At 43.8% G+C, this 57671-nt stretch carries 57 protein-coding genes and 1 riboswitch (2 of these 58 running past the window's edge); of the genes, 25 read left to right on the forward strand and 32 right to left on the reverse strand.

The window, feature by feature from the left end:
* The 3 genes in view from ZX61_RS11990 to yddG are tightly spaced (at most 60 nt apart) and all read left to right on the forward strand, a layout consistent with a single transcriptional unit that may run on beyond the window.
* On the forward strand, positions 1-367 hold the final stretch of the coding sequence (locus ZX61_RS11990; protein WP_049844854.1) for a Gfo/Idh/MocA family protein. Its footprint begins 635 nt before the window's first position; only the last 367 of its 1002 coding nucleotides appear in the window; the start codon falls outside the window, past its left edge; it ends in the stop codon at positions 365-367.
* 10 nt (positions 368-377) lie between these two features.
* Complete coding sequence (locus tag ZX61_RS11995) at positions 378-776, forward strand: OsmC family protein (protein WP_049844855.1); 399 nt, start codon at positions 378-380, stop codon at positions 774-776.
* 60 nt (positions 777-836) lie between these two features.
* A complete protein-coding gene (gene yddG, locus ZX61_RS12000) occupies positions 837-1757 on the forward strand; it encodes an aromatic amino acid DMT transporter YddG (RefSeq protein WP_049844856.1) in 921 nt (306 codons plus the stop codon).
* Here the strand turns inward: yddG and ZX61_RS12005 are convergent.
* Positions 1747-2196 (reverse strand): L,D-transpeptidase family protein, encoded by a 450-nt coding sequence (locus ZX61_RS12005; protein ID WP_049844857.1) that lies wholly within the window; start codon positions 2194-2196, stop codon positions 1747-1749. The genes yddG and ZX61_RS12005 overlap by 11 nt on opposite strands.
* 307 nt (positions 2197-2503) lie before the next feature.
* Here ZX61_RS12005 and ZX61_RS12010 point away from each other — a divergent pair, with 307 nt between their 5' ends.
* A complete protein-coding gene (locus tag ZX61_RS12010; protein WP_049844858.1) occupies positions 2504-4624 on the forward strand; it encodes a sensor domain-containing diguanylate cyclase in 2121 nt (706 codons plus the stop codon).
* Positions 4625-4737: 113 nt separating this feature from the next.
* Here the strand turns inward: ZX61_RS12010 and ZX61_RS12015 are convergent, their stop codons facing one another.
* The 6 genes from ZX61_RS12015 to ZX61_RS12040 are packed head-to-tail and all read right to left on the reverse strand — an operon-like array spanning position 4738 to position 11529.
* Positions 4738-6369, reverse strand: a complete 1632-nt coding sequence (locus ZX61_RS12015) for a BatD family protein (protein ID WP_049844859.1) — start codon at positions 6367-6369, stop codon at positions 4738-4740.
* Positions 6369-8210 (reverse strand): VWA domain-containing protein, encoded by a 1842-nt coding sequence (locus tag ZX61_RS12020; protein WP_049844860.1) that lies wholly within the window; start codon positions 8208-8210, stop codon positions 6369-6371. The genes ZX61_RS12015 and ZX61_RS12020 overlap by 1 nt, the downstream gene beginning before the upstream one ends.
* Positions 8203-9174 (reverse strand): vWA domain-containing protein, encoded by a 972-nt coding sequence (locus ZX61_RS12025; RefSeq protein WP_049844861.1) that lies wholly within the window; start codon positions 9172-9174, stop codon positions 8203-8205. The genes ZX61_RS12020 and ZX61_RS12025 overlap by 8 nt, the downstream gene beginning before the upstream one ends.
* Positions 9167-9643 (reverse strand): DUF4381 domain-containing protein, encoded by a 477-nt coding sequence (locus ZX61_RS12030; RefSeq protein ID WP_049844862.1) that lies wholly within the window; start codon positions 9641-9643, stop codon positions 9167-9169. Before ZX61_RS12030 ends, ZX61_RS12025 begins: the two co-directional genes overlap by 8 nt.
* Before the next feature lie 2 nt (positions 9644-9645).
* Entirely contained in the window at positions 9646-10563 is a 918-nt protein-coding gene (locus ZX61_RS12035; RefSeq protein WP_049844863.1) for a DUF58 domain-containing protein, read from the reverse strand.
* A 9-nt stretch (positions 10564-10572) separates the two neighbouring features.
* Positions 10573-11529, reverse strand: a complete 957-nt coding sequence (locus ZX61_RS12040) for an AAA family ATPase (RefSeq protein WP_049844864.1) — start codon at positions 11527-11529, stop codon at positions 10573-10575.
* 362 nt (positions 11530-11891) lie between these two features.
* On the opposite strand from ZX61_RS12040, the gene ZX61_RS12045 reads away from it, so the two are divergent.
* The 5 genes from ZX61_RS12045 (at position 11892) to ZX61_RS12060 (ending at position 16723) form a co-directional block, all read left to right on the forward strand.
* Entirely contained in the window at positions 11892-13805 is a 1914-nt protein-coding gene (locus ZX61_RS12045) for a methyl-accepting chemotaxis protein (RefSeq protein ID WP_049844865.1), read from the forward strand.
* A 78-nt stretch (positions 13806-13883) separates the two neighbouring features.
* Positions 13884-14084, forward strand: coding sequence for a hypothetical protein (locus ZX61_RS12050; RefSeq protein WP_049844866.1), 201 nt, complete (start codon positions 13884-13886; stop codon positions 14082-14084).
* 224 nt (positions 14085-14308) lie between these two features.
* Complete coding sequence (locus ZX61_RS12055) at positions 14309-15472, forward strand: anthrax toxin-like adenylyl cyclase domain-containing protein (RefSeq protein WP_049844867.1); 1164 nt, start codon at positions 14309-14311, stop codon at positions 15470-15472.
* A gap of 159 nt (positions 15473-15631) precedes the next feature.
* The gene (locus ZX61_RS24660; protein ID WP_268808182.1) at positions 15632-15757 is read left to right on the forward strand and encodes a hypothetical protein; all 126 of its coding nucleotides are present in this window, start codon (positions 15632-15634) and stop codon (positions 15755-15757) included.
* A 42-nt stretch (positions 15758-15799) separates the two neighbouring features.
* Positions 15800-16723: a LysR family transcriptional regulator gene (locus ZX61_RS12060; protein ID WP_049844868.1), complete on the forward strand. Its 924-nt coding sequence runs from the start codon at positions 15800-15802 to the stop codon at positions 16721-16723.
* 53 nt (positions 16724-16776) lie between these two features.
* On the opposite strand, the gene ZX61_RS12065 is transcribed toward ZX61_RS12060, so the two are convergent.
* Entirely contained in the window at positions 16777-17091 is a 315-nt protein-coding gene (locus tag ZX61_RS12065; protein WP_049844869.1) for a hypothetical protein, read from the reverse strand.
* Between the two features lie 505 nt (positions 17092-17596).
* Here ZX61_RS12065 and ZX61_RS12070 point away from each other — a divergent pair.
* The gene (locus ZX61_RS12070; protein WP_049844870.1) at positions 17597-18571 is read left to right on the forward strand and encodes a DUF1852 domain-containing protein; all 975 of its coding nucleotides are present in this window, start codon (positions 17597-17599) and stop codon (positions 18569-18571) included.
* A 23-nt stretch (positions 18572-18594) separates the two neighbouring features.
* Positions 18595-19623, forward strand: coding sequence for a methionine synthase (locus ZX61_RS12075; protein ID WP_004745469.1), 1029 nt, complete (start codon positions 18595-18597; stop codon positions 19621-19623).
* A 38-nt stretch (positions 19624-19661) separates the two neighbouring features.
* On the opposite strand, the gene ZX61_RS12080 is transcribed toward ZX61_RS12075, so the two are convergent.
* The 3 genes from ZX61_RS12080 to ZX61_RS23730 all read right to left on the reverse strand — a co-directional run bounded on the left by ZX61_RS12080 (position 19662) and on the right by ZX61_RS23730 (position 22342).
* Positions 19662-20864, reverse strand: coding sequence for a GGDEF domain-containing protein (locus tag ZX61_RS12080; RefSeq protein ID WP_049844871.1), 1203 nt, complete (start codon positions 20862-20864; stop codon positions 19662-19664).
* 117 nt (positions 20865-20981) lie between these two features.
* Positions 20982-22010 (reverse strand): dihydroorotase, encoded by a 1029-nt coding sequence (pyrC, locus tag ZX61_RS12085; RefSeq protein ID WP_049844872.1) that lies wholly within the window; start codon positions 22008-22010, stop codon positions 20982-20984.
* A gap of 173 nt (positions 22011-22183) precedes the next feature.
* Positions 22184-22342, reverse strand: coding sequence for a YqaE/Pmp3 family membrane protein (locus ZX61_RS23730; protein ID WP_004745465.1), 159 nt, complete (start codon positions 22340-22342; stop codon positions 22184-22186).
* A 232-nt stretch (positions 22343-22574) separates the two neighbouring features.
* On the opposite strand from ZX61_RS23730, the gene ZX61_RS12090 reads away from it, so the two are divergent.
* A complete protein-coding gene (locus ZX61_RS12090) occupies positions 22575-24392 on the forward strand; it encodes a hybrid-cluster NAD(P)-dependent oxidoreductase (protein WP_049844873.1) in 1818 nt (605 codons plus the stop codon).
* A gap of 45 nt (positions 24393-24437) precedes the next feature.
* On the opposite strand, the gene ZX61_RS12095 is transcribed toward ZX61_RS12090, so the two are convergent.
* Positions 24438-25358: a sensor domain-containing diguanylate cyclase gene (locus tag ZX61_RS12095; RefSeq protein WP_049844874.1), complete on the reverse strand. Its 921-nt coding sequence runs from the start codon at positions 25356-25358 to the stop codon at positions 24438-24440.
* A gap of 134 nt (positions 25359-25492) precedes the next feature.
* Entirely contained in the window at positions 25493-26392 is a 900-nt protein-coding gene (locus tag ZX61_RS12100; protein ID WP_049844875.1) for a DMT family transporter, read from the reverse strand.
* A 99-nt stretch (positions 26393-26491) separates the two neighbouring features.
* Between ZX61_RS12100 and ZX61_RS12105 the strand changes: the two genes are divergently transcribed.
* Entirely contained in the window at positions 26492-27280 is a 789-nt protein-coding gene (locus ZX61_RS12105; RefSeq protein ID WP_049844876.1) for an AraC family transcriptional regulator, read from the forward strand.
* On the opposite strand, the gene ZX61_RS12110 is transcribed toward ZX61_RS12105, so the two are convergent.
* Both ZX61_RS12110 and ZX61_RS12115 read right to left on the reverse strand, forming a co-directional pair.
* Positions 27272-28195 (reverse strand): M14 family metallopeptidase, encoded by a 924-nt coding sequence (locus ZX61_RS12110; protein WP_049844877.1) that lies wholly within the window; start codon positions 28193-28195, stop codon positions 27272-27274. The genes ZX61_RS12105 and ZX61_RS12110 overlap by 9 nt on opposite strands.
* A 145-nt stretch (positions 28196-28340) precedes the next feature.
* Positions 28341-28988 (reverse strand): DsbA family oxidoreductase, encoded by a 648-nt coding sequence (locus tag ZX61_RS12115; RefSeq protein WP_049844878.1) that lies wholly within the window; start codon positions 28986-28988, stop codon positions 28341-28343.
* A gap of 277 nt (positions 28989-29265) precedes the next feature.
* Between ZX61_RS12115 and ZX61_RS12120 the strand changes: the two genes are divergently transcribed.
* Positions 29266-30618 carry an alpha-amylase family protein gene (locus tag ZX61_RS12120; protein WP_049844879.1) on the forward strand — a complete coding sequence of 451 codons (1353 nt, stop codon included), beginning with the start codon at positions 29266-29268 and terminating at the stop codon, positions 30616-30618.
* Between the two features lie 51 nt (positions 30619-30669).
* Here the strand turns inward: ZX61_RS12120 and ZX61_RS12125 are convergent, their stop codons facing one another.
* Both ZX61_RS12125 and ZX61_RS12130 read right to left on the reverse strand, forming a co-directional pair.
* Complete coding sequence (locus ZX61_RS12125) at positions 30670-32538, reverse strand: methyl-accepting chemotaxis protein (protein ID WP_049844880.1); 1869 nt, start codon at positions 32536-32538, stop codon at positions 30670-30672.
* A gap of 94 nt (positions 32539-32632) precedes the next feature.
* Positions 32633-33235 (reverse strand): hypothetical protein, encoded by a 603-nt coding sequence (locus ZX61_RS12130; protein WP_049844881.1) that lies wholly within the window; start codon positions 33233-33235, stop codon positions 32633-32635.
* Between the two features lie 188 nt (positions 33236-33423).
* On the opposite strand from ZX61_RS12130, the gene ZX61_RS12135 reads away from it, so the two are divergent.
* Complete coding sequence (locus ZX61_RS12135) at positions 33424-34524, forward strand: 1-acyl-sn-glycerol-3-phosphate acyltransferase (protein ID WP_049844882.1); 1101 nt, start codon at positions 33424-33426, stop codon at positions 34522-34524.
* 45 nt (positions 34525-34569) lie between these two features.
* Here the strand turns inward: ZX61_RS12135 and nadE are convergent, their stop codons facing one another.
* On the reverse strand, positions 34570-35397 hold the full coding sequence (gene nadE, locus ZX61_RS12140; RefSeq protein ID WP_049844883.1) for an ammonia-dependent NAD(+) synthetase: 828 nt from the start codon (positions 35395-35397) through the stop codon (positions 34570-34572).
* A gap of 188 nt (positions 35398-35585) precedes the next feature.
* Here nadE and ZX61_RS12145 point away from each other — a divergent pair, with 188 nt between their 5' ends.
* Both ZX61_RS12145 and ZX61_RS12150 read left to right on the forward strand, forming a co-directional pair.
* Positions 35586-36098: a nicotinate-nicotinamide nucleotide adenylyltransferase gene (locus tag ZX61_RS12145; RefSeq protein ID WP_049844884.1), complete on the forward strand. Its 513-nt coding sequence runs from the start codon at positions 35586-35588 to the stop codon at positions 36096-36098.
* A gap of 59 nt (positions 36099-36157) precedes the next feature.
* Positions 36158-36622 (forward strand): hypothetical protein, encoded by a 465-nt coding sequence (locus ZX61_RS12150; RefSeq protein ID WP_049844885.1) that lies wholly within the window; start codon positions 36158-36160, stop codon positions 36620-36622.
* Positions 36623-36658: 36 nt separating this feature from the next.
* On the opposite strand, the gene ZX61_RS12155 is transcribed toward ZX61_RS12150, so the two are convergent.
* Positions 36659-38512: a putative bifunctional diguanylate cyclase/phosphodiesterase gene (locus ZX61_RS12155; protein ID WP_049844886.1), complete on the reverse strand. Its 1854-nt coding sequence runs from the start codon at positions 38510-38512 to the stop codon at positions 36659-36661.
* Between the two features lie 123 nt (positions 38513-38635).
* Positions 38636-39517, reverse strand: coding sequence for a LysR family transcriptional regulator (locus ZX61_RS12160; RefSeq protein ID WP_049844887.1), 882 nt, complete (start codon positions 39515-39517; stop codon positions 38636-38638).
* 109 nt (positions 39518-39626) lie between these two features.
* Between ZX61_RS12160 and ZX61_RS12165 the strand changes: the two genes are divergently transcribed.
* The 3 genes from ZX61_RS12165 (at position 39627) to ZX61_RS24350 (ending at position 41425) form a co-directional block, all read left to right on the forward strand.
* Positions 39627-40805, forward strand: coding sequence for a multidrug effflux MFS transporter (locus ZX61_RS12165; RefSeq protein WP_049844888.1), 1179 nt, complete (start codon positions 39627-39629; stop codon positions 40803-40805).
* Positions 40806-40856: 51 nt separating this feature from the next.
* Entirely contained in the window at positions 40857-41207 is a 351-nt protein-coding gene (locus ZX61_RS12170; RefSeq protein WP_049844889.1) for a hypothetical protein, read from the forward strand.
* 80 nt (positions 41208-41287) lie between these two features.
* Complete coding sequence (locus ZX61_RS24350; RefSeq protein ID WP_167350313.1) at positions 41288-41425, forward strand: hypothetical protein; 138 nt, start codon at positions 41288-41290, stop codon at positions 41423-41425.
* Between the two features lie 105 nt (positions 41426-41530).
* On the opposite strand, the gene ZX61_RS12175 is transcribed toward ZX61_RS24350, so the two are convergent.
* From ZX61_RS12175 to norR, 7 genes are all read right to left on the reverse strand, one after another.
* The gene (locus ZX61_RS12175) at positions 41531-42130 is read right to left on the reverse strand and encodes a glutaredoxin domain-containing protein (protein WP_049844890.1); all 600 of its coding nucleotides are present in this window, start codon (positions 42128-42130) and stop codon (positions 41531-41533) included.
* 39 nt (positions 42131-42169) lie between these two features.
* Positions 42170-43072 carry a DMT family transporter gene (locus ZX61_RS12180; protein WP_200904236.1) on the reverse strand — a complete coding sequence of 301 codons (903 nt, stop codon included), beginning with the start codon at positions 43070-43072 and terminating at the stop codon, positions 42170-42172.
* Positions 43073-43194: 122 nt separating this feature from the next.
* The gene (locus ZX61_RS12185) at positions 43195-44109 is read right to left on the reverse strand and encodes a DMT family transporter (RefSeq protein WP_049844892.1); all 915 of its coding nucleotides are present in this window, start codon (positions 44107-44109) and stop codon (positions 43195-43197) included.
* A gap of 205 nt (positions 44110-44314) precedes the next feature.
* Positions 44315-45652 carry an MATE family efflux transporter gene (locus tag ZX61_RS12190; protein ID WP_049844893.1) on the reverse strand — a complete coding sequence of 446 codons (1338 nt, stop codon included), beginning with the start codon at positions 45650-45652 and terminating at the stop codon, positions 44315-44317.
* Positions 45653-45832: 180 nt separating this feature from the next.
* Entirely contained in the window at positions 45833-46447 is a 615-nt protein-coding gene (locus ZX61_RS12195; RefSeq protein WP_049844894.1) for an HAD family hydrolase, read from the reverse strand.
* A 15-nt stretch (positions 46448-46462) separates the two neighbouring features.
* Positions 46463-46822: a glutaredoxin family protein gene (locus ZX61_RS12200; protein WP_049844895.1), complete on the reverse strand. Its 360-nt coding sequence runs from the start codon at positions 46820-46822 to the stop codon at positions 46463-46465.
* Positions 46823-46910: 88 nt separating this feature from the next.
* On the reverse strand, positions 46911-48497 hold the full coding sequence (gene norR, locus ZX61_RS12205) for a nitric oxide reductase transcriptional regulator NorR (protein WP_049844896.1): 1587 nt from the start codon (positions 48495-48497) through the stop codon (positions 46911-46913).
* A gap of 251 nt (positions 48498-48748) precedes the next feature.
* On the opposite strand from norR, the gene hmpA reads away from it, so the two are divergent.
* Positions 48749-49924, forward strand: a complete 1176-nt coding sequence (gene hmpA, locus ZX61_RS12210) for an NO-inducible flavohemoprotein (protein ID WP_049844897.1) — start codon at positions 48749-48751, stop codon at positions 49922-49924.
* 71 nt (positions 49925-49995) lie between these two features.
* On the opposite strand, the gene ZX61_RS12215 is transcribed toward hmpA, so the two are convergent.
* From ZX61_RS12215 to ZX61_RS12225, 3 genes are all read right to left on the reverse strand, one after another.
* Entirely contained in the window at positions 49996-50535 is a 540-nt protein-coding gene (locus ZX61_RS12215) for a hypothetical protein (protein ID WP_049844898.1), read from the reverse strand.
* Positions 50528-51067 carry a YaeQ family protein gene (locus ZX61_RS12220; RefSeq protein WP_049844899.1) on the reverse strand — a complete coding sequence of 180 codons (540 nt, stop codon included), beginning with the start codon at positions 51065-51067 and terminating at the stop codon, positions 50528-50530. Before ZX61_RS12220 ends, ZX61_RS12215 begins: the two co-directional genes overlap by 8 nt.
* Positions 51068-51134: 67 nt before the next feature.
* Positions 51135-51344, reverse strand: coding sequence for a cold-shock protein (locus ZX61_RS12225; protein ID WP_017034739.1), 210 nt, complete (start codon positions 51342-51344; stop codon positions 51135-51137).
* Positions 51345-51698: 354 nt separating this feature from the next.
* On the opposite strand from ZX61_RS12225, the gene ZX61_RS12230 reads away from it, so the two are divergent.
* A complete protein-coding gene (locus ZX61_RS12230; protein WP_049844900.1) occupies positions 51699-51911 on the forward strand; it encodes an alternative ribosome-rescue factor A in 213 nt (70 codons plus the stop codon).
* Between the two features lie 43 nt (positions 51912-51954).
* On the opposite strand, the gene ZX61_RS12235 is transcribed toward ZX61_RS12230, so the two are convergent.
* Complete coding sequence (locus tag ZX61_RS12235) at positions 51955-53118, reverse strand: threonine/serine exporter family protein (protein WP_049844901.1); 1164 nt, start codon at positions 53116-53118, stop codon at positions 51955-51957.
* Positions 53119-53589: 471 nt separating this feature from the next.
* Here ZX61_RS12235 and ZX61_RS12240 point away from each other — a divergent pair, with 471 nt between their 5' ends.
* Positions 53590-53955: a hypothetical protein gene (locus tag ZX61_RS12240; RefSeq protein ID WP_049844902.1), complete on the forward strand. Its 366-nt coding sequence runs from the start codon at positions 53590-53592 to the stop codon at positions 53953-53955.
* A 194-nt stretch (positions 53956-54149) separates the two neighbouring features.
* Positions 54150-55316, forward strand: coding sequence for a D-alanyl-D-alanine carboxypeptidase family protein (locus ZX61_RS12245; RefSeq protein ID WP_049844903.1), 1167 nt, complete (start codon positions 54150-54152; stop codon positions 55314-55316).
* A gap of 57 nt (positions 55317-55373) precedes the next feature.
* On the opposite strand, the gene gbpA is transcribed toward ZX61_RS12245, so the two are convergent.
* On the reverse strand, positions 55374-56831 hold the full coding sequence (gbpA, locus tag ZX61_RS12250; RefSeq protein WP_049844904.1) for an N-acetylglucosamine-binding protein GbpA: 1458 nt from the start codon (positions 56829-56831) through the stop codon (positions 55374-55376).
* Positions 56832-56903: 72 nt separating this feature from the next.
* Positions 56904-56991: riboswitch (cyclic di-GMP riboswitch) on the reverse strand.
* 371 nt (positions 56992-57362) lie between these two features.
* Here gbpA and ZX61_RS12255 point away from each other — a divergent pair.
* On the forward strand, positions 57363-57671 hold the 5' portion of the coding sequence (locus tag ZX61_RS12255) for a helix-turn-helix domain-containing protein (RefSeq protein ID WP_049844905.1). 45 nt of this gene lie beyond the right edge of the window; only the first 309 of its 354 coding nucleotides appear in the window; the start codon lies at positions 57363-57365; its stop codon lies beyond the right edge, outside the window.

A 57671-nucleotide genomic window follows, 5' to 3' on the forward strand; every position in this document is an offset into this window, starting at 1 on the left:
TGGTAGTGTTGTTCTCGAATACGATGGTTTTGAAGTGGTGCTTCAGCACTCGAAAACCAGTGACTCTTATTTACCAAGTGAGATTCAAGGTGAAGAAGGGGTATTGTTGATGGAAATGATATCAACCGCGAAGAAGCTGACTAAGTTTACCCGTGGCAGTGACATCGGTATTGATCTTAGTGTCAAACAAGAACCTAACCCAATGTACTACGAAGCACTTGAATTTGCCTCTCAGTTCAAGCAACAATCAATGAATTCAAGCTGCACTCAACGTTCGTTAATTGTAGCAAAACTACTTGAGGAAATTCGTCGTCAAACAGGCGTGGTGTTCCCTACAGATAAAAACAACTTTGCAAAAAAGAAATAGAGAGAGTCAGATGCAAGCTGAAGTAAAGTGGATTGAAGAGTTTAAGTTTCTAGGACAATCACAATCAGGCCATTCTATCGTGATGGATGGCAACGGTGGAGCCACCGCTCCTAGCCCGATGGAAATGGTGTTGATGGCTGCTGGTGGTTGTAGTTCAGTTGATGTTGTCGATGGCCTAAAAGAAGCAGGTCAAGCCGTGACTGCCTGTAACGCAAAGCTGACTACAGAACGTCGTGAGACCGCACCACGAATTTTCACACAAGTAAACATTCACTTTGAAGTGTCGGGTGAAAACCTTGCTCCAGAAGTGGTCGCGAAGGTTGCGGCTGACTCTTTAGAAAAATATTGCTCAGTGTGTTTGATGCTAGGCAAAGGCATTGAAATGACACACAGTTGGGAAATTATCTAACTCCTATTTAGCTGCTTAAGCCGAGCGCTAAGCTCGGCTTTTTTGTTTGAGAAAATCAAAATGATTAACCGTCCTCATAAGTTCACCGTGGCAGGTGTAGTCGCTATTCTTCTTTGGAGCAGCGTCATGGGCTTTGCCAGAGCGGTGACTGAAATGCTAGGTCCGATTGGTGGCGCTGCATCTATCTACACTGTGGCATCGCTATTTCTCGTTATGGTAATGGGAGTGCCCAAAGTACAAAATTACTCGCTTCGCTATGTCGTGATCGGTGGAAGCTTATTTGTAGCCTATGAGATTTGCCTTGCTTTAGCTCTGGCAATGGCAAACTCGCGTCAACAAGCGATTGAAATGTTGGTGATCAATTACTTGTGGCCTGCACTTACGGTACTACTGGCTGTAGTAACAAGTGGTAAGAAAACCAGCATTTGGGTTTATCCGAGTATTGCTTTAGCGTTCTTTGGTGTTGCTTGGAGCATTACTGGTGAGCAAGGGCTTTCTATTGCCCAAATAGCCGCCAATGTAGCAACTAACCCGGTCACATATACAATGGCATTTGTTGGCGCATTTCTATGGGCAATCTACTGCAATTTAACAAAGCGGATCTCTAATGGACAAAATGCGATTAGCTTGTTTTTCATTCTGACAGCAGTGACTCTATGGGTTAAGTATGCGTTAAGCGACGAGACAGGCATGACGCTTAATCTTGAATCTGGAGGGTTGTTGCTGATCTCAGGTATCGCTATGGGGAGTGGTTATGCATTGTGGAATTACGCCATCATTGGCGGAAACATGGTGTTATTGGCGACTTTATCGTATTTTACGCCTGTCCTTTCGACCGTGATTTCATCTTTTATTCTCGGGCTTGTACTGACGCAAAGCTTCTTGCAAGGTGTTGTTATGGTAACGATTGGTTCGTTGATGTGCTGGTGGGTAACGCGTGAATCATCCAAACCGAATCATGCTAAATCGGTTACCAAGTAATCTCTATTGGTGTACCAGAGGTGACGAGATCAAGTAACTCATCCATCTCTTGATTACTTATTGCAATACAACCATCCGTCCAGTCGAAGCTTTGTACATATTTGACTGGGCGAGTTTCTCCATTCTTTAAGCCGTGTATTTTTATATTCCCGCCGGGATCTAAGCTCAGTGAGCTAGCATAAGCCACGTCTCTGTCATTAGGGTAGCTGATGTGAATTGAGCGGTAAAACTCAGAGTCTTCAATCACAAAGTCTAAATAATAGCGCCCTTCAGGTGTGCGTTGGTCTCCCTCATACCTCTTATGACCTTTGGGTTGCTTTCCAAGCGCTATACGAAACTCTTTTATTACTTGATCGTTAGCAATCAGATACATACGTCGTTTGGATTTATCAACCTTGATCAAGTCGACATCTGCCCATGCAGGGAAGCAGAGTGCCATACTAATTATATATAGCCATTTAGCCACAATGATTCATCCTGTTGCTGCCTTATTCTTTTAGTGTACTTCACAAGCTTCGTGGTTGGTACGCAAGCACTTCAAACTCTCATCGAAAAGTTGAGTTGCAGCAAAAATGAAATATATGGAAACAAGGTCATACAAAATGCAGTAGGTATCATATAAGGATATATTCATTAAAGCTATTTGCGAGTCACTTAACAACAGATTGCAAAGATGTTTGCTTGCTTATTTGTAGCTGATACGTTCCTAAGCGTATAGCAGCAATAAAATGGTTTAGGCTAGGGTTATGCTTCCACGGGTGCTTATTAAAGATGTTATGTCTGCCAGAAATCAACGGTTTCTGGCTAATGCTCTATTCCAGTATTTAGATGAGTTAGTGGAACCTGAAAATATTGGTATATTTGCCGAACTTAAAGGAGGGCAAATAGGAGAGTTCTTGTATAAGCGTGGGCAACCTTTGCCTATTTTACGCTACCCGGAAACGTTTTGGGCTTGGGCCTCACAGTTCGATACCTCCGATGGCCTGATTCCTTTGGCTATGAATACTTGTCAGTGGGAATATGTGGTAAACATGGGGGCTGACAGTTATATCTTCATGCTCGACAACCATCCTGAAAGGCGTATTTACCTTATTGTTGAGAGCTTGAATGTAGAGAAATTCAGCCAACTCAACCAAAATCAGTATTTCGATACCCTTAAAGTTATGGCTTCTCGTTGGCAATGTGTTCGCGCTGAAACGGAAGCGGCCAAAGAGTTTAAGCAGCGTGACATCAAAGAAGCCAAGTACCTTGATGTTATCAAGCAACGAGAATTGTTTATTGACAATATGAAACTCGTGCAAACGGCCGCGGAAGAGATATCTAATCCTGCTAACCTCGATCAACTCTATCGTTTAGCCGTAGAGGTGATCAGAGATAGGCTAGGTTTTGACCGGGCCGTGTTTATGTTACTTGATATTAAAAAACGTTGCTTTAGTGGAACATACGGTACCGATGAAGAGGGCAACACGGTGAGTGAGCATCACACCCAATATGACCTTCATCAGCTAGAAGAAACGTATATTGATGCACTATTTGAAGGCAAAGAAAATCTTATTATTGTCGAAGAAGCACCTCTATATACGGCAGGCAAGGTCGTCGGTCAAGGTTGGAATGGTATGCTGATCCTTCGTGATGGAGAAGAAATCATTGGTTGGATAGCGATGGATAACTATATTAATCGCACGCCAATTACCTCTTATCAGCGCCAGATGCTCGAATCTTTTGGAACACTGCTTTCTCAGATTTATATTCGCAAACGCCAAGAGCAAAACGTGCGTATGCTTCATGCCAGTATGGTTGAGCTTTCTCGTTGCATGACAGTCAGTGAAGTGTGTAAGTCTGCGGTGACCTTTGCCATTAACCGCTTGGGGATTGATCGCTTCGCTGTTTTTCTCACCGATAAAGACTGTACACATATGCAAGGCACTTGGGGAACAGATATCCAAGGTAACGTGGTCGATGAGTCTTACTATCGCTCAGAGACAATAGACCGTTCGATTGTTCAAGCTGCGCTAACTAACCCCAATGAAGTGGTGTTTGAAGAATCCGTTCCGATTTACCATGACTTTCATATTGTTGGTTTTGGTTGGACAGCGATGACCATGCTGGTTAGCAACAGTGGAGAGCCTATTGCGTTTATCGCCGCAGATAATCTGATTAAACGATCGCCATTGACCCATCAGCTACGTGAAGTAATTCGAATGTTCTCATCAAACTTGACCGAAGTACTACTCCGAACGCGTGCGCAAGAGGCAATCCACGAGTTGAATGAAAACCTTGAGCAAGAAGTCAAAGCACGAACGAGAGATCTGCAAAAAGCCAACGAGCAGTTAGAGAGAATGTCTAAACTTGATCCACTCACCCGCTTAGGTAATCGTCGTATGCTTGAATCAATGCTCGAAGAGATCTGCTTTGAAGGCGACGACAGCACGTCATGTTATGGCTTGATCTTAGTGGATATTGATTATTTTGGGCTGTACAACAACCATTATGGGCATATGCAAGGCGATATCGCCCTAATGCGTATTGGCAGTATTTTACAAAACTACACTCAGTCGGAGCGAGAAGTCTTTTGTCGAATCGGAGGGGAAGAGTTTGCATTGCTCATCTCTAGCAAAGATGCCGAACAGGTCGACCGCTTATGTGAAAACATCCGCAACCAGATCGAGCAAGAAAACATTGCTCATGAGCAAAGCTCCGTGCACAAATCTCTTACCGTTTCTATCGGTTACTCGGTAATGGAACTTATCCAAAGTGAGTTCAGCTTTGATAAGCTCTACAATTCTGCCGATAAATCACTATACAAAGCTAAAAATGGGGGACGAAACCAAGTTATTGGTACAGTTTCGACGTTTGAACACATTTAGGCCTACTCAACAGTCAAGCTAGGCCTAAATGGTCGTTGCTTATTTATGGCAGTTAACGCTTTATATATCGCCTTGATCTCATGTTGCTACGGTTCAAATCTTGTTTGTCATTTTTATAACGGCGGCAAGATGTTTTTGTTTCGACTTGTTGGCGGACTTTTTTCACCTTGTTTGATCAAAGTAATCAGCGTTTTTGCCTGCCAAGCCACGTCAGAATCTGAGTATTGGCTTTGGTTCATTTCCATCACTTGATGCTCAATTTTTTTCTTCAACTCTGTACTCAAATCAGGAATTTCATCGAACCAAGTTTTAATTAAGAAGCTAGCCTTGACCTTATCGTCTTCTTTTAACGCTGTTAACAACTGCTCTGTTGTTGTGGTCGCCTTTTGCGCTGGAGTAATATGCGCTTGAGGTTTACGACGGTATTTAACCAGTAACAGTAGCGTGGCTAACCACAATGAAGCGAATAGGGCGGTGAGGTAAGGCCAAAAACCTGCATCATACACAGTTACGGTTTTGACTGTGTGGTTTTGTGGAACGGGGGAACTGATTGGCTCGTTGTTTAGGGTTGATCCGGGAGCGATATCAAGCACTAACCCTTTTAAATCAGACTCTTGCGCTGATTTGTTTTGGCTATCCCACCAGTTCAGTTTAATATCGTTAAGCTCAACCTCGCCTTGCTGCTCGGCGATGATCACCTGCTTAACCGTCATACGAGTAGTGCCATCTTCAAGTTCGCTAAAGGTTGGTTTTTCTTGGTAAACCCTGACTGTACTAGGGTAGTTGACTTTTAGCTGGGGAAAGCGCTCAGAGGCTAGCCCTTGGATATCTAGATGAAGTATACGAGTAATAGACTCGCCAACACGGGTACTATAAACCGCGGATGCATCTATGTTCTCACCGTTTGAATCTAGCCATTGCTGCGAGAGTGACAGTGATGCAGCAGGAAGCCAAGCACCCTGGTAGTTGCTTGGTATTGGATCGACCTGAATCTTAAACTGCTGCGCGGGGGTATCGGCTGAAACCAATTTAGTGGTGCCACTACGATTATCTCCATAAACCACACTACCTTGGAAGCCTATTCCGCTCAGTTGGTATTCGCCCGCCATATCTGCCGTGACTCGGTAACTTTGATCGACAACGGTGACTTCTACGCCATCTAAAACACTTTGATATTGTTTCGGTTCACCGAGTGCGGTGAGTGAAACGCCTTGCGCTTGGGGGGGGATGACATTAGGGTTTTGTAAGCGTCTTGGGTCAGCTTTTACAATCAGTCGGGTGTTAAGTTGAGCACTTTCATTGGGGTAGAGCTGCGCTTTGCTTAAGTGGCTTTGTACTTCAATTAAGTCACTTATCTTTGGCTCATTGCTATCAGCCGATATTTGGATTTTGAGAGGTTGAGACGATACGCCATCGATAGTAAAAGCAGGAATGGTCGCGATACCGAGACGATGGGCCGCTAGAGTGATGTTCCATTCGCTTCTCGTAGAGCGATCGCCATTGATAATATTGATTGAGCTGCCAAAGCTTGGACGCCCTACATAAAAATCGCTATCCAGCGCGCTTAAATTTAAGGCATCCGACGAGACCTTTTTATTGACCACCACACGCAGCTGGAAGACTTCGTTCTTTACCACCTTGTTTTTGCTAACTGTTGCCATGACAGTCGTCGCAAAGGCCAATGGACTAGTGAAAGCGACGATCAAAGCGAATAGAGCAACACAGAGTTTATTTTGTCTCTTCATTACCATTTCTTACCTGTATCTTGTGGTGGTTGTTTTTGTTGAGCTTGGAGGATCATTTGCGCGCGCAATAAGCGACTCGGATCTCGAGCGCTCTCGACCTGTTGTAGTTTTCTCAGTTCGGGCTCAATCGTTTGTTGACTATCCGACTCTGGTATTTGATTTTTTGAATCAATGGGTTGCGTATCTTCTTGTTTCATCTCTGTGTTATTCGCGTCAGCGGGAGGACCATCTTGTTCAGCACTATTTTTAGACTTTGATGATTGCTCTGTCTGCGGGTCAGATGGTTGATTCTGAGGTTGAGGTGGCTCGGAATCAGGCTGCTCATTCGGTTGCTGGCTAGCAGATGGCTTGTCTTTATCTGATGCGCTTTCGTTTTGTGAAGACTGCGTTTGCTCGGAAGTTTGTTCTTGTTCAGAGTTATTTTGTTGTTGACTCTGACCCTTACTCGACTCATTTTGTTGCTGTTGCTGTTGCTGTTGCTGTTGCTGTTGCTGTTGCTGTTGCTGTTGCTGTTGAGCTTGACGCACGACTTCAAGGTTATGCTTGGCATCTTGGTTGCTCGGGTCTTGATCTAATATCGATTGATACAGATTTTCAGCTTCATCAAGTTGGCCGTTTTGTGCATAGGCATTAGCAAGGTTGTACCGCCCCTCTTGGCTCGTTGCGCCTTTCAGGGACTTAATTGCATCTTCATAATTTTGGGCCTGATACTGAGCAATACCTTTCCATTCCTGTTGAGAGAATTGCTCAGCTGCTTTGTCATATTCTTTATTTTCAAAGTACTGCATGGCTTGCTGATCTTGGTTGAGCCAAGGGCTTGCCATTGCTGGTTTCGGGCTCAGCAACGGGATAAAGATCAGTGCAACACTAAAGAGTATGCCTCTGCGAAATAGTAATAAGGCAGGGACAATAAGCAGCGGCAGTAACCAATAACCTTGATTGATCTGCTCTGTAACGGATTGGTCTTTGTTCATATTACCTGTGGAGTCGATATGTGAGGTGAGTTGTGTGATTTTTTCGACATCACTATTGGTGATCTGGACTGGAACAAAATAACCATCTAAGGAAGACGCTAATGCTCTCATATTGTCAAAGTTCGATTTGGCGACCACGGGTTGACCGCTCGTTTTGGTCATCAGTGTGCCATCGCTAAGCTTGATGGGAGCTCCAGAACGAGAGCCCATTCCTAGCAATACGAGTTGCCAGTTCGTGCCGCTGAGCAGCGATTGGATGTCATCGCGCTCTTGGTCATCGATATCATCAGCAACTAGAACAATATTCCCCTGCGCTAAACCGATATTGGTCATCATTTGTATGGCGAGTTCAACTCCTGCGGCCGCATTGGCTCCAGGGTAAGGCATTAGCTCTGGGGATAAATTGGGAACCTGATTGGCTATGGTGAGTGAGTCACTGGTCATAGGACTGATTCGATAAGCATCACCCGCATAGGCAACGAGCCCTGTACTACCTTCTTGCCAATTTTCTAGTAAGTCGGAGACTTTATACTTGGCCTGAGTGAGTCGATTTGGCTTGATGTCAGTGGCATACATTGACATCGACATATCCATTACCACTACGCGGGCGCTGGTGTTGACAAAGCTTGGACGTTTTTGTTTGCTAAAACTTGGTCCTGCTAGTGCTACGATTGTGATAAGCCCACACACTGCCATTAGATTAAGTGCTATTTTGCTTGTTTGGGTGACTTGCAGCCCCATAGCCTTTGCCAAGTGAGGGGCTATCAGTGTTTGTGAGCGATTTCGCCTAGTCAGCCAGTAGATTAGACCCATCCAAGGCAGTGTGGCGATCAGCCATTGTGGGTAGAGGAAAAGAAAACTAGACATGATTCCTCCGAATGAAAACAAGAAAGGTGAAGCACAATAGCGCGGCGGTAAGTGGCAGTCCAAACCACTCAGTTTGAGGCCGCCATGTTTGGGTCGCATTGGTGACAGGTTCAAGGTTATTGATGGTGTCGTAAATGTCTGCTAAATCGTCTGCATTGCGTGCTCGGAAGTATTGACCACCTGTAATATCTGCAATCTCTTTTAAGGTCTTTTCGTCGAGATCTTGAGCGGTGTTTACTTTGCGAGTCATAAAGAACTCTTTGACCATCATTTCACCAGCGCCTACACCAATGGTATAGATTGTCGCATTGTACTTTTTAGCAATGTTAGCTGCTTCGATAGGGTCAAGGACACCGGATGTATTACTGCCATCGCTAAGCAGAACCATCACCCTTTGTGGAGCGTCGCTATCAATGAAGGTTTTTGTTGCTAAACCAATACCTTCACCAATGGCCGTTTTTTCACCAATAAGTTTGAGCACGAGAGAATTGACCTGCTCTGAAATAGTATTGCGATCTAGCGTTAAAGGGGTTTGCAGGTAGGCATGATCAGCAAAAAGTACTAAGCCAAGACGATCTCCCTTGCGTTGCTTGGCGAAATCACTGACCACGCGTTTGACTGCGCTTAATCGATCCATATAACCCTCTTCTTCATCTTGCATATCTTTCTGACTCATAGAATAAGAGAGATCCAATACCAGCAGTAGGTCACGATGCTTTGGTGAGGTTGTGACTGGCTCTCCATACCAAACGGGTCGAGCGATTGCTGCAATTAGTGCCAGCCAAATAACACAACAAAGCAACTTAGCAAAGTGATTACTAGGTGAAGTGTTGTCTGTCGACTCAGGCATATAAGGAAGTTGAATAGCGGCGGCCGACTTTGTTGGCGGCGCGATATAGTAAATGAGCAGTGGTAAGGGCAAAAGGAAAAATGCCCACCACCAAACGAAGCTAATATTAGCCACGTGTAACACTCCTTCTTTTCTTCGGTGGTAACGCCTGATTTACCCAGTCGCTGCAATCTTTAATGAGTTCTTCAGCATTGGAAATTGGCTGTTTACTGTACAAGGCTTGTTGCCAAGAATTGTAGTTGGCACTAAAACGAGGCGTAGATAGTTGGCTATCAAGAAACACGTACCACTCTTTGCCTGTTAGTTGGGCTATCTCTTCACGAGGAAAATAACAAAGTGCTGCTTGCCTGACTAATTCAATTGCCTCGGATGGTCGCTGATTTCGCGCGAGCAGGCGTAAGGCGGTTTTTTTCGGCGCTAAGCGTTTTTTATTCCAGCGAATAATCAACCAAGTTGTCAGGGCTAGCGTGAGCAGACCACCAATTAGCGCCCACCAACCCCAAGCGAGTGGCAACCACGCTGGGGGCTCTGGTAAATGCATTGGGTTTAGCGGCAAAGGTGAAGTTTGAGTCTCGGTGCTCATAGTTAAAGTCCATGTAATTGTTGAGTCAATGCAGCATCACTAGAGAGCGACGAAAAACTGATGCCCATCCTTAGGGCCATTTTTTGTAGTTGAGTCTGCTGCTGATCAAACGCCTTTTCTATACCAAGGCGAGTTTTGCTAGAAGAAAAATCAAGCCAGCGTGTTTGCAGTTTATTAGAGACTTTTTCTGTCCCCCTATAGGCGGTGTACCCTCTTTCTAGAGGATCACTAATTTGAATCATGCGAACGCGATTGTGCTGACTTAGGCGGCTAAGCTTGGACTCATGTGTGTTGTTAAATCGAGAAAAATCACTTAAGAGAATAATCTCACTGCCTTTGGGGCAAACTCGTGCAAGTGCTTGTAGAGCGTGGTTCACATCGTAGATAGCCCCTTTCTTCTCAGACAATTGTTGCTGGTGAATGTTAACCAGTGACTGTATTAAGGCTAATGCTCCTTTGTTGCGAGCAGTGGGTTTTAGCTCGATAAGTTGCTCGCCAGTATCAATCACAGCCCCTACTCGGTCTTGTTGAGAGATACTAAGCCAAGCAATCAAACTCGCCATATGCGCCATTTGTACAGACTTCAGCATCAACCTTGACCCAAACATCATAGACGCAGATAGATCAAGATAAAGCACAATCGGTTTTTCACGCTCTTCAGAAAAGAGTTTGGTATGTGGCTTCCCCGTACGGGCCGTGACACGCCAATCAATGGCACGAATATCATCACCTGCTTGGTATTGGCGAACTTCGCTAAAATCCATCCCCCGGCCTAGTTGGCGGCTTTGATGCTGGCCTAACATCTGTGCCCATAAACTCTTGGCAGGTGGCAACCATTGAATGCACTGTTGCTTATAGTAGAGAAGTTCATTAAGAGTGAGATTAACCCCATCACTGTAGGGAGGTAATGTGCTATTCATCAACTCTACCTAAGCGCTACCGACGAGCGACAACAGCTTATTTATGACTTGATTAGGAACTATACCTTCCGCTTGTGCCTGATAGCTGAGCAACAAGCGGTGACGCAATACAGGAAACGCCATTGCTTGTACATCTTCAGGAGACACAAAATCTCGACCGTTTAGCCAAGCATGGGCGCGAGCACAGCGATCAAGAGCAATTGTCGCACGCGGGCTGACGCCCATCTCTAGCCATTGCTGCAAAGAATCATCGTATTGGCTTGGCTGACGCGTCGCCATCACTAAGCGAATAATGTACTGCTCAATCGTCTCGGCTATATGGGTCTCTAGCACTGATTGGCGCGCGGCGAAGATATCGGCTTGTGATATGTTGGGAGGCGCGATTTTGGTCTCACCTTTCGCTTCACCTCGGTTTAAGCGCAGAATTTCTAACTCGCTTTCGGCATTAGGATAGTTAACGTCAAGGTGAATTAAGAATCGGTCGAGTTGCGCTTCAGGAAGTGGATACGTACCTTCTTGTTCGATTGGGTTTTGCGTCGCCATAACCAGAAACAGCTCGGGGAGCTGGTAGGTACTGCGGCCCGCAGTAATTTGTTTCTCTGCCATTGCCTCAAGCATTGCTGCTTGCACCTTGGCCGGAGCGCGATTGATCTCATCGGCTAAGATCAACGAATTGAAAATAGGCCCTGATTGAAAGGTAAACTCACCTGTTTCTGGGCGAAAAATGTCTGTACCTGTTAGATCGGCGGGAAGTAGGTCGGGGGTAAATTGGATGCGATGAAAGTCACCTTCAATACAGTCCGCCAGTGATTTAACGGCTCTGGTTTTTGCAAGACCCGGAGGACCCTCAACCAATATATGACCATCGGCTAGGAGCGCGACGAGCAGTTGATTCACCAATTCGCTCTGACCAATGATTTGGCTATTTAGGTATTCGCGTAGTTGTTGTAGAGCGTGTGAATTCATGATCTTGTTTCTCCTCATTTTTTCACTTAGTAGCTCGTTAGCTTAAAAAGTTCCGCTCAAGATTAAGGTTAAATTTTGAGTGACGGAATTATCATCATCTGGAATTTCAAGCTCCAGAACAAGTGCAATTATTTCAGATAGTTAAAATATGGGGATAAAAATCTCAGATCCAACTTTTCAATATTGAAAACTTACCTCGCATGAACTGTGTCACGTCAGTGGCTAAAAACCATTCACCTGGTGATTATTTGGTAAAGAAAATTGTCAATTAGTCGATATACTAAGCTGATTGGAGTAAGCGCTCTTACGTGGGGAGTGTTTGCCAATACATAATTAGATAATTGCTTCTTAAGGCAGGACAAATGGAACTAAACTCAATTAGCATAAAACAGAAAGTAGTGGCTGGTATTACCTTCGCTGTTTTAGCATCGACCATTATTGTAGGAGTGATGGCTCAACGCCAAGCCCGTGACGTGCTTGAGCACCGACTGATTGATATTGAGCTGCCTTCTATGCTCGAACAAATCAGCAGTCAAATAGATAACGAAGTTAGGCAACTCTTATTCGCTGCGGAACAGATTGCCAACAACGAGTTCGTTAAACAGGCAATTGACACAACGGATATCTCGCCAGAAGTAGAAGCTCGATTGGTAAAACAACTTAACAATGTGCGTTCTCAATACAATCTAAACGATGCTTCTGTGGCTAATCGTGACACCGCGTATTACTGGAACCAAAATGGTTTCTTGCGTCAGCTTAACCAGCAGCAAGACGGATGGTTCTTTGGCTTTACTCAATCTGGCAATACAACGTCAGTCAGCATCTTCCAAGAAGCCAATGGTGACGTGAAGATGTTCACCAACTATCAAGTACTAAATGGTATGTCGATGTCTGGTTTGTCGAAGTCAATGGATGACATGGTCGCGTTATTAAACGGTTTTAAGATTGAAAAAACTGGTTTTGTCTTTCTCGCTGACGCAGCTGGTACGGTGCAGATCCACCGCGATAGTAGCAAAGCCAAATCGACTTTAACAAAGTTATTCGGCAACGAATCTTCGGCGCTATTAGGTAAATCGAGCTTCAATCTAATCAATACAGAGTATGAAGGTCAGAACGTATTTGTTGCTAGCACTTACGTCCCTTCTATGGATTGGTTTGTTATTGGTGTCGTTCCTGTTGAAGAAGTGTTTGCAGACTTAGATGCCGTAGCTAAGCAAATGATGTTCACAACAATCGTTGTTGCGGGTCTATTTATTTTTATGGGAATTTTCTTAGCAAATAGCATTGCTCGTCCAATCCGAGAGATCGCAGCACGCTTTGCGGATCTTGGGAAAGGCGATGGTGATCTTTCTCAGCGTATTGAAGTGAAAGGCAGCGATGAAATTGGCCAATTGTCTGATGGGTTTAATGGCTTTATAGAGAAGATCCATGACTCAATGAAAGAGGTGGCTTCAACTAGCCATGCGCTGCAATCTGCGGCTGATGGTGTATCAAATAAGGCCAATACCACCCATGACAACAGCCAAATCCAACGTGATCAAACCATTCAAGTGGTAACGGCAATCAACCAAATGGGTGCGACGATTAGTGAAATTGCGGGTAACGCGGCTACGGCGGCGGAAACAGCCAATCATGCGTCAGATAATACTGAAGTGGGTCAAAAGGTAGTTAGCCAGGCTAAAGACGCGATTAGCCGTTTAGCGCTAGATATAGAAAACACTGGGCAGGTCGTAGAGCAGTTAGCATCGACTACGCAAGAAATTGGTTCCATTTTGGATGTTATCCGCGATATTTCAGAACAAACCAATTTACTTGCATTAAATGCGGCGATAGAGGCTGCGCGTGCGGGCGAGCAAGGTCGCGGTTTTGCCGTGGTAGCTGACGAAGTACGTAACCTAGCCAGCCGTACTGCAGATTCTACTGAAGAAATTCAGAAGATGATTAATCAACTTCAAAGCGATGCCAAAGACGCAGTAACCGCGATGGCAGCAGGTAAGAGTGTCACAGGTGAAGGTGTTTCTGCCTCTGATGAGGCGGTAGAGGTTCTGGTTAATATCTCAGAGCGCATTCATGACATCTCAGATCGTAATACTCAAGTTGCTACCGCAACGGAAGAGCAGTCTACCGTGGTTCATACCATCAATCAGAACATTGAAGAGATTAATGCAATTAACGAAATGACCACGGGGACAGCAGAAGAGCTTGCGGCAGCAAGTGCTGAGCTTAAAGAGCTTTCGCTTCGCCTTGATACAATGGTTGGCAGCTTTAAGCTATAAGCACTTTGCAACACTGGTATAACTGGGTCTAAGTCGTTAAACTTAGACCCAGTTTTTATTTATAGGGTAAGTGGGATCATGAGTGATTTCGAAAAAGAACTAGAGCAGATGTCACAAGAGATGGGCGATGAGCCTGAAGTGGCGCTACCATCGCTGGGAGAGCAAAAAGCGATTGCCGCAGAGCTAAAAAAGCTTGAAGCAGAAGGCAAGCTAACACCTGAAGTACTTGAAGAGTATTTTGGTAAGTTCTACACAAAAACTGATACACCGATTCATTAAGCTACAGCGTCTTAAAAGGCATGTATCACAGTTTCTTAAGTCGCCGAAGGCGGCTTTTTTTGTACCTAAAAACGTCGGAGTATTCAAAATGATATGCAACAAAATGATTTGTTTGACTCCCTTGATGCTCACCGATAACCTAAATGTTGAGCCCATGCACCTGTAGAGTTACAGCAACTTAGGTGAATGCCTTGTTCAAGAATGATGAATAAAGGAAGTGAACAATGTTATACGGAAATGCCGCGGTTACTGAATCAGGGATACCTCTCGCACATGGCGCAGTGTTCAGCCAAGTTGCTCGTAATCAGAACACTATTATTATTTCAAGGTCGGTAGGTAAATACGCGACGCAATTGATAGAGCAAAGCTATGCGACTAAGGGTTTTCACGTTAAAACCAAATCATGCAACTGGGGGCCAATGGCTGGTTTTGTTTTGGCGGATCCTCGTTTTTCCAAAAATGGTGCCGCTCCAGACAAAGTGAGAAGCCAGCTTAAAAGTATCAACAGTGCAATGAATGACGGTGCTACTTTAGCTGGGCTTTATATTACTGAAGCTAGACGAACTGCGTTACCAGCCCTATTCCTTGGTGATGGTACGACGACATATGTAGAGCGATATATTTCAGATAATGAGCGCCTCATTACCACTTCTAAAGGGAATTTGACTCTAGAATTTGTTTTAAAGAAACAGCTTCCTCACCGAGTGCCTGGTGCTGGCGCAGTTCGCGTTTGGGCGGTGTGCTATAGACATCGACATCACCATCCTGATGAAAAGTTTCTTGGGCCGAGAGTGAGTACGAGTTTCGGTAAGCTTTATCAAGTTATGGGTTTGACCGACCCAAGAGGAGATAAGGCGACAAAGGCGACTTATCGAGGTGTCATGACTGGTGATTATGATTTGTGGGGATGCTTTCCTCTGAAATCTCTCTATGAACCGCAAGGCCAAGATCGACGTAAGGTTCTTAACTCGAACTCACAGCTGTTTGACTACGATACATTTGGTCAGCATGAAAACCGTCATACAGGGAACATGACTCAGCGTATACAAACCATTCGCAATAAGCTTAATACAGGATTCAAAGGGGCTGGTTATCAAGGTGGGAATATGGTTCATCATAGTGATGAAGCAGGCCGACCCATGGTAGATAATTTAGAGGTTGATGCGGTCGCATTCTTTCCAAGTGGAGAGATCATGTACTTCGCTTCAGTCGCGGAATATAACGATTTTATTGCTATTACCAGAGCGCTTGGTTATCAACCCATCATCAATGCGTGGTGGCATGTGTATCGTGAAGCCGATCAAGCACGTATGAGCAATATTCTTGCAACCCGACATGCTCATGTTGGTATCTTGAATAGTATTAAGGCCCGAGGTGCTTTGGGCTGAGTCACAGCCCAAATCTTTCTAGTCAGAGAATGTTGAGATTTGGCTTTGGTTGATTTAGGCTCTCTTAAAACCGCTAGATCTGTTATCAGTGCATCATGAATTGATGTTAGAAAGCCGCAAATAGCGGCTTTTTTGTTGCATATAGTAAAAGGATTCTCCATGTTTATTTTGTATCGTTTGCTTAAATTAGCAATTATCTGTGCGGTATTTTTTACCATCTACGACTTTATTGCATTTGGTGAGATTACATGGCTTGAGCGACTACTTAGCTCGTTGAACGTCTAGGGTTAGTATTACAGTATTCGCAATGATGAAAAAGGTAAGCTAATGGATTTAGCAAGCAGACTGACGATGCTGTTAGAGATTTCAAGAACAGGTTCATTTGCTAAAGCGGCAGACAAACTTAATATTGATCGCTCAGTGCTATCTAAGCAAATCAAACAGCTTGAAGAACATTTGGGTGTCAAGTTGATAAACCGTACTACTCGGTCAATGTCTCTTACAAGCGTTGGGAAAAGAGTTGTTGAGCAAGCCGAAAAGGTTACCCAGATTCTTGAAGATACGGTAAGCATAGCCGACTCATATCATAGCGAGCCGATGGGCCATCTGCGGGTTTCTAGTGCCACTATGTTTGGCCGTATTTACTTGCAAACAGCTATTGAAAGGTTTTTAAAGAAGTTTCCCAAAGCTTCGGTCGAACTCCTACTCAATGACGAAAGAGTTGATGTAATTAGCGAAGGCTTCGACATCGTATTTCGTATCGGCCCTATGAGGGACTCGTCAATGATTGCTAAACCTCTGGCTGAAAATAAAATGGCCTTGGTGGCATCAAGAGAATTTATAGAACGTCACGGTATGCCAACGACTCCGGACGAGTTAGTCGCGCTGCCGAGCGTCATTTACGCAAACCGAAGTATTGTTACTGACAAGATTCAATTTGTCGATCGCGAGTCTGGGCAGTCGACAATATACCCTATCAAATCAAACTACCGAGTGAACGAGGCAGAGCTAATTGTAGAAAGCGTTAGAGCTTCAATTGGCTATGGTCACATTGCCCAGTTTATGATCTCGAAAAACATCGAAGAAATGGGCTTGGTGCAGTTATTACCCGACTATACGATTCCGTCATTTGGTGATATTTACGCTATGTATACGCATCGCAAGCAGTCGGTACTTGTTACTTCATTTATTGAAATAGTTCGAGATGTGATTGGTACTCCCCCAGTATGGGAAGGGAATTTTAAATCTTAAATAAGCAAAAGCCCGATGTACACTCGGGCTTTTTGACATCCATGTATTTCTGTTTAGAACGATGTTAAGTAACGTTGTTCACGTACTGCGACACCATTCTCACCTTCGATTTCGAATGTGAACGAGCGGCCGTGGTCGAGTAAGTTTGCTGCCATGAATGTACCTTTTTCACCTGTGGTGAAGTATTGGGTACCGTTGCCTTTCACTTTCACTTTTACATCGCTAACAGGTTCGCCATTTTCAAGTACAGTCACAATAGCTTGATTATCAATTGTTTTAATTCTAATTGATTGCTCTTTCGCTGGCATTGCTGATGCCATTGTAGAAGTTAGTGCCGCAATAAGTAGAGTCGCGATAGTTGTTTTCATAATCTGATTCCTTTGAATGCTTTTATCTTAAGAGCAGTTGCTCTTGGTGTGGGAAAGATTATGTGACATTTCTCAAGTGTGATAAATATCACATTGTGCATTTCACTGTTGCAAAAATATCTATAATAAATAGATTGCCTGAATGTATGGGACTTTATATTGGATGAGGTTTATCGGTAAGTGCCCAAACTAAGAGCGAGTCAAGTAGATAATATTGTGTCCCACTGTATCGTTTCGTTGCAGGTTCCCTTGATGAAAACACCTCATTGAAAGTCAATATGAATATCCTTCATGCTGCATGTGAAGTAATACCATTGTTATTCAACTGCGAATCAACGTTATAAAGAAACCTACTCTTATATCTAGACAGAATTAGTCCTTCTCGACTAGAGCTGCTTAAGATCCAAACAAAAGGCGTACAAAACTGACTAGAAAAATCAAAAACAAAATGGAAAGAGTAGGAACTAAACCAGCTTTCATCTAAGGAAATAGGATACACATCGTTATGAGCAAAGACTTCACATTTAGCATCAAGAGCCTCAGTCTTGATGAGAACTACAGTCCGTCAGACAGTACTCGTATTACGACTAACTTCGCTAATCTGGCAAGAGGCGAGAGTCGACAAGAGAATCTGCGCAATGCACTCAACATGATTAATAATAACTTCAATGCTTTGGCACATTGGGATAACCCTAACGGGGAGCGTTACTCTGTTGAGCTTGAAATCGTTTCGGTTGATATGGACATTGAAGCGGGTGCTGAAAGCTTTCCTTCGATTGAAGTGCTGAAGACGTACATCGTTGACCATAAAACAAATGAGCGTATTGAAGGTATTGTCGGCAATAACTTTTCTTCTTACGTACGCGACTACGACTTTAGCGTTTTGCTCCTTGACCACAACAAAGACAAGCCTAAATTCACAATTCCAGATAACTTTGGCGACCTGCATGGCAAACTATTTAAGCACTTCGTTCGTTCTTCAACCTACAAGCGGAACTTTAAAAAGCTGCCCGTAATTTGCTTAAGTGTTTCAGATAACAAGACTTACCATCGAACTGAAAATCAACACCCTGTACTTGGCTATGAATATCAGCCTAATGAGTCTTCTCTAACAGAACAGTATTTTCAGAAAATGGGGCTAGAAGTTCGTTACTTTATGCCGCCAAATAGCGTTGCACCGTTTGCATTCTATTTCTTTGGTGATCTGCTAAACGACTACACTAATTTAGAATTGATCAGCACGATCAGTACCATGGAAACATTCCAGAAAATCTATCGTCCAGAGATCTACAATGCGAATGCTGTTGCGGGTAAATCGTACCAGCCAAGCTTGAAAAACAGCGATCACTCTGTAACACAAATTGTGTATGACCGCGAAGAACGTAGTCGATTGGCAATAGAGCAAGGTAAATTTGCTCAAGAGCATTTCATCAAGCCATACCAAACTGTGCTAGAGCAATGGTCTGCTAGCTACGCTTAATAATAATGAGAAGAAATAAAAGCATGAAAACACTATTACCGACTTCTACGGCAGGAAGCCTGCCAAAACCTTCATGGTTAGCACAGCCAGAAACGCTTTGGTCACCTTGGAAACTGCAAGGTGAAGAACTAACAGATGGTAAACAAGATGCGCTTCGTTTGTCTTTGCAAGAACAGCAACATGCGGGTGTTGATATAGTCAGCGATGGTGAACAAACTCGCCAACACTTCGTTACGACATTTATCGAGCACTTAAGTGGCGTTGACTTCGAAAATCGCCAAACGGTAAAGATTCGTGATCGCTACGATGCCAGCGTACCAACAGTTGTAGGGCCTGTGAGTCGTCAAAAGCCTGTGTTTGTTGAAGACGCTAAGTTTTTGCGCCAGCAAACAGATAAGCCGATCAAGTGGGCGTTACCGGGTCCAATGACGATGATCGATACGCTTTATGATGATCATTACAAGAGCCGTGAAAAGCTCGCGTGGGAATTTGCCAAAATACTCAATCAAGAAGCGAAAGAGTTAGAGGCTGCTGGTGTCGATATCATCCAATTTGATGAGCCAGCATTTAACGTCTTCTTTGATGATGTGAATGATTGGGGCATCGCGTGTCTAGAAAGAGCCATTGAAGGACTAAAATGTGAAACGGCGGTTCACATCTGTTACGGCTACGGCATTAAAGCAAATACAGATTGGAAGAAGACGCTGGGCACCGAATGGCGACAATATGAAGAAGTGTTTCCAAAGCTACAGAAGTCTAACATTGATATCATTTCGTTAGAGTGTCATAACTCTCGCGTGCCGATTGAGCTGCTCGAGCTTATTCGCGGCAAAAAGGTCATGGTTGGGGCGATTGACGTTGCGACAGATAGCATTGAAACGGCAGAAGAAGTCGCAGAGACACTACGTGAAGCTCTAAAGTATGTTGATGCAGATAAGCTTTATCCTTGTACCAACTGCGGTATGGCGCCATTGTCGCGTGAAGTTGCTCGCGATAAATTGAACGCATTAAGTGCCGGGGCGGAGCTTGTACGAAAAGAGCTGTCAGCTTAGCTCACAAGGTAATTAATTGAATAGGTGCCTGAGTATCGTTAAGACTTCCATTTATGGTTCAACGATACTTGGGCATCGTATGAATTTTCGCTGAGAACAACTCTATTCCTTCCCTGATTTTTGGCATCGTACAGTGCTCTATCGGCGCGTTCTATTAACCGCTCCCAATGCTCGTTGGTTAATAACTCACTGACCCCAAAGCTTGCGGTACAGAACTCGCGGTTACTGGGTAACATCGTTGTTCGTTCAATAACGTTTCGAAGCTTTTCAGCGACAACTTTGGCTTGGTTTTTGTTGGTTTCTGGAAGTAATACTAAAAACTCCTCTCCACCATAGCGAAATGAAAAGTCATTCTTTCGTGTTTCTATTCTAAGTATTCTGCCTAATGTTCTTAGAACATGGTCTCCCGCTTGGTGACCATACACATCATTGATTTGTTTGAATTTATCTATATCAATCAGTAAGACAGAAAGAGAGTGTTCAAAGCGTTGTGCCCGTGCCACTTCCTTGGGTGCAAACTCTTCAAGTGCTCTGCGGTTATAGAGTCGAGTGAGTTCATCCTTGAGTGATGAGTCGTAAATAGTGGCAACCAATCTTCCTGTAAGCATCCAAGTAATCGCAAAGCCGATAAAAATGATCATTGCAATTATGGTGAGGAAAGCGAGTTGCTGAACCCAGTTAGCAACCATAAAGTCATCAATTTTGTCTTCAAAAGGAAGCATACCAAGGCGGAACAACCCATAGGCGGCGTAAACGAGCATCCCTAAAGACAGCAAATGTTTTGAAGGGGCAATGTCTTCTTTGGCACCATGTTGGTTTGCGTATATTGTCAAAAAGCTAAGCGCGGAAGTGTAACCAGCCATTATGGCGATACGAGCGTCTGTTGAAGATGAAAAGTAAGTGCAATAGGTGAGTAGAGTTATCACCACAGGGAGAGAGTAGTAGCCGTAGTTGGCGAGTGAGGCAGCGTACCCCCTTAAAAGGCAGACTCCATGTAAAATAAGAATAAAGCTTACTGATATAATGGAGTTAGCCAGAATCTTGGAAACCCACAAAGAGACCGTATTACCAAAGCTCATCAGCATAAAGCCAACGCCTAGCAGCATCAGTGCCAACGCAATTAAGTTGATCCCGCGAATACGAGGCTGAAGAGTTTGAATCAAAGCGAGCCCAACACAATACGTCAACGACAATATGACGCAGACGACGGACAGCGTGGGAATATCTAACTCAATCAGCATAGTGACCTCAAAATGAATGCTACATTGAGTTTAGGTTATATTGATAAAATGCTAAATAAAAACCCCAGTAACTATTATCTTGTTACTGGGGTTAGTCGATAGGATTAAATTAGGTATTTACTTAACTGTCCACTTAATCTCTTCACCTGCGCGAATAGGCACAACGACATCACCGCCAAACGGCATCGTTTCTGCAACAGGCCAAGCTTCTTTGGTCAGTGTTACTGTATCTTGGTTACGAGGTACACCGTAAAAATCCGGACCGTTGTGGCTTGCAAATGCTTCAAGATTTTCTAATTTACCCTCTAGCTCAAACACTTCTGTGTAAAGCTCTAGCGCAGCGTGCGCAGTGTAAGAACCTGCACAGCCACAAGCGGCTTCTTTCATACCTTTAGCGTGCGGCGCTGAGTCTGTACCTAGGAAAAACTTCTTACTGCCGCTCGTCGCTGCTTCAATCAGCGCTTGCTGGTGGGTGTTGCGCTTAAGAATCGGTAGGCAGTAAAAGTGGGGTTTAATGCCGCCAACTAACATATGGTTGCGGTTGTAGAGTAAGTGGTGCGCAGTGATGGTTGCTGCAACATTATCGTTAGCATTTTTTACAAAGTTTGCTGCGTCTGCTGTTGTGATGTGCTCAAGAACAATCTTTAGATTCGGGAAGTCATTTACGATTGGCGCAAGAACGGTATCTAAAAACTCTTTTTCACGGTCAAAAATATCAACATCGTGATGAGTCACCTCACCGTGAACCAGCAGTAACATTCCTACTTCTTGCATTGCTTCAAGAACGTGGTAGATATTCTTCGCGTTGGTGACACCTGAGTCAGAGTTGGTAGTTGCGCCTGCTGGATAAAGCTTAGCGGCTACTACAGCACCAGACTCTTTTGCTTTACGGATTTCATCTGGAGTCGTGTTATCCGTTAGGTAAAGCGCCATTAGCGGTTCAAACTGCTCGCTTGGCTTCTCTGCCATAATGCGTTCGCGGTAAGCGAGTGCCATTTCGGTATTGGTAACAGGTGGGATGGTATTCGGCATGATTAGCGCGCGGCCATTGTAGCGGCTAATATCTCGCACAGTATCCTTTAGAACTTCACCATCGCGTAGATGAACATGCCAGTCGTCAGGACGTGTGATCGTAAGTGTTGTCATTATTGCTCCCACCATAATAAGAAGTTTGTCTGATTGGAGCCTAAACGGCGCGAAAACTGTGAAGGCAAACGCTTACGCTTAGGCGACAGGATGATAGAGCAAACCGCTATGTATTTCATCCACTTTTTTTGATGAAAGCCTTATTTGTCGGATATCTGTGCGTAAATAGACGCTTAGCGTACAGTTAACCAGAGAGCATGGATAGAACCTGGGATAAAAAAGAAAAATGTAAGAATTAAATTAATCAGAAAGTCTTTGTTTAATCCTTTGTCCAAAAACACTGCTACAGGGGGGAGGAAGATACAAAGAAGAATCATAACAAGCTTGTTCATAATTAGAATCCTTAGAACGCATGAATTGAGTTTATGGTGGGTAACGGATTATCTTAATACTAGCCAGTATGTCTATTCGTCGGCGGTTTATCTATTAACATTAAGCGGAACCTGACGACTAGAGGCCTAGATTATCAAAACTGAGAACAACTCAATGGATTAACGCTTTGTAGAAGAAATCTAATCAAATCAAGTATAATGGCTGCACAATAATTCTAGCTTAGGATAAGCAATGTCAGCTCCAACTCTTTCTCAAATCAATGTCTATCCGGTGAAATCTGTGGGTGGACTGTCTCTTTCAACAGCATGGGTGGAAAAGCAAGGTCTGATGTTTGACCGTCGATTTATGCTCGCCCTTTCCGACGGATCAATGGTGACAGCTCGAAAATATCCACAGATGGTTAAAGTGCGTTCAAGCTTGTTACCTGATGGGGTGATATTTACCGTCCAAGGCCAGTCGCCGCTAAGAGTCCGCTATGCCGATTTTAAGATGCAAGAAGCGCCAGCCCAAGTGTGGAAAGATCACTTTGTCGCTTATACCACAACGGATGAAGCTGATGATTGGTTCAGTCAGGCACTAGGTCAACGTGTGGAACTATTGTTTAGTGGCGAGCAATCTAACCGCGTACGAGAAAAGCTAGGCCACAACGTCAGTTTTGCCGATGGTTATCCAGTGTTAGTGATCAGTGAAGCATCACTAGCAGAGCTAAACCGTCGTAGCCCAGAAGCTCATTCAATGGAGCAGTTTCGTACTAACCTTGTCGTGTCTGGCACGGAATCTTTTGGTGAAGATGGTTGGAAGCGCATCCGTATTGGAGAGGTGGAGTTCGAAGCAGTAAAACCTTGTGAGCGCTGCATACTCACGACAGTAGATGTTGAAAAAGGTGAGTTGAGAACGAGTAAAGAGCCGCTCAACACACTTTCTCAGTTCCGTGCCAACGAGCGTGGTGGTGTTTTCTTTGGACAAAACTTAGTCGCTAAAAATGAAGGTATGATTCATCAAGGTGATACAGTTGAAGTCTTGGAGTACAAAGAGAAAGAGTTCTACCCAGACAATACACCGAAACAGTTGCTTATGACGTGTGTTGAAAGAGAAGAAATTGCCCGTGATTTTGTCACTTTCTGGCTTGAACCACAACATGGTGAACTGCCAGTCTATCAACCTGGTCAGCATCTACCTATTTCGATTGAGATAGATGGTGAAGGTGTTGCCCGCCGATACACATTGTCTTCAAGCCCATCTCGCCCTGGGCGGTTAGCGATATCTGTTAAACGCATTGACGGCGGGCGTGTGTCAAACTGGCTCAGCGACAATCTTAACATTGGTGATACTCTGACGTGCGAGCAGCCAGATGGGAGTTTCCATTTGGGAGAAAAACATGGCCAGCCATTGCTACTATTATCTGCGGGTAGTGGTGTCACGCCGATGCTTTCTATGCTTCGTTATCTCTCAGATCACAATCAAGTCGAAGATGTAGTCTTCTATCATCAATGCAGCAGCGTAGAAGACATCCCATGTAAGGAAGAGCTGGATGAGTTGCGACGTAAACATGATGGCTTAACCGTACTGTTTTCCTTATCTCAAGCTCCGGATGATTGGTTTGGATTAAAAGGTCGCCTTACTCTCGCACACCTAAAGCAAATTCGCGATGTTGAACAAAGACAAGTCTTTGTCTGTGGGCCTGATGGCTTTATGCAGAAGGCTAAGAATTTATTGCTCAAGAAAGGTCTAGCAGAAGACAACTACCACCAAGAAGCATTTGGTGTCAGCCAAACTTCTCAGCAGCCATTGAAAGAGCTTACTTTGAGTGTTAACGGTCATGTGTTTGTTGGTAACAACCAAAAGACATTGCTTGAACAAGCAGAAGACGCAGGTGCGCCTATTGCAAACAGTTGTCGAGCGGGTCTGTGCGGCGCATGTAAGGTAACAGTGGAATCTGGAAAAGTGCATCAACCGGATGTGCCAGCCCTGCAAGATCATGAGCGCCATATGGGTGTTGCACTGGCTTGTTGTTGTGTACCAGAAACCGATATCGAAGTGGTCAGTTAAGTTCCTATTTAATAAAGTCAGCCTCTGATAAAGGGGCTGACTTTATTACTCAATAACGCTTTGATTTCTCCCTAAGTGTTTAGCCTTATATAGCGCATCATCGGCCCTACGGTATAGATCTAGAAATTCACTGTCATTGGGAGAGAGTTGTGTAACGCCACAGCTTAGAGAGAAGGGGGACTCTAAGACATTTAGTTCTGATTCAAGAAATTGATTGCGTAGCCGCTCTGCAACTTCATGTGCCTCTTTTCCTGTTGTATTGTTAAGTACTATCAAAAACTCTTCACCTCCAACCCGACCACAATGATCGCTTTTACGTAAGTTGTTGTGGATGATATTGGCAAGTTCGACGATCACGTTATCGCCAAAATCATGGCCGAATGAATCGTTGACGCGTTTGAAGTGATCAATATCGATGATGATACATGAGAGAGGGGAGTCATGCTGTGTCGATTTTTGATAAGAAGATTCAAAGTATTGCCAGATTTTACGACGATTGTAGAGTTTTGTTAGTTCATCCGTATAGGCTTGCTCTGTAAGTTTTTCCCTTAGTTCGACGATATCGGTGATATCGGTGATATCGGTAGCAACACCAATTAGACCAATAACTTGCTTGGTCTTAGAATGTATGATTGGCTGCTTGATGGCACGGTAAACACGAACCTTTCCATCCGTTACAGCTAAAGCTCGTTCTTCATTAACTACCTTCTGGCCAGAGTTAAACACCATCTCATCGGTTTTTAGAATGTCGGCCAGCATATGTGGCTCAAAAAAAGCGTAATCCGTTTTGCCTTTAAGATCTTTTAACGTGGTGTTAAACAGCTCCAAGGTAAGTTGGTTGGCATAAAGGTATTCACCTTGGCGATTCTTTACAAAAACGTAAGAGCCAATCTCACTCAGAACTATCTCATGCAATGTAAAATGGTCGTGATTATATATCTCTTCAATATGCTCCAATTCGATCATTTGACCTCCACTTGGAATGGGGTCTAGCCAATTTTTGACGCGGATGTATTGCTGATTCTTATAATTACCTGAAGTTGTGAAGTGATATATGCAAGTCAGTTTATTAAACCATATACCTATTTAAGCGAAAGATCCTATGTCTGCTTAACATTTTCTAACGTATTTTTCCCAGCTCGTTTGAACTTAAGTTGTGACAATATGACGCCAGATACTACCAATAGCCCCCCCATTAGGTGGTAATCATGGATTGTTTCACCAAGCATAGTGGTCGCCAAACTAATAGCGACGATAGGCATTAAGTTCATAAACATTGCACTAGAATCAGCACCAATAAGATCAATCGCCTTTACCCACATCCAAGGAGCAATCAGTGAGGCAGCAAGACCAGCGTATGCGATTAGAGGCAATGCTTGCTGACTCGGGATGAGATTATCACTGGTCAGCCATAGCGGAACCAGCATAATCACGGCGAGAATGCCCTGCATGTAAACCATAGTCCAATTTGACAGCGGCATTTTCCAGCGCTTAAGTAATACACAGTAAGTGGCATAAGAAACGGAAGCAATCAGCATGATCCCGTCACCTTGAGTGATGTCCTGATGTAAAAAGAATCCGACATCTCCCTTGCCTAACATAAAAGACAATCCGGCCAAGGCGACCACCCCCCCTACAATACTCAGCGGTGAGATGGGTTTAGACAAAATTGGAACGCTGATAAAAATCGCTATCAGAGGCACCAGTGAAGTAATAAGTGCCATATTTGAGGCGGTGGTGGTTAAACCAGCGTAGTAACCTAGAGATTGGTTTAATACCATGCCTAGCATAGCCAGGAATGTGAGTTTGGTAAGGTAAGGACGAATTACTGCCCAACGCGCGATCACTTTAGGTAAACAAAAAGGTGTCAAGACGGCAATGGCGACAAACCAGCGATAGAAGCTCATGGCACTGGGTTCAATCACACTTGCCGCCATTTTATTCACGATGGCGTTGCCACCCCATATAAATACGGTAAATAGAGGAAGTAAGTAAACCATGTGAACACCATCGCATTATTATCAGTAGAAGATAGTCTGACAGGTCGATATAATTATATATATCCTTAAAAAGACATTGTGAGTCACAGGAAGACAAGTTTGAGAAAATCGGCAAAACACCTTCACCCTTCATTATCAATCGACAAAGCGCCATCAGATGTGTTTATGAATTTTGAGGCTTTTCTATCCAACACTGAAACTCGAATGCACAGCCATCCATGGGGACAAGTGCAGCTGATCAGTGGAGGGATCTTAGAAATGGAAGCAGAAGATACGCGATTTCTTGCACCCCCTCATTTAGCCATTTGGGTTCCTGCTGGTATCAGGCATACCAGTTTCAATAGAAAGCCACTTTCATACTGTTCCCTCAATATTGCTCAAGCTTATACTGAGAATTTTCCAGATTGTACGAGTCTAATTAAGGTGACGCCTATTGTGTCGGCGATTATTGACGATTTTCGCCAGCGCAGTATTAATGTTGCAGAGTCAGAGCAGGATAGGCGATTGGTGCAGGTGTTACTGGATCAACTAGCCACAAGAGATACTCAGCATCATTTCCTTCCTTCAACCGACAATAAATATTTAGCAAAAATCTTAGCGGCGGTAGAAGAAAACCCGATTGACAATACTAGCCTATCGATATGGGCTGAACGCGTGCACACCACAGAACGCACCTTAGCTAGGCATTGTCAGGCTGAACTAGGGATGAGCTTTACCGAATGGCGTTTAAGAGTGCGCTATCTCTATTCAATGGAGTTGCTGAGAAAAGGGCACTCGGTAAAAGAGGTGGCTCTCACTCTTGGTTACAACCAAGCAAGCCCGTTTATTGCGATGTTCAAGAAATACTCCGGGCAAACCCCGGAGCAGTACAAGGGGCGGTTACTTTAGTTGAGTCAAAACATAATCAAGTCCACCCACAATAGCGGCGACTTGAGCGTCATTACACTCTTCGTCAGTCACTTTCGGGCTATCTGGGTAAACTTCCGTCGTGGTGCCATAGGTGCATGTCGTTACACCGCCACATAGGCCGAGCTTAACCATTGGGTAGTTAATCACGCCGTGCTGAACCACGGTAGAGCCAATAATTTCTCCTTTGTCATCAGCTGGAGCGATATGAGTCACTTTGCTGACTGACTCAATAACAGCGGCTTGAAACTCAGGTTGTGGGTTCTCACTATCACCTACGGTATAGAAGCCGTCAGGAATCATACCTTCGATGTATTCAATGCCGTCACGAGCGGCTAGGGCAGGGCGAAACTCGGTCTCGTCTGTATCGGTGGTTTCGTGCAAATCAATGTGAACCAGTACATCTTGGCCCAATGAGGCAACGAGCTTCATGAGGTTTGCAGATTCTTCTGCAGGAGAGTCTTTATAGAACGAGCGGTTTGGATCAAGGGCAAGAGGGTTCCAGCGGTTTATAACTTCGTACCCCCAAGGGCTAACGCAAGGTGCCACGACAATGTTGAACTGTTCGCTGTACTTTGCCATTTCGTTGGCGGCAAACTTTAGTGCGCCGTGGACGCCGCTTGTTTCATAGCCGTGAACACCACCCGTGATTAAAACCACAGGCTTATCATCTTGCCAGTTATTTGATTTAATGCAGAAAAGCGGGAAACGCTCAGTGTCATAGGAAAGCGCGCCATATTGCTCTACATTAAACTGTTCTGCAAGCGCCTGAATTTTTGGCACAACTTCTTTTTGGTACTCACGTTTAATCGTGGCTTGCTTACGCCAAGCAACTCGCTCTGTATCGCCCCATTTCTGACCTGGGGTTCCGATTGGATAAATGTAAGAACTGCGCATTACCTTGCCTTTATCGTTGTGTATGTAGAAAACGTCAAACAGAATAGTGTGCCTGTTTCGGTCAGGCAAATATTACCCAACAGATTAGCAAAGATTGACGCTTTTCTGACATCCTAGTCTCTGGCGGTCATGCCTGCTGAAAAGTTTAGCCTTCTAATTGGGCTATTTGGCGGATTGCAGAAATTAAGAGTTCGGTTGTTTGTGCTCCAGAAATTAGGTGTTTTCTGTTAATGATGATGGCTGGCACCGCGTTGATTCCCGCCTCAAGCCATTGTTGTTCAGTAGAGGCGACGGCCTCCGCCCAGCTTTCGTCTTCAATAACATTGCTTACCACTGCTTCATCGAGTTCTAATGCTTTTGCGCAATCGAGCAAAGTATTAGGGTCGCTGATGTCTTTTCCATCGGTAAAGTAGGCTTTGAATAGAGCTAACTCTAAATCAAATTGCTTGTTTTCACTTTGCGCCCACATTAAAAGCTGGTGAGCTTTACGGGTGTTGTAGATCCGAGTGTCATCCTTGAAGTTAAATATAAAGCCAACTTCAGTGCCGAGGTTAGTCAGAGTCTCGCGGGCTGAGATGCTTGTTTCTGGCGTAGTGCCATATTTTTCTGCTAAATGTTCACGCAGATTTTGACCATCGCCCCCCATTGCAGGGTTAAGCTCGAAAGGATGCCATTGAATGTCCGCCTCGACTTTATCTGCGAGTGATGTCAGGGCAAGCTCTAAACGCTTGTAACCAATAATGCACCAAGGACAAACTACATCAGAAACAATATCAATTTTAATTTTCTTCATACGCTAATCCTTGAACATCATAGAACAGAGTATAGCGGTGTCATTGTTGAGTTTTTACTAAACACCTCACTATTTCGAGAATCTACGCCTAAAACCTACTACGGCAAAAAACAATAAAAAGGGGGAGAGCCTGACGTGATTGCTTTGCTAGGATAAGAAACAGTGATCACTATAGGCTTTCTAGTAGCTTAGTTTTGCGTTGGTTGAATATTAGTCAAGCTGACATAGGCCATTTGGGTAGCGTCGTAGTGATATGGATCTTGTAAAGGAAATCGTGATGAACAATTCTCACGCGACAGACGTTATTCTGCATGCGTTTGATTGGCCATATGAAATGGTTGAGCAACGAGCGCGTCAGATACATCAAGCGGGCTATAAATACGTACTTGTTTCACCACCAATGAAATCATTAAAAAGGGAAGCAGGGACCAAATGGTGGCAACGCTATCAACCGCAAGATTATCGGGTCATCGATAATCAGCTGGGTAATACAGAATCATTTGTCAGTATGCTTGAGGCGTTATCGTCTTATGGTGTTGGTGTTTATGCTGATGTGGTGTTTAACCATATGGCAAATGAATCGTCTATGAGAAAGGATCTTCAGTATCCAAATAGTTCTGATATGCAGGATTACCAGAACGGCGCAGAGTATTATGAGCAGCAGCGCTTGTTTGGGGATCTGAATGAACCGCTTTTTGATCATCAAGACTTTGTAGAAGCATTTGGGATCGAAGATTGGGAAGATCGCTGGCAAGTACAAAATGGTCGAATTACCGGTGGCCCTACTGACCCTGGTTTACCAACACTCAGGGTTTGTCCCCATGTCGTGCACCAACAGCAGAGCTACTTAAAAGCACTAAAAGCAATTGGCGTTAAAGGGTTTCGTATTGATGCAGCAAAGCACATGACTTTGGAGCATTTGAAACAGGTATGGACGGACGAAATCTGCCAAGATATTCATATTTTTGGTGAGATCATTACTAGTGGTGGTGCTACCCAGCCAGAATATGAACTGTTTTTGCAGCCTTACTTAGCAGAGACCCGATTGGGGGCGTATGACTTCCCGTTATTTCAGACCATGCACGATGCGCTACAAGTTGAGGGCAGTCTAAAAAGCCTTGTTGACCCTTACTGCTTTGGCCAGGCGCTATCTGAATCGCGGGCGATTACGTTTGCTATCACTCATGACATTCCTAACAATGACGTTTTTGCTAGCTTAGTGATGAGTGAAACGCAGGAATGGCTAGGTTATTGTTATTTGCTTGGTCGAGATGGCGGTGTACCACTTATCTACACTGACTTAGACACTAGCGGTATCGTTAATGATGAGAAGCAACCTCGTTGGTTAACTGCATGGAAAGATGAGAAAATGATCGCAGCGATTGATTTCCACAATCGAATGCATGGATCTCAGATGAAGATTATTGAAGCTTCTGACGATCTCTTGGTATTTAGCCGCGGAAATGAAGGTTTAGTGATCATCAATAAATCTAAACGCTCTCAAACGATAGAGTTTAAGGCGAGTTGCGAATGGGTGGATCTTCTAACACTTGAGAGTTTTGAACCGAAGCAAGGCCAATGTAAAACAACTGTAGAGTCAAATACGGCAATGATGTTGGTTGCCATTTGAGGCAAAAAAGCGCACAAGCTAAGCCGTGCGCGTTTTGCTATCTAATCTTGATTAAACAGTAAACTTATTCAAGATAGAGTCTTGCTCTCGAATATTTTCTGTTTGCGCTTGCATAGCTATATTGGCGTTTTCAGCCGCGTCTGCCACTTGAGTGGAGAGGTCTTTGATCTTCACTGTATTGCCGTTGATTTCCTCGGCAACTAAGCTTTGCTCTTCTGCGGCAGAAGCGATTTGAATATTCATATCACTGATTTGTTGAATCGCATCGCGAATACTTTCCAATGCCACGTTAGCTTCTTGAGCGCGCTCTACAGCAGTCGTCGCGGTACTCTTACTCATATTCATTGCGTTCGATACTGAACTCGCGCCTGCTTGCAGTTGCTCAATCATATTGCGTATTTCAGTTGTTGACTCCTGAGTGCGCTGCGCTAAGGTTCTAACCTCGTCTGCAACTACCGCGAACCCTCGACCAGACTCACCAGCACGGGCGGCCTCAATCGCTGCGTTAAGGGCGAGTAGGTTGGTTTGGTCTGCGATGTCGTTTATCACCTTCAAGATGGTTTCAATATTATCTGTCGCTGATTCTAAGACTTTTACTTCTTCGACTGCTTCGTCGATTTTTTGCGATAAATTGTCGATAGCATGAGTCGTTTCACTGACGACTGCCGTACCTGTACTGGTGGCTTCATCTGCTTCACGGGCGGCGGCGGCGGCACCTTGAGCGTTATTGGCAACATCACCTGAAGTAGTCGCCATTTCGTGCATTGCCGTTGCGAGCTGTTCGAGTTCATGAAGTTGGTCTTGCATGGCTGATGCAGACTCTTGTAGCCCCATAGAGGTCATTTCTGAGCCGCGTAAAATCTCTTCACCAATTGCTTTTGATTGAGTAATGAGCTGCTGAAGTGTTCCGGTAAACTCGTTAAACCCAGACGCCAGTGTTGAGAACTCTTGGTCAGTATTAGTATCGAGTCGCTTGGTTAAATCCCCTTGACCTGTCGCAACATCTTGAATGGCATCGCCGAGCGTGTCGAGTGGGCGCATAAGAGTTTTAATCAGCACTAGTAAAATAACGATACTGATGACCAAGGCAATTATGGTGTAAATGATAGAGCTGTTACGGAGATCTGCTAAAGATTGATACGCCACTTCTTCATCAAGGACGACCCCAATATACCAGTCTTCTCCGGGTACTTTTGAAAAATCGAGCGTGTAAGCTTTACCATCGATCATTGCTTGTTGTGGGTCATCTTGGATCGGCGCGTTGCCCAGATAGTCGGACATAGGCTTGCCATTAAACTCGGTGGTAGGGTGGGCAATGGTTGTACCATCGCCGGCGACAATAAACACATAGCCAGCATCGAACAACTGCACCTTATTTACCACTTCAGCAAGTGCTGCAAGGCTCACATCGTAAAAAATGGCCCCTATGAATTGGCCGTTTTCACGTACGGGCGTTGCAATCGAAACAAGAATTTCTCCGGTTGCCGAGTCCGCGTAGGGAGCTGTAATAACGAGTTTCCCCGAGTTCTTAGCATCAATGTACCAAGGGCGCACTCTTGGATCCCAAGTCGGCCCTGGATTCCACGAAGGATCATTGTTGATGTTGGAACCATCTTTCTCAAAGCCCAAACCTGCTAGTAGAAAGGTGTCTTTAACAATAGGGCGAGTGATAACAGATGAGACTGCGTCAGGAGATAAATCCACTTCGAGCATACTTGTAGCGTACTCTGCGATGGCTTTGCGTCCATAAATTTCAGCGGCGGTAGTATTTCGGACACCGTCTACAATCTCGGTTACACTCGAGGTAACTTGCGTCTTAATTTCGCTTTTGACGGTATGGTATTGCTGCAGAGTTAAAAGGGTGACAGTCGCTAAAAGCAAGACAGACGAAGCGGCCACAATCTTATGGCTGAATTTCATTTCACGATCCTCATCTATAAATAAAGCAAATACTTATAGATCTATAGTTATGAAATGGGTATTCAGCCAGTAAAAACTAGAACTTTTATATCAATTAGCGACCTAGGACTGTTTGCTCTAGGTTAGTGAATAATGTGTCGTCACCATTAAATAGCGAATCTACGACAACAGGACGCTTTTTACCCGACTGCAGTTGCTTGTTGGCTTCTCTTACAAGTAGCACCAACTTTAGTTCATTGGATAAGCTAGACGACTGCTCTACCTGCCATTGATTAACTTGCTGAGTGTATTTCGTTGTTTTCAATTCGGGCTTGAGCGCGGTGAGTTCTGTTTGTACCACTTTAAGCAAGTCGATCTGCTCTTCACGTTTAGGTTTGAGTTCATCTAAACGATTGAGCAAGGCCGTTAGCAACGCATTTGCGTTAATGTAGCCCGCTTGCTTAGGAAAACGTCCAGCGACGCGTGAGGAAACAGCCACAATATTTGTGATAGTATTTGGTGTATAGCTCAGTGAAGTTAGTGTCTCGCAAGGAAGCCAGAAAGACTGCCCTGGCTCAAGCGTATATTCTATCTTTCCAAGCTTGACTAACACCAAACCTTGCTTAACGCTGATAAGTTGATGTTTTAGCGACTTCTTACGTGGAGTACAGACAAGAAATTCGTTAAGTTCAGACTGGAAAGAAATAGCGTAGTGCATGAGGTTCATCTCTAATTTCGGGCCGCTAAGATTAACGTTTATTGGAAAAAAAGCCAACTTTGTGCAGGAGATGACGCAAATTCCGATAAATGAGCTGGTCTGACCTTCACGAATCTGAGAGAACTATAGCTGCCAAGAACGGTTTCTATGCGTAGAATAGTCCAGCTTTTTACCTAATGTATAAAATAATGACGACAAACACCGACCCATTTATTGAAATTCGTCCTTACAATGATGACGAAATTCCAGCGGCAATTGACCGCTTAGTCAACGATGAAGAATTCATCAGTGCGATTTTGCAGCACCGCTTTTCAAACCACGCAGGTTGGTTTAAGACGCTCATGTCGCCTTTAGTTAAGATCTACTTAAAGATGAAATGGTCAAAGCTGAATTCCGTTGAAACTATTCAGTTAGAAGTGAAGAAGTATCTTGATCAGACTCTTAAGTCGACAACCCAAGGCGTGACGTACAGTGGTTTGGACAAGCTCGATCCCGAGCAAGCTTACCTGTTCGTTTCCAATCACCGTGATATTGCAATGGATCCAGCACTGGTTAACTACGGCCTGTTCCAAAGTGGGCACAAAACTGTTCGTATTGCGATTGGCGACAACTTACTAAAGAAGCCTTGTGCAACAGAGTTGATGAAGCTTAATAAGAGTTTCATTGTGAAACGTTCGGCGAAAGGGCCGCGTGAAATGATGAAAACACTAGGTACTTTGTCTGGTTATATCAAGCATTCTCTCGAGACAGGTCACTCTATTTGGATAGCGCAAAAAGAGGGCCGAGCGAAAGATGGTAATGACTTTACCGATCCAGCCATTTTAAAGATGTTCCATGTCGAAGGACGCAAGCAAAAGCTCTCATTCCCTGAATACATCAAGTCATTAAAAATTGTTCCTGTCGCGATTTCATACGAGAACGATCCATGTGACATCGCTAAAGCGCTTGAGTTGCATGCCAAAGACTCGGTCGGTAGCTACGAGAAAGGGGAGTTTGAAGATATCGAGAGTATCATTCAAGGTATTGTCGGTGATAAAGGTCATGTACATGTTGGTTTTGGTGATGTAATTGAACAAGATTTTGAAACACCAGAAGCACTTGCCGAAGAAATTGATCGTCAGGTGCACGCGAATTACAAACTGTTCCCAATCAATGAGCTTGCTGCAGGTAATGAAGACGTGAACGATGATGTGAAAGCGACAATGGCTGAAAAGCTCAACTTATTACCACAAGGTGCGCAGCCATTCTTAGTGGCTAGTTACGCTAATCCGGTAAAAAATCGCCCGTAGAAACAGGAAATAGCCTCTCGATTGAGAGGCTATTTTGTTTGTGTGCTAGTCGTAAATTGTTGGAATTGGCTGGCGTTTGTGCTGGGTCACCTTATAAATATGAATTAAGCGCTCTGTCACTTCTTCAGAAACAGGCTTACCTTCTAAGAAGTCATCTATTTGCTCATAGGTTAGATTAAGCGCGTCTTCGTCGGCTTTTTGTGGGGCTAACTCTTCTAAGTCCGCTGTAGGAACCTTTTTAACCAATAATTCAGGTGCGCCTAGTGTCGCGCCTACTTCGCGTACTTGACGTTTGCTTAGACCAAATAGAGGGGCAAGGTCACAAGCGCCATCACCAAACTTGGTGTAGAAGCCAGTTATGTTTTCTGCAGAGTGATCAGTACCAATCACTAACCCGCCAACATAGCCAGCGATCTCATATTGGGCAACCATACGAGCGCGTGCTTTCACGTTACCTTTCACAAAATCGACTTTAGCGTTGTCTTGTGGGAGTAGGCCAGTATTTTCTAATGCTGTGTGGCTTGCCGCGTGTAGGCCGTCGACTCCCGCCTTTATATTGACAGAAACAGATTGCGATGGCTGGATGAACTGAAGGGCAAGTTGTGCTTCGTCTTCGTCTTTTTGTTCACCATACGGTAGTCGAACTGCAATGAACTGGTAGCCACCATTTGATTCTTCATTTAATTGATCAACAGCAAGTTGCGCTAAGCGACCACAGGTTGTTGAATCAACACCACCACTAATACCAAGCACTAAAGATTTGCATCCTGCTTCTTGAAGTTTTCGCTTAATAAAGTCGACACGACGGGTAACCTCAAAGTGAGGGTCGATCGACGGCAGAACGCGCATTTCATCGCGAATCAACTGTTCCATTATGTTTCCTTCCTGCAAGCAATGTAGTTTAAAATTGGGCAATAAAAATTGGTAGCCTTAACAGGTCAACCTCAGCATGGCATATTTATGCTGAAGTGAACGTGTTAAAGTCACAGACCTATATCATACCGCAATCAAGGAATTAGAAAACTGTGATCACAGTTTTCAATACAGAGTGAATGAATAAAATGAGCAAAATTGCTGTATTTGGAAGCGCTTTTAACCCACCAAGCCTAGGCCACAAAAGTGTGATTGAATCTTTAGCCCATTTTGATCGGGTATTGCTGTTACCAAGTATTGCTCATGCTTGGGGTAAGAAAATGCTCGATTACGCTGAGCGATGTGAGTTAGTCGATGCCTTTATTGAAGACTTGGACGTGAGCAATATTGAGCGTTCAACTATCGAGGAATCTCTTTATTCACCAGAGAACAGCGTAACAACCTTTGCGGTGCTTGAGGCAGTAGAAGCTCAGTACCCTGATAGTGAACTGACGTTTGTGCTGGGGCCAGATAACTTGTTTAGCTTTGCCAAATTTTATAAAGCAGACGAGATCGTTAAGCGTTGGTCTATAATGTGCTGCCCTGAAAAGGTTCAAGTGAGAAGCACTGATATTCGTAGAGGACTTGAGCAGAAAAAGGACGTGTCACATCTTGTTACTACAAAAGTTTTACGTAAATTGCTCGAAAAGGAGTATTATTAAATAGGACTTTGTACTATATATTTGAGGCGTGAATGTTAAAGTGTGGAATGATATGTGTAATGTTATCGTTCTCTCCATTTTCTACGGCGTGTGTGTTGTACCAAGGAGACGGAGCTTCACATTCTTTGCTACTTGCTGGTGCTAACCATCCTTGCGTCTCGGCTTTTGACTTTGATATAGAAACTGATACGTCAAATGAAGTCTTCATGGACCTTACCCTTGCAGAGCAAAGCGATGATCACTCCTCATATTGGTCAGACTGGCTGATTAGCAATGACACAACCCCTCTTATTTCAACCAATAGTGCATCGTCTAAACACTTTGGTGTTGGAGTCTGGGTACCGAATGAGTTGGAAGAACACCTCGCAGACATGAGTGCAGAAAACTGGATCAAAAGTCATGGACTACAGCTTAGCTTGGGCTTTGGTGATTTAGACGCAGGAACGCCACGTATGCGACTCGATTACCGATGGCACGAGCAGTATGACGGTGATTTTATGATGCAGGTGGAGGTGCCATTCTAGTCGGCTAGCTCTTCCTCCATAATTAGTTTTTCACGCTTATCCATTAGAGACTTGCTGTTGCTGTGTAATGCGTTCGAAACTTTGTTGAATGATATTTTGTGGCGTGTCAGGTTTTGAAAAATAGTATCCTTGGATCTGGGTACAGCCCATATCATAGAGCTTCTCAAGAGCGTCTTGATCTTCAACACCTTCTGCAACTAATGATACGTTCAATTGTTTGGCAAGTTGAACAATTAGCCACACAACACGTTCCGCCGTCTCATTGGTGTGCATATTTCGAATAAAGGTGGCGTCTATTTTGATGCAATCGATCGGATAACTATGGATGTAGTTAAGACTCGAATACCCGGTACCGAAGTCATCCAACGCCACTTTAAATCCGAGGAAGCGCAGTTTGCAGAGTATTTTTTTCATTTCTTCTGTTTGAGAGAGAAGAACAGTCTCTGTAAGCTCGATAGTAAACTCATCGGGTTTAAAACCAAAACGCTTAATGGTATCTAGCAGGTGCTGTAAGTAACGGCTTGAATTCTGCAGTTCATGAGCTGAGCAATTGAGGCTCAGTTGTACATCATGTCCTAAGCCTTTTTCTAATGCTAGTTTAGCTTTACAAGCCAATTCAACGATATGCTCTCCTAGTACAACTATTAAGCCAGATTGTTCAGCGGCTTCAATAAACTCTAGCGGAGAGATAGTACCCAGTGCATGGCTTTGCCAACGAGCTAAGACTTCAAAGTAGTTCCATTGATTGCTATTTCGTTCAACAATCGGCTGAACTGCAACGTACAATTCACTGTCGCTGACGCTTTCTTTGGCAAGTTCCGTCCGCAGTGCATCAATGATAAGTGCTCGTCGGTAATATTGTGCACTTAAGTGAGTATCGTAGCACTGAACTTGCAAGTGACGAGATTGCTTGCAGTCTTTAAGTGCTAGGCTTGCGTTTAAAATAATTTGGTCAGCTGTTAGGCTTTGATTATTATTTTTCGCTAAGCCAATACTTGTGGTGAATTTAATTTTATGTACAGGATCTTGATATCCCTTTTCTAGATTCTCAATAATGGCGTGGCAGATTTTAAACGGATCACCCGCTTGAGTGATAAAGGCGAACTCATCCCCTGCGATTCTAAATGCAAACTGTTCGTCTTCTATTGTTCTTTTGATCGTATTGGCAACAAATTTGATGATCTGATCACCAATATAGTTGCCATATAGATCATTGATTGATTTAAAGTTATCGATGTCCAAATAGGCGAGGGTGAAAGGAATGTTTTGCGTTTCACTTAATCTTTCTAACCTATCTGACAGATAGCTTCGATTCAGTAGCCCTGTGAGGTTGTCATGGGAGACTTCATAGCTTAATTGGTCAACGAGCGTTTCAGAGCGGGCCGTTAACCATTTTGATTTAAGGTTGTGAGTGACAATATTGGCAAAAAGCTTATGGCTATAAATAAGGTCTTGCTTCTCCTCGGACTTAATCGCGCTTGTGTAAGCAGAGAGAAGAATACCGAGTACCTCGCCGTTATGGGTTTTCAATGGTATGGCTAAGTAAGACTCAATATTGTGTTCAGTAATATATTGTTCGTTAGGGTGCAGGCGCTGAGCGTCGGACGTACAGATGATGTAGTCTTGATTAGACTTAACTACGAAAGTACAGGTACTGTGAGTGAGAGGCGCAAGATAATCGTTTCGTTGCAATTTAACGCCACTAGAAGATGCCAATAGGGTTGATCTATTGGTAAATTGGTCGAGTTCAATAATGCATGTACAAAACGAGTCAGAGTAATACTGAAGTTCTAACGTCGCTTTGTTCAGTAGTTCTAGCCCATCCAAGCTCAGAGTTTCGTTAATCGTCTCGATGCTCAACGAGTTCTGTACTGACGTTGTCCTAACCATAACGGTAACTCACTGTTATTGTGATTTGTATCACTTAATTGTTGGTCTAGTTACTAATTAAATATGGTACGAGTCGCATATTAATGCAAATGACAAATATGACTTTCTGTCTGGAAAATGGTGCTATTGTTGATTAGAAAGGCGTTCTTTCAAGTAGTCTAGAAATAATTGAGTACGAGTATGCTGATAGTCAAGTTTTGGGTAGTAGGCGTAAACTGTTGCTTCGTCAGCAGTTATATCGGGTAAGATACGTTGTAAAGCGCCAAGCTTAAGATCCTCTTTGATCATCACGTCATTAGTCAAAAGTAATCCCATGCCACTTTTGGCTGCGTAAAAAAGTGCTTCTGGATTGGATGTGGCAAAATTGCCATTGAGCACAATCTTTTGCCCATTGGTCAAGCAAATCTCACGTTGAGTTCTCTCGCCCCAAACTAACATATTGTGCTGAGTAAGATCGCGATAGTCTTGCGGTTCACCAAATTGCTTTATGTAGCCTGGTGAGGCATAGAATCCGGCTCGATGCTCAAAAAGTGGAGTGGCTTTGAAACTGAGTGAGTTTAGTTGCTCAATCTCTCGGCTGATAAACAGATCCAAACTCAGTGTCGGTAATTGACCGGGAGTGGTTGTGATAAGTTGAATGCGGATGTCGGGATACATCTGCAAAAAATCATTTAGGTATTGAACCAAGAATTTAGATCCAACCGCAAGTGTCGCGCCAATCTTTAGCAATCCTGCTGGTGTCTGAGATACTGATCGGGTTTCATCAACAATCGACTGCCAACCATCAAGTTGAACTTTGGCGCGTTCATAGAACAGCGCACCCGCTTCAGTTTGTGTCACGGAACGAGTGGTTCGTTTTAGCAACTGAACACCGATGCGTTCTTCTAGCCAATGAATACGTTTACTGATGGCAGAGCTGGTGGTATTAAGAGTTCTTGCTGCACCATTAAAACTGCCTTCATCAACAACACGAATATAACTTTGAACACTCTGAATCCAATCCATCATACCACCTTATTATTTCTTATCTGGAACTAATTACTTTCCATAGCGGTATATTATCATTAGTTAGTGGATAATTTAAACTGGCATCACTGTTGAATGAGGAGGTGCTATGAAGAAAACACCCATTTTGTTAGCGATGATGATCATTGCTACTGGTCAGGTTGGGGTCAGCATCTATCTTCCTTCGCTGCCATTGATCAGCAATAGCCTTAATGTTGGCCAAGCTGATGTACAACTCCTTGTCACTGTTTTTCTTGTTGCGTTTGGCCTATCTCAGCTATTTTACGGTCCTTTATCTGATGCAATTGGTCGACGCCCAGTTTTTATACTTGGTCAGGGGATTTACTTGGCTGCGACAGTTTTGTGTATCGCGTTTGCTGACAACTTAACTATCTTGATATTAGGCCGTTTTTTACAAGGTTTAGGCGCTGGCAGCGCGTCTGTCTTAGGCCGAAGTGTCTTGCGTGACAGTTATGAAGGCGCACAGCTCACTAAAGCGTTATCCTACATTTCAATTACCGCTTCCATCATGCCAATCATCGCGCCTGTTATGGGAGGCTGGATCGCCTTTTATCTAGGGTGGGAAGCTGTGTTTGTGTTTGTTTTGCTCTACTTGATAGCGATCTTTACCCTTGGTTATTTTGTTCTTCCTGAAACCATGACTTATGGCAAGACACGCTTCAACTTATTGAATGTTATTAAGAACTACGGAGCACTGGTGAAGAACAAGCAGGTAATTTCAAGTGCGAGCTATAACTGGGTCACTTATCTCACTTGTGTTGTATCCTTATCTGTTATGCCATTCATCTTGCAGCATCAATTAGGCTTGACGGCAGCTGAATACGGTTCAGTGATGATCATCCCATCTGGTGGGTTAATGATGGGCAGCTTACTGCTTAATGTAGTCAACCGTTATCTTAATACCAAGCAAATACTTGGGCTGGCAATTTCAACCATGATGATCGCTGGACTGTGGTTGCTAGTGACTGAAGTGACCTTGTTTAACCTAGTGTGGGCATTTACCCTGTTGACAATTGCCCAAGGTTTGGCAACACCAATTTCAATTAGCATGTTGCTCGAACCACATAAAAGGCAGGCAGGTTCAGTGTCTGCGTTGTCAGGAGCGGTGCAAATGTGTTTATCGGGGGTGCTAGGAGGTTATCTCGTTGAGAACTGGGTCAATAGTCAAATGAGTATGGGAGTGTTCTATTTAATTTCGGCGACTACGATGGGCTTGGTGTTGTTGTTCTCGAAAAAGATGCTTGTCGCACAGCAAAAGTTTGCTTGATAGCGCTATGGGTATACAATGCCCGAAAATTTCTATTTTGAGATGAAATCAATGGAACTAAAAGATTTTGAAACACTGGTAAAGTTACTATGTGAAAAAGAAAACTTGCCACAAGCCTTGGAAGTTTTGAAAGCAAGTGAAGATCAAGAGATCGCTGAGGCAGCACTGTCATTGACAGGTCAGTTTGCTCTGGCTGAAGTCGACGAAGCAAAGCGTATTTATCACATCACTGTACAGACCAATGAACAAGGCGAAGAGCAAGAATTTGTCGAGCACGTCATGGATGAAGGTGATGATGTGATTCGTTTTGTTGCTTGGTTCTTTGATGTGATGTTTGATGTTAAGCGTAAAGACACTTACCAAGTGGCAGGAAAAACCTATCAACAACCAAAACGCGGTTAATGGTTGAAAATAATGTGATTTAGATCTTGTTTTTATTTTATTTGTGATTAAAATCACATTTAGACTTTGAGGAGATAATCATGAATCACGAATTAGGCAACGCATATCTAGGTCAGATGATCGCAAAGCAAGCCATGCAAGATGCACTTTATGGTAAGCCTAAAGCGAAAAAGAGCACCTTCATCAAGCGTATGATGAAAAAAGTGACCAGCGCGTAAGTGCAAGAGAATTTTCGTTGAGCCATGCAGGTTGCTTGTTTTGGCTCTTCAAAACAAAGCCCCGCTTTATCAAAAGCGGGGCTTTGTTATTTTTGTAGCTCTAACCTAAAGAGAAACCACGTTATCAGGCACAGTGGTTAGTCCTCTCTCTTCAACCCAAGCGGTTAAGTTATCCGCACCACCAATGTAATGACCATCTAACCAGATTTGTGGCACGGTCACAGGTGTTTTTTCTCCAATGTGCGCTTTTACTTCAGGAATCATTCGGTAGAGTGCAGCGCTGTCTTTTACTACGTCATAGTATTGGTAATCGATTCCCGCTTCATCCAAGGTTTTCTTCGCTTTGACGCAGTAGGGGCAGGTTGCCTTACCGTAAACGATATTACCTTTGAGTGTGTCGTGTTTTGTCCACTCTTGAATCACCGATTGTACTAACACACCACGGTTGAGTGCTTCTCCTTGGCTAACTACTTTTCCTTCGACCATAAGAATAGGTGCGTGCCATGCTCCTACTTTTAGCGGTTCCCACCAATGAGAGAGCCAATCTTTCACTTCAAGTTCTACCGGTATACCAGCAAGCTCATTTTCAAAGGTATCTTTAAGTATATCTTTGGTCAGAGTACATTCCCCGCAAGGGATATTGACCTTAAATGGTCCCCAACTGCCAGCCCAGCGATAAAGTGTTAATTTGATTGGTTGTGTCATAGAGATCTCTCCGTAAAAGCTATGACTTATTAGAACGAGTTAACTCGAAAATTCTTTCAGTGCTTTCGGCTTTTTTGCTTCCCAACGGGTAATAAAGGCTACTGACGCTATGATAATTGCTGCACCAAGCCATAGCCTACCCGGTGGAACCCAACCAAAAACCATCCATCCAGCGAGTACATTAAGCGGAAGTTTAGCGTGATCAAAGGGTTGAACAAATGAGGCGTCGGCGACGGAATATGCTTTAACAATAGCCCACTGGGCAAGCGCTGTCATCGTGCCCGCAGCAATCAAGATTAACCACAACGTGCCACCGCTTGGAATCTGCCAGTCTGGAATCGCCAGTAAAACATTAAATGGAGTGATCAATATCAGCAGATACACCACCATAGTTGAAGGTGAATCCTGAGAGGAAAGCTTCTTCACCATGAGAGCATAACAAGCCCAAAAGAACGCCGCCCCTACTGGAAGTAGTGTCGCCCAGCTAAAGTCATCAGCCCACGGCTCAAGAATTATCATTGCGCCAATAAAGCCGGTGATGGTTGCTCCCCAACGAGCTAAGCCAACTCTTTCTTTGAGAAACAAACCAGATCCAATGGTGGCAAACAGAGGAGAGGTCATAAGCAGCGCGATGCCTTGCCAAATAGGAACGGGATAAGCCAGCGCCCATAGCCAGAGCTGAATACCAATCACCGCTAAAAAAACGCGTAAGATGTGCATACCCAGATTCTGCGTACGTAATGACTGTTTGATCCCAAGTGTTTTCAAGTAGGGAAGAATTACCACAAGCGCAATTGCATATTGAATAAGAGCAACAGTGGTCGATGAAAGACCGTAATTGATACTCGCCATTTGAGCTAAGCTGTTTACGATGGCAAAAGCTAGTCCTGCGCTTAGCATCCAGCTAGCGCTTTGAAGTGGATGGTGGTTTTGGGTGCTCATGATATAAGTGTCTGAAAAATAGATAAGCTGAATCATACGATGTAATTTAGCTCAGGTCACCCGACGAATTTGATCGTTCTAGACAAATTCTTCGAATGATTCAGCCGTTTTGAACATCTCCGTCACTTCCTATTCAAGGTATAGACAGAGGTAACCACAAGGATGAGGCCAAGTGCATGCCAGATTGTAAAGGTCTCATCGAGAACTACCACGGCGATACCTGCGGTGATCGCGGGGCCAACATTGCTGGTTAAGCTAAGTGTGGTAGGTGTCAGCCTTGCCATTGCAGCGGCGACTAAGTAGGAAGGCAGAACCGTGCAAAATATTCCAAGTAGCACACCCGTTGTGATCAGTTCTCTGCTCCAGTCTGAAATGGTGGAACCACTCAAAGCTAAATGGACCATGATCGTCAACCCAGCACTGCCCATTCCAATACTAGTGAATAGTGAGCTGCCCAGATGACCAATCAGTGGTTTACTCCATACTAAGTAAAACGCAAACACCAGCGCAGAAGCGACTGCGAGTAAGCTACCAAGCAGCACGGATTTACCCAATGTGTTGAAGTCATGTACAACAATAAAGCCTATCCCTAAGTAGCCGATACAGGCTGAGAGGATCACTGTTCGACTTGGTCTCTGCTGATACAAAGCCCAACTGATTAGAACAACAAAGGTAGGGAACAAGAAGATCAGTAACCGCTCTAGTTGGGCAGTAATAAACTGGAGGGCGGCAATATCGAGAAAGCTCGCCAAGTAGTAGCCGATCACTCCAATCGCTGCGGCCTTTAGGCCATACTTTTTTACTCTATTTCTGTTTTCTTTGTGTCTGCACAAGTAGAGAAACATCAAAAAATAGAGTGGTAAGGAGCTAAATGCGCGCAAAGTCATGATTGAAGTGGCATCACCACCATATTGGTATGCGACTTTTACCAAGATAGGTTTTATAGAAAAGAGAACGCAACCCGCTAGGGCAAGCAAAATTCCAACTTGAGATAGTGATGCAGTTTCTGAGGGGGTGACTTGGGTTTCTTCAGTCATGTTTCTCGTATCCTTTCTTTAAGAGGGGGGGGCTACGAGAAAGGAGGTGCGCTGGCTACGATTCTCGCAGCCAGACAGGGATTTACCTACCAGCTACAGGCATTAACGAGGAGGAGCCAAAGGTAGGTAAATGCAAATTTCATAATTATTCCTATGTGGTGATTTTTTAGACTATCGACATATGCCAGAGATTGCAATCAACAAATTACGCAGATTGCAGTTTGTGTTCGATTTGGCCCAGTGCTCTTTGGTACATGCTCCAAGCGCAAATACCCGCTAAGATATTGCCACCGAATGCCCCCCAGAATAGACCTTGGATACCACCAAGCTCAGCGCCTAACCATAGACAAGGTAAGTAAAACGCGAATAAACGTAACGCCGAGATGGTTAACGCTGTGTATGACTTACCTAGCGCATTCGATATCGAAACCATCAACATACAAACTCCTAGTGGACCAAGACTGAAAGGGACAATCGCTAGGTGGTAATTTAAAATGGTTTCAACTTCTGATTCGCTTGTCATAAGTACAGCGAGCCCATTTGAAGTGAGTAACGCGATAGTCGCAATAAGGACCTGAAAGCCAAGGACAAATTTACAAGCGATCACAACGAGCCTACGAATATCCACTAGATTGTTCGCTCCTAGCAGTTTACCAACCATAGGAGGCATTGACATGGTCAGTGCGAGAACCGAGACAATCGCGAAAAACTCAAAGCGAGATCCTAGTGCCCAAGCCGCAACGGCAGCAGTACCATAACTTGCTAAAAGTTTGGTGGCTAGCATTGATGACAAAGGTGGAAGTAATTGGCTGATCATTGCCGGCCCCATGATATTGCCTATAGAGCGAACACTACTAATGACGTGCAAATCGCTCCAGTCAAAACTCATCCAGTGTTTACGGGTGACTTTAGGTGCAACAATCAGGATACCGATACCAAAGGCAAGAATGGTTGCTATAGCCGCGCCATTGATTCCCATATCGAGTGTAAAGATAAAAATTGGATCCAGAACTAAGTTAAGTAGACTGGTTACCATCATCATAGTGCCCGGAAGCATGGTGTTACCATTTGCTCGACATACACTGTAGAAGAAATAAAGTACCGCACCGACCCAAGCGCTAACCAACCAATAAATCCAGTAGCTATCGATAATAGGAAGTACGCTTTCTGGTGCACTGAGCAACGATAGAATGGGCTCACGCACAAGATAGATAAGAACAGAAAACAGTGCGACACCAATACTCCCCATAGCAATAACAAGACCGCCGAGCTGTTTTGCATATCTCTGTTGATTTGCTCCAATCGCTTTGGCAATGACAGCGGTCGTCGCAATCCCTAGACCAACTTGAATACCGATAATTACCATTTGAATGGGTAGTGTAAAACCTTGGGCGGCTAGGGGAAGAATGCCTAGTTGGCCGATAAACGCACTATCTACAAGCTGAAAGCTCATAATAGACAAAACGCCAAATACCATCGGCCAAGTCATTTTAAATAGCTGTTGCCCAAGTGGAAGTGCTGTTTCTTGTGTAGTTGTCGTCATAGTATATTGTCGCTGGGGTCATTCAGACCAGTTATCGATTCTATAGGTTGCATAACAGCAACGTGTTCCCCTATACATCGTTACGCATCGGCGGTATTTCAAGTCTGAGTGAAAATTAATAGTGAATGGGAAAATAGGGTAAGCCACTCAAACGCTGAGCATATGCCTAATTTCTGAGCGTCATTGTGTAAGAGAAAGAGCTAAAACCTGCTCTAAGTCATCTAACTGCTCTACGACTAAAGATGCGTAAGTATCGAATTCACTCGGTTTGCCATGCGTGATTAAACAAGATGGCATATCTGCATTGAAAGCAGCCTGCAAATCGTATAGATGATCACCGACATAAAGGATTTGATGTCGTTCTAGGTTCCATTCATGCGTGAGTGAGACTAAAGAGTCGGGAGCTGGCTTAGGAGGAAAGTGCTCTCGAGTAATAACACGCCGAATACGTAGCTCATTGTGTAGTATTTTTTGTGCAGCCGCTTGGGCACAATTTCGGGTAATGATAGCGGTGAGCAACTGATTTGAATGAATAAAGCTAATAAGTGATTGGCACCCGGGCATGGGATACGATGAATTTGCGTCGTCTAACTCATGCTGAAGAATCAGTGCGTTTGCTTGTTGAGAAGTTTGTTCGCACTCGATTTGGTCAACAAAAGAGAGCAAATCTTTGTCTAGCGGGCAGCCGACTTGCTCTCTTAACCAGCGGAAGTCCATATCAGAGCTAACCAGAGTATTATCCAAATCAAAAACAATCGCTTTGATATGGCAAATATTCAAAGGTATATATGACATAGACGTTCCTTTTGCTTATGCGAACTCTTGCTCCAAGTACGCAACAATATCAGATGATTCATACATCCACTGTACGGCACCATCTTTTTCGATTCTTAGGCATGGTACCTTCACTTTACCGCCGCCTTCATGTAACTCTGCGCGGTGCGTCTTATCATTCTTTGCATCGCGAAGATCAAAATTGACTGATTGGCGCTTCATCGCACGACGTACTTTTACACAGAAAGGGCAAGCTTCGAACTGATACAGTGCCAGTGACTGTGCTTTTGCATCAACTTGTTGTTGAGCATCGCTAGAGCGTTTAACGCCCCTAGGTGAAAATACAAAGTTGAGCAGTAGGATAACGCGTCCTAAAAACCAGCGGATAAACTTCATAACAATCCTATTTATATAATTCTATGTTCAGATGACATTTACGTTACGCATTGTAACCGAGATGTGAACAATCTTAAATCTCAAAAGCTCAGCTAATCCTTAGCTGGTGTTTTTTGGTCACCTCGATGCCCAGACGTTTAGCGAGACGTGTTAGGTTGGCACGATCCGTTTTCAATGAACGAGCCGCTTTGGCCCAGTTAAACTCGGCGTCCGTCAAGGCTGATATGATTATTTTTCGTTGGTATTCCTCCGTAGCTTCACGTAGTCCTACAGAGGTGCCTAGTTCAGTTTGGGCACTTGGCGAGTCTTGGAGCGTATCGTTGTTACTCACAATTGACTGCAACTCACCAATATCTTCGACAGAGACGGTAATCAGCTTGCCATTTTTGCCACGGGCGCGAGCTTTCAGTGCTGCGCGGTTAATAACATGCTCTAATTCACGTACATTGCCCGGCCAGTTGTATCGAGAGAGAACAAACTGGGCATCTTTACCCAGCTTGATTTGTACGATGCCGAGTTTACGTCTTGCCTGCTCTAGGAAATAACCAGCAAGAAGTACGATGTCCCCGTTTCGTTCGCGTAGTGAAGGGACCGTAATTGGATAAACACTCAAACGGTGATAGAGGTCTGAACGAAAATGTCCTTGTGAGACTTCTTCTTTTAAATCTCGATTGGTAGCAGCTAATACGCGTACATCGATCGTTTCAACTTTATCTTGCCCTACAGGTTGAATTTCGTTGTTTTGCAATGCACGCAGAATTTTACTTTGCGCAGCGAGGGGAAGTTCACCTATCTCATCTAAGAACAGTGTTCCACCATCGGCTAAGGCAAATTTACCCATACGGGATTTATCTGCGCCAGTGAATGCCCCTTTAACGTGCCCGAACAATTCGCTTTCCACTAAATTCTCTGGAATGGCGGCGCAGTTAACATATACCAAAGGCTGTTTTTTTCGAGGTGATAGGTGATGCAGGCTACGAGCGACAAGTTCTTTGCCCACACCCGTCTCACCGTGGATCAAAATATTAAAGTTAGAAGGAGCAACCACCTCTATATCGGCTTTCAGAGCTTGCATTGCAGAACTATCACCGATGATTTCGCCACCGTCTCGATCCCACGCATCTTCATTCAACTCTTCAAAGCGCTGCTGAGTTTGTTTCGCCTGCTGCTCTAACTGACTTACCGTTAAAGCAACTTTCAACGTAGATGCCGCGATTGCCGAGAGTGCATCTAGGCTGCGAGTTGGAAATTGCTCAAACACACCAGGGGTTAAGCTATCGAGCGTAAGAACGCCTAGCAGTTTATCGGCATAAAATAAGGGAAGCCCCATGCACGAATGCATAGGTAAATCACCATCGTAATCAAGTAATAAATTGTCAAATGGATCGGGTAAATGACTATCGGCATCGAACCTGACCGCGGTTTTTGACCCACAGATACGGGCAAACCGTGGATGCTCGTCTATCTTAAAGCGACGGCCAAGTGTATCTCGGGTTAAGCCTTGAATCGCCAATGGGACTAATGTCTCTCCCTGTAGTGACAGTAGGGCAACACTATCACATTGAATCGATTTACGAATCGCATCTAGTAGGTTGTTGAATCGATCTTGGTCATTGTCGCCACGTGCGAGTCCAATCGTCATATCAATAAGGGTGGAGATCGAGATATCTTGCATAAAATTACCAACAGCAGCCAGAGGCAGAGCCTAAGAAAAATGGAATGTCGCTAAATTAATCACACTGTGTGCGGCAATGCAACATATATAAGTCAATATGACATATATGAAGAGTGTCTTAATGACTTGATGAAAGTGAAAAATGGTTGAAAAACTAGCAATTTAAGGTGTTATTCAGTTGGCACATTTCGTGCTTTTAACGGATATAAAAACAAAGATAACTAATGATAACTACTGAGGAGAAAGTCTCAATGCTTAACAATCAACATATCGAAGTCGTAAAGAGCACCATCCCACTACTAGAGTCAGCTGGCCCAGCATTGACGCAGCACTTCTATCAAAGAATGTTTAGCCACAATCCAGAGCTAAAAGACATCTTTAATATGACGCATCAGAAAACGGGTCGCCAAGGTGTTGCTCTTTTTGAAGCGGTTGCGGCTTACGCAAAAAATATTGAAAACTTGGAGGTGCTGACGTCAGCCGTTGAGCGTATTGCTCACAAACATACTAGCTTTAATATTCAAGCAGAGCACTACCAAGTTGTTGGTCATCACCTAATTGAAACACTAAGAGAGTTGGCGACAGAAGCCTTTACTCCAGAGGTGGAAGAAGCATGGACCGCCGCTTACCTGTTCCTTGCTCAAGTATTCATTGATCGTGAAGGAGAGCTGTACCTTCAACGTAAACAAGCGGTTGGTGGATGGCAGAATGCGCGTAACTTTGTCGTCAAGGAAAAAAAACCGGAATCAGAGCTAGTGACAAGTTTTATTTTGGCGCCAGAAGATGGGGGTGAGGTGTTAGATTACCAACCCGGTCAATATATTGGTATTGAGTTAAAACCAAGTCAGGGTGAATACAATGAGATTCGACAATACTCTTTGTCACAAAAACCAAATGGTAAAGATTATCGTATTTCGGTTAAGCGTGAAGTGGGTGAGCACATTGGCTTGGTATCTAACTTCTTACATGATGAAGTAAACGAGGGAGATAAGGTTAGCCTATACGCACCTGCGGGTGACTTCTACTATCAAGAAAAGCAGAAGCCAGTCGTGCTCATTTCAGCGGGAGTAGGGGCAACGCCAATTCAATCTATGATGCAAACCCTAGCCTCACAGGGTAAGAAAGATGTGAGCGTTCTCTATGCTTGTAACGACCAAAATCAACATACCTTCAAGGAAGAAACAACGCAGCTTGTACAGCAGAACAGCTGGAAGCGTTTTACTTGGTACTTAAACCAAGCGAGTGCTGACTTCTCGGGTGAGCTTGATCTGAATTTAGTAGCAAAAGAACTGCCGCTTGGTAGTGCAGATTTCTATTTATGCGGCCCGGTGGGCTTTATGGAGTCTGTTGTACGTCAGCTTGAGGCACTTGGTGTTGGGCGTGACCGAATTCACTACGAAGTATTTGGTCCACACACCTACCTCTAAATTTCTAAATCACATATGGCCCTCCTTGAGGGCCATTTTGTTTATCAGTTATTGCTGCGAGTAAGCCCTACTTAACTAAAAAGTCTTTTCAACCAAGTAAATGGGTTTACTGAGCCAGTTGTTTCTATGGGTGAGCGTTCTAACCCTAAATAGTAGCTTTGTAAATACTCAGTTCTTAGGGATTGAATATCATACTTATTAATTGAAGATACAAGCTCGGCTGTGTTGAGTGCGTGATCATTGGCAAGGCTAAAATCAAGTTTCAAATAACCTTGTAGATAAAGCCACAAATGCGTCGAAAGGACCAACTGATCCACTCCTTGTTCTTCAAACTTGGAAGTGTACTCTGTACCCAAGTTATCATTGAATGCTTGATACATAGCTTGTATCGAATCAGCATTCGACTCCACATAGCTGCTCGCTTCTATGTGAGCTTTGGTTAGAATGCCAAGAAGGTGGTGAACCTCTGGGCTATCTGGTTTGTTGCGTTGCGCTTTTTCAAATATGGGTGAGTGAATCTGACATAACAGCAGCCACGCCTTGGTTTGATGTTTCACTGACGGCAGCGTGTCAGCACCAATGACTTTAAGCTGCTGGTGTAAATCAGTCATTAGACTGTAAGCTCTCTAGAGAAATTTCAAATGAGCCTTTGTCTGAATCAACGAATAAGCTATCTCCGGTGATCATCACAGACAGATCCATACTGCGCTCAATCACTTCTGAGAGTGCTTCAATGCTATCCCAATCAAATCGGTAAATGCTCGCATCGTATTGGTGAGCTTTATTCTTTGTCTGCTCCCACCAAACGTCTGATTTACTGTTGAACGAGAATACGTCGACCTTTTTAGCCAAGCGGCATGCTTTTTTAATGCGATCTAACGATGGTTCTCCAATATCAACCCAAAGTTGAATTTGGTCATCAAGAGACTTTACCCATAGATCGGGTTCTTCTGTAGTCGATAAGCCTTTAGTAAGTGCTAAATCAGGTTGCCATTTAACACAAAAAGCCAGTATGCGTGCCATCATACGAGGCACAGTTTCAGACGGATGCTGCGCGACGGTGAGCTGTGTTGAGTCATACAGATCGCGGTTGGTATCAGAAAGAGAAATTCGGAACTTATAGATAGTCGGTTTAAGAGCCATGAGCCTTACTTACATAAAAAAATAGCCAGCGTAATGCTGGCTATTGTAAAACTTTAGTACTAAAGAATTAAAGTACTTTGATGTTCTCAGCTTGTGGGCCTTTTTGACCTGTAGTAACTACAAACTCAACTTTTTGACCTTCAACAAGAGTTTTGAAACCGTCGCCAGTGATTGCAGAGAAGTGTGCGAAAACGTCTGGGCCGTTTTCTTGCTGGATGAAACCAAAACCTTTAGTTTCGTTGAACCATTTAACTGTACCAGTAACAGTGTTAGACATAATATATACCCTTGATAAATCTTGTAAAAGCCATACGGCACCGATAGCGTGGAAAAGGAGATTGCTATTGCGTACGACGTTACGGCAGATACTCAAGTAATCTAACGAAACGGCGAAATTAGACAAGAACCGTTTTCTAGCTGCGATCTAGTGTAAAGCGAAGTGCAACTAAGTCAATAAAAATAAGGAGCTATGTACAGTTAAATATTGTGTTTTCACTAGAAATTTGCGCTAGGTATAGTTTCGAAAATATTACTGATTGGCGTATAAATAGTGTAACATTCGTTTGGCTAGTGGATCGTACGGTTTTAGTACGTATTGGCTAGTATTTGATCATTAATTTTTGGAGGCTGTATGGCTAAGAAAAAACGCACAGCCGATATCGATGAGGTTTGCCTCATTAGTGATGTCGAGTTGGGAAGAGGCCAGGTAAAAGACAACGCATTAAAAGCGATGGTAACAAGTAAGCTTTACCGGGCGAAAGTTGAAAAAGCGAAAAAAGGTAAAGGCAGTTATCAACGTAACATGAAGCACAAGGGCAAAGAGCCCTATTCAAAAGCCGCTTAGTCAGCGGAATTTGAATAGGGCTTTTTCTTGTTTGATTGTTCGACTATCTCTCAATCTTAGGAGAGTAAATAGAGTAGGCGGTGATTTGGCCTGCGACGATCGCCGAGAACATGAATAGAGCCGAGAGGCCAATACTAGGGATGGGTAGTACAGATTGTTCGAATACCGACTGGCTGGCACTGACGAGCACTCGACTCCCAGGGACAAGAATAATGATCCCTTGCACAATATAGATAGAACCCGTTAAATCCATCTTTTTCGCGACCCAGGTGCCATATAGGGTTATTAGAACTGTGGTGATCCAAGTTCCGACCACCCATCCACTTTCAAAACCTAAATAGAATGGCCCCCACATACCCAGTGCAGCGACTGGTAATCCAAGCAAGATGTCTGTTGGACGGGCATTAAAAATTATTCCCAATGATATAGATATGAGGAAAAGGCCAAACACATGGAGCCCAAACGGTACTTCATTTGTGTATTCTAATGATTCCGCTTGCCCCCAAATCGCTTCACCAATACTGAGCCCCATCACTATGCCAACAAACAGCTTTATCAGCGTTAGTGCGCTTTGACCCAACAAACTGGTCCCTGACACTAAGTCATTAAATGCGAGACACTCTAATGAGTTAGCGATAGAAAGTCCGGGAACAAAGAGAACAATCGCAGCTATACATAAAGCCCATACTGGTACTGCCGCACCAGTGCTTGCAAACCAAGCAACTAGCATTCCAGTCACAAGTGCGGCGATAAACTCAACCGCAATAGAGCGACGAGCTTTACAAACCTGCTGAGCGCCCCAAACCATAAACCCTAACAATGCAGAAAACAGAACAGCATCCAAAGTACTGCCCACAAGCATAAGATATGCGGGTGGAATCCCCATATTTGCTAAAGCGATCACCCATTTCGGATAGCCCACGGGCTCGGGTACAGGTTCACTGCTGGGTTGATTAATTCGAATAATCGTATTTGCGAGCAAACTCAAATTAATTGAAGCGGGCTGGTGTCGTTTCATCACAACTGCATTGTTGTCATCAGGAAACTGATAGTTAACCGTAGTGGGAGTCGCTTGGATCATGACATCCACACCGTGTTTACGCGCGTAGAACTGAGTGTATTTTTCTAGCTTATAAGGGGCGCAGCCGCTGCGGTGAAGAGTATCGCCGATCTCTACAATCTTCTTAATTCGGTACTGGGAAGGCATGGCATGTGATACATAATAATTTGTGACGCAAAGGTATCAGAGCGCCTTCTTGGAGACGAGTCACAAAGTAGGGAACAGTGGCTAAGCTCACACAAAATTACTGACTTTTCGCTCGATTATGCATTGATTTTCGGAAACTAAGTTTTTAATCAGTTAAATGCTGAAAATTGGCGACACATTTAGTGCCTTATTTCACATATATTGAATTATTTTAAAGTGTAACAAATGTTATTTAAATGTAATAAGTAAAACGACACCTTTCGAGTTAATGCTTTAACTCCTGACCAGCAAAGAGTTCTTTTAAAATAATTATTTAACAATGAATTAACATTGGTTGTTCATATGAATTCTGTGTAATAAATCGATTCAAATATCGCTTGAATTTCGCTCTAAATGGGCGAAAATATACGCAAAATGAGTTTGCAGAAATGAAAGGATGCTTTTTCTAGTTTTTAAAAGCGAGGCGAAAAAATGAAACTATTTATTCTATTTATGGTGTCTATTACTGCAGGTGTAGCGTCGGCAGAACATCTTCATTCATTCTTGCTTGGCCTGTATATCTCAACAATGGCTGTAGGTAGTTGCTACTGGTTTGCATTCCGAAGCAGCCGCTTTCCTCAATTGGCTCTACTACTACTTATCTGTGGTCTGTTCTCGAAAATTGCTATTACTGTCGCAGGTGTATCGTGGGGCATGTCACAAGAGTTAATTAGCTCACCGTTCGTGTTTGCGCTGTCGTACTTGTTCTTCTCTATCGTCGCAACCTATGCTTGGTTTGTTCACAGAGAAAGGTTAATGGCCAAGCAGCAAGCTCAACAAGAGCTTAAAGCGGCGTAGTAAAAACTCAGCTAAAGATTTCATAAACCAGCGTGCTAGGCGCTGGTTTTTTGTGCCTATATATTGCGTATATTAAGATATTTACAAAAATCCTTACTCAATAGTAACGATTGATGTCAAAGCTGCTGATTCTATTGCAAGCTTGTCTATACTGAGGTCGTAACTAAACCATTCAAAGTGAGACGTCGCATATCATGACAACGCGTTTTCTAACAAACACAGCGGTTCTTTCGACACTTTCTCTTTCATTTGCTGCGTTTGCAGCGCCAACCATAATTCCTGATCCACCAACATTGGGTTCCAAAGGGTATATCCTGATTGATTACCATACTGGTGATGTGTTGGTAGAGAAAAACGCCAACAAAAAGTTAAACCCAGCAAGCTTAACCAAATTGATGACAGCCTACGTGGCAGGGCAAGAAGTTAAGAGTGGTAATATTGCTTTAGATGACAAAGTTCGTATCAGTCGTAAGGCGTGGGCGAAGAATTTCCCTGACTCTTCAAAAATGTTTATTGAAGTAGGTACAGATGTGTCATTGATCGATCTGTATCGTGGCTTGATTGTTCAATCTGGTAACGACGCCAGTGTGGCGATTGCTGAACATGTTGCAGGCAGCGAAGGCGCTTTTGTTGGCCTAATGAATAGTTGGTCGCAAAAGCTTGGTCTTGAAAACACCGGTTATACAAATCCACATGGCTTAGATAGTGATGGTCTGTACTCAACACCTCATGACATTGCTCTACTAAGCCAGGCAATCATCCGCGATTTGCCCGAGATCTACTCGCTATATAGTGAAACCTCTTATACCTATAATGGCATTACGCAATACAATCGTAATGGTTTGCTAAGAGATAGAAGCATGAACGTCGATGGCATGAAAACAGGTTATACAAGTGGGGCTGGTTATAGCTTGGCAACATCGGCAACCAATGGTGACATGCGTTTGATTTCGGTTGTTATGGGTTCAAATAGCACAAAAAGTCGAGAATCCGAAAGTAAACAGCTACTGAGTTATGGTTTTAGATTTTTCGACACGGTTTCGCCATCAAAAGTAACCGAAACATTGGCTGAAGCAAAAGTTTGGATGGGCAGTGCAGAGCTTGTGCCTGTCGGTGTTTCTGAGCAGGTTCTGATTACACTACCTAAAGGTGACGCAAAAAAACTTAAAGCGGAGATTGAGTACAACGAAGAACTCATTGCACCAATTAATCAAGGGGATGCCGTTGGTCAGGTTATCTACAGTGTAGACGGAGAAGAGGTGGCAAGTGCCACACTGATTGCCCAACAAGACGTTGAAGAAGGCAGTTTGTTCAAGAAATTGCTCGATTGGTTTAAGCGCTTAATCTCAAGTTGGTTCTAAATCAACTTAAACTAAGAAGAGGATGCACTAGGCATCCTCTTTTCGTTTATAGGTTAACTAAAGCTTACTCCAAGCCGATGGCCAATGAGAGCCGACCCCCGGTTCATACTGAGTGGCTGATGGGGACCACTGAATACAGTAACCAGAGTAAGGGAACTCTTTACACTGATAAACTGCGCCATCACTTGCAAGTACCTTTGTACCCGAAGTGTAGCTTTCTAAACCTTCAGGGAAGACAAAATCATAGTCGCCCGGTGGTGGTGTTTGATCTTCAACAAGATGGAAATCCAACGTATTTTGATCAAGCACTTTACCTTGTTCATCTTTCGTTACCACGACTAGCATATGGTGACCCGGTTCGGATTTAGACAAGGTCATCGTGGTGTTTTCAACATCTCCGTCTTTTAGCGACTCTGAATAAGAAGCTAAAGGCTCGCGGTGGTGGTTGTAGACAGTTAACTCAGCCGTTAAGTCGCCTGTCACAGTCAATGTTAGGTCCAGTTCTGTCGGTGAATCGCCAATCACGTATTCTGACTGTAAACCTGCGATATCTAAATCGTAATCAGGCTCGGGTGTTTCAAATTTATAGCCAATTTCAACGCTGTTTAGTCCTGAACCTGCTTTTAAGTAGACTGGGTTGGTTCCATAAACAGGTGTAAATTCACCTTGATCGTTTAACTGGCCTGAACGAATTTGGCTCTGCTCTTGGTTGATTTTACTGGCTAGTGCATAAGACCAGTTGTTCGCTTTACCTTGCTCTGCGTTTTGAATGACAAGCTCAGTGCGGTACGAAGGATTTTCACCATTGTTATCAAATACACGGGTATAAACCGAATCACCAACATTCAAATCTAACGCTGGATTAATCTGACCACCTTGGCTCCAATCAGGAATCACTGGGCCATCACCATCAAACTTCACATCAATTACGTTGTAGAAAGATGCCGCAGTATCACCCACATCCCACACCGCAAGGACAACTTGGTAACCCTCTCGTTCTGGAACATTACACAGGTGGCTCACACGTTTTGGTGGCTGAACCATGCCGCCATCTACAACACAGAAAGGCGTGAGATCAAATGAACTGCGTGCAAGAGGTAGGTTAGGATTCCAATCTGGTTTGGTAATGTAGTATTTCCAGTCTTTAGTCACGTGATTAGCGGTGAATGTCCATTCGAAGTACTGCGAACCAGATTTGATGGGGCGCTTAACCCAACGATTGGCTGTTTGTTCATCTAGCGCTGCAGCTAGTGACGTTTCAGCACTGGCTATTTTGCCATCTTTTGGCCCTGCTTGAGGGAAGCCATCAGGCCCTTCAACACTTTGTGGTTCATATTGGATCGCGCCACAGTTAGTGTTTTTTTCGTTGGTATCACTTGCTGGGAACTTACATAGAGCAGCACGACCTTCAGCAACACCATTTTCGTACGCCGAGACGTATCCATGGCCATAGCTGGCGCCGCTTGCACTAATTAGTGCGATAGCAATGAGAGACTTGTTTGGGAGTTTGTTCATCATTTGTCCTTATCTAATGGATAACAAAAAAGATGACACTCCGGCACGCGAAACATTTAGCAAAACTTGCTAAATGGCAACCCCGCTATCATAGACATTATGTATCGACAGACCGGTGGCTTTGCGTCCTAACCTTTCGGATAGTTTGCCTGAAGTGCAGCTTATAACTGTTCCAATGATTATTAAGTAATAAGTTACCGAATGCTGTATAAGCAGGCGAAATGTAGCCAATGATAAATAGAAAAGCTAAGTCCATTCTAAAAATGTGGAATGATAATCTCGAACTGAATTGGTTGTAGAAAATTAACTTGCTATTTACATAGTTATCTACCCATTAACTCATTGAATAGCAATGGTTATTGCCTTTATATGATGGGTTTTGTGAATGATTCAAGAGGGGGGGAAGGCACACTAAAACTGGCGAGACTGACTTTAAGCAGACAAAGCCTTGACTTTGACTTACCAAGCTCTGACAAGCTTATGTAGCAAAACGACGACAATCCATCCCAAAATGCTACACAAGGAATCATAATGGATTTTACCGACAAAGATAGAGAAGCTCTCTACCAAATCTGGATGTCAAAGAAATCAAAAATGCGTCTAACACAGATGGAATTTGCCAAAAAACTTGGAATGAACCAACTGAGTTTTTCTCGTGTATTAAGAGGCGAAACACCGATCACCATGTCGTTTGTAAGCCACTTCTGTCGTTTACTTCATCTAGAACCTAAAAATGTGGTTCCAAGCCTAAAAGAGACCAATGAAAATGGACCAAAGGTGGTCTACCTGCAAAGCCGCATGAGTGTCGATGGTGAAATTCAAAACGCTTATATTGAAGGA

Origin of the sequence: Vibrio sp. VPAP30 (genome assembly GCF_001188205.1) — a bacterium.
In the GTDB taxonomy this organism is placed as follows: domain Bacteria; phylum Pseudomonadota; class Gammaproteobacteria; order Enterobacterales; family Vibrionaceae; genus Vibrio; species Vibrio bivalvicida.

Bases quoted from the DNA above. Each gene is read 5' to 3' on its own strand.
- ZX61_RS12110 (WP_049844877.1), bottom strand. From the start codon at position 28,195: ATGCGCAGTTCTTACATTTATCCAATCGGAACCCCAGGTCAGAAATGG.
- hmpA (WP_049844897.1), top strand. From the start codon at position 48,749: ATGCTTAACAATCAACATATCGAAGTCGTAAAGAGCACCATCCCACTA.
- ZX61_RS12160 (WP_049844887.1), bottom strand. From the start codon at position 39,517: ATGGATTGGATTCAGAGTGTTCAAAGTTATATTCGTGTTGTTGATGAA.
- yddG (WP_049844856.1), top strand. From the start codon at position 837: ATGATTAACCGTCCTCATAAGTTCACCGTGGCAGGTGTAGTCGCTATT.
- ZX61_RS12215 (WP_049844898.1), bottom strand. From the start codon at position 50,535: ATGACTGATTTACACCAGCAGCTTAAAGTCATTGGTGCTGACACGCTG.
- ZX61_RS12115 (WP_049844878.1), bottom strand. From the start codon at position 28,988: ATGAAGAAAATTAAAATTGATATTGTTTCTGATGTAGTTTGTCCTTGG.
- ZX61_RS24350 (WP_167350313.1), top strand. From the start codon at position 41,288: ATGAATCACGAATTAGGCAACGCATATCTAGGTCAGATGATCGCAAAG.
- ZX61_RS11995 (WP_049844855.1), top strand. From the start codon at position 378: ATGCAAGCTGAAGTAAAGTGGATTGAAGAGTTTAAGTTTCTAGGACAA.
- ZX61_RS12090 (WP_049844873.1), top strand. From the start codon at position 22,575: ATGTCAGCTCCAACTCTTTCTCAAATCAATGTCTATCCGGTGAAATCT.
- ZX61_RS23730 (WP_004745465.1), bottom strand. From the start codon at position 22,342: ATGAACAAGCTTGTTATGATTCTTCTTTGTATCTTCCTCCCCCCTGTA.
- ZX61_RS12095 (WP_049844874.1), bottom strand. From the start codon at position 25,358: ATGATCGAATTGGAGCATATTGAAGAGATATATAATCACGACCATTTT.
- ZX61_RS12240 (WP_049844902.1), top strand. From the start codon at position 53,590: ATGAAACTATTTATTCTATTTATGGTGTCTATTACTGCAGGTGTAGCG.
- ZX61_RS12225 (WP_017034739.1), bottom strand. From the start codon at position 51,344: ATGTCTAACACTGTTACTGGTACAGTTAAATGGTTCAACGAAACTAAA.
- ZX61_RS12220 (WP_049844899.1), bottom strand. From the start codon at position 51,067: ATGGCTCTTAAACCGACTATCTATAAGTTCCGAATTTCTCTTTCTGAT.
- ZX61_RS12080 (WP_049844871.1), bottom strand. From the start codon at position 20,864: ATGCTGATTGAGTTAGATATTCCCACGCTGTCCGTCGTCTGCGTCATA.
- ZX61_RS12030 (WP_049844862.1), bottom strand. From the start codon at position 9,643: ATGAGCACCGAGACTCAAACTTCACCTTTGCCGCTAAACCCAATGCAT.
- ZX61_RS24660 (WP_268808182.1), top strand. From the start codon at position 15,632: ATGTTTATTTTGTATCGTTTGCTTAAATTAGCAATTATCTGTGCGGTA.
- ZX61_RS12040 (WP_049844864.1), bottom strand. From the start codon at position 11,529: ATGAATTCACACGCTCTACAACAACTACGCGAATACCTAAATAGCCAA.
- ZX61_RS12075 (WP_004745469.1), top strand. From the start codon at position 18,595: ATGAAAACACTATTACCGACTTCTACGGCAGGAAGCCTGCCAAAACCT.
- ZX61_RS12245 (WP_049844903.1), top strand. From the start codon at position 54,150: ATGACAACGCGTTTTCTAACAAACACAGCGGTTCTTTCGACACTTTCT.
- ZX61_RS12180 (WP_200904236.1), bottom strand. From the start codon at position 43,072: ATGAGCACCCAAAACCACCATCCACTTCAAAGCGCTAGCTGGATGCTA.
- pyrC (WP_049844872.1), bottom strand. From the start codon at position 22,010: ATGACAACACTTACGATCACACGTCCTGACGACTGGCATGTTCATCTA.
- ZX61_RS12130 (WP_049844881.1), bottom strand. From the start codon at position 33,235: ATGCACTACGCTATTTCTTTCCAGTCTGAACTTAACGAATTTCTTGTC.
- ZX61_RS12185 (WP_049844892.1), bottom strand. From the start codon at position 44,109: ATGACTGAAGAAACCCAAGTCACCCCCTCAGAAACTGCATCACTATCT.
- ZX61_RS12100 (WP_049844875.1), bottom strand. From the start codon at position 26,392: ATGGTTTACTTACTTCCTCTATTTACCGTATTTATATGGGGTGGCAAC.
- ZX61_RS12120 (WP_049844879.1), top strand. From the start codon at position 29,266: ATGAACAATTCTCACGCGACAGACGTTATTCTGCATGCGTTTGATTGG.
- ZX61_RS12230 (WP_049844900.1), top strand. From the start codon at position 51,699: ATGGCTAAGAAAAAACGCACAGCCGATATCGATGAGGTTTGCCTCATT.
- ZX61_RS12145 (WP_049844884.1), top strand. From the start codon at position 35,586: ATGAGCAAAATTGCTGTATTTGGAAGCGCTTTTAACCCACCAAGCCTA.
- ZX61_RS12200 (WP_049844895.1), bottom strand. From the start codon at position 46,822: ATGAAGTTTATCCGCTGGTTTTTAGGACGCGTTATCCTACTGCTCAAC.
- ZX61_RS12045 (WP_049844865.1), top strand. From the start codon at position 11,892: ATGGAACTAAACTCAATTAGCATAAAACAGAAAGTAGTGGCTGGTATT.
- ZX61_RS12135 (WP_049844882.1), top strand. From the start codon at position 33,424: ATGACGACAAACACCGACCCATTTATTGAAATTCGTCCTTACAATGAT.
- ZX61_RS12060 (WP_049844868.1), top strand. From the start codon at position 15,800: ATGGATTTAGCAAGCAGACTGACGATGCTGTTAGAGATTTCAAGAACA.
- ZX61_RS12195 (WP_049844894.1), bottom strand. From the start codon at position 46,447: ATGTCATATATACCTTTGAATATTTGCCATATCAAAGCGATTGTTTTT.
- ZX61_RS12035 (WP_049844863.1), bottom strand. From the start codon at position 10,563: ATGAATAGCACATTACCTCCCTACAGTGATGGGGTTAATCTCACTCTT.
- gbpA (WP_049844904.1), bottom strand. From the start codon at position 56,831: ATGAACAAACTCCCAAACAAGTCTCTCATTGCTATCGCACTAATTAGT.
- ZX61_RS12175 (WP_049844890.1), bottom strand. From the start codon at position 42,130: ATGACACAACCAATCAAATTAACACTTTATCGCTGGGCTGGCAGTTGG.
- ZX61_RS12235 (WP_049844901.1), bottom strand. From the start codon at position 53,118: ATGCCTTCCCAGTACCGAATTAAGAAGATTGTAGAGATCGGCGATACT.
- ZX61_RS12170 (WP_049844889.1), top strand. From the start codon at position 40,857: ATGGAACTAAAAGATTTTGAAACACTGGTAAAGTTACTATGTGAAAAA.
- nadE (WP_049844883.1), bottom strand. From the start codon at position 35,397: ATGGAACAGTTGATTCGCGATGAAATGCGCGTTCTGCCGTCGATCGAC.
- ZX61_RS12005 (WP_049844857.1), bottom strand. From the start codon at position 2,196: ATGGCACTCTGCTTCCCTGCATGGGCAGATGTCGACTTGATCAAGGTT.
- ZX61_RS12020 (WP_049844860.1), bottom strand. From the start codon at position 8,210: ATGTCTAGTTTTCTTTTCCTCTACCCACAATGGCTGATCGCCACACTG.
- ZX61_RS12070 (WP_049844870.1), top strand. From the start codon at position 17,597: ATGAGCAAAGACTTCACATTTAGCATCAAGAGCCTCAGTCTTGATGAG.
- ZX61_RS12015 (WP_049844859.1), bottom strand. From the start codon at position 6,369: ATGAAGAGACAAAATAAACTCTGTGTTGCTCTATTCGCTTTGATCGTC.
- ZX61_RS12050 (WP_049844866.1), top strand. From the start codon at position 13,884: ATGAGTGATTTCGAAAAAGAACTAGAGCAGATGTCACAAGAGATGGGC.
- ZX61_RS12010 (WP_049844858.1), top strand. From the start codon at position 2,504: ATGCTTCCACGGGTGCTTATTAAAGATGTTATGTCTGCCAGAAATCAA.
- norR (WP_049844896.1), bottom strand. From the start codon at position 48,497: ATGCAAGATATCTCGATCTCCACCCTTATTGATATGACGATTGGACTC.
- ZX61_RS12165 (WP_049844888.1), top strand. From the start codon at position 39,627: ATGAAGAAAACACCCATTTTGTTAGCGATGATGATCATTGCTACTGGT.
- ZX61_RS12150 (WP_049844885.1), top strand. From the start codon at position 36,158: ATGTTATCGTTCTCTCCATTTTCTACGGCGTGTGTGTTGTACCAAGGA.
- ZX61_RS12190 (WP_049844893.1), bottom strand. From the start codon at position 45,652: ATGACGACAACTACACAAGAAACAGCACTTCCACTTGGGCAACAGCTA.
- ZX61_RS12055 (WP_049844867.1), top strand. From the start codon at position 14,309: ATGTTATACGGAAATGCCGCGGTTACTGAATCAGGGATACCTCTCGCA.
- ZX61_RS12155 (WP_049844886.1), bottom strand. From the start codon at position 38,512: ATGGTTAGGACAACGTCAGTACAGAACTCGTTGAGCATCGAGACGATT.
- ZX61_RS12125 (WP_049844880.1), bottom strand. From the start codon at position 32,538: ATGAAATTCAGCCATAAGATTGTGGCCGCTTCGTCTGTCTTGCTTTTA.
- ZX61_RS12065 (WP_049844869.1), bottom strand. From the start codon at position 17,091: ATGAAAACAACTATCGCGACTCTACTTATTGCGGCACTAACTTCTACA.